This is a genomic window from Pectobacterium wasabiae CFBP 3304 (genome assembly GCF_001742185.1).
GTDB classification, from domain to species: domain Bacteria; phylum Pseudomonadota; class Gammaproteobacteria; order Enterobacterales; family Enterobacteriaceae; genus Pectobacterium; species Pectobacterium wasabiae.
In genome coordinates, this window is sequence record NZ_CP015750.1 from 57,672 (window position 1) to 115,342 (window position 57,671).

Consider the following 57,671-nt stretch of genomic DNA (forward strand, 5'->3'; position numbering starts at 1 on the left):
CCGTCTTTACACTAGTGACCACCGTTTCTGCAATTTTATTCATGTTCATCTGGAGTATCATCCTGTGCTCTTACTTAACATATCGTAAAAAACGCCCACAGTTGCATGCAGAGTCATCATATAAAATGCCATTAGGTATCTTCATGTGCTGGATATGCCTGGCCTTTTTCGCTTTCGTTATCGTACTGTTAACATTGCAGCCGGATACACGCCAAGCGCTCATTGTCACACCGTTATGGTTTATTGTTCTGGCTATTGCTTATCAGTTTATTCGCCGGAAAAAGCAGGCTGCGGACGTGAAGTAACGTGTATATACCCTAAATAATTCAAGTTTCAGGACAAAAAATTAGCGATTTGAACAAGACGGCGTGTTGGCCCTGTGGGCTGAGGCCCACGACAGACTGAGTATTTGAACGCAACCAATGTACATGTAACTTGAAGCATGGCGGGTATAAATGCAAGAAAGGCGCAGACAATGTCAGCGCCTTCAATTTTTTCAGAAAAATCGCGCATAGCACAAGTACTCTCTATTATTGGATATAAATAATTCTCAACTGATGTTCGGGAATTAATATGCGACCAATTAATGTTACCACCATTGATTATATAAAAAGGTTATTCCCGTAGCGAAACGGTTGTGATTCGATTGATATTTTTCGCCAATAGTTCGAAAGCTAAGCAATTACACTCATCCTTTCGCTGCGATGCATCAGCAACAACATCTTCTATTTTCTTATTCAACTCATTGATTTTACTATCATCTAACGTTGAAACAATAGCAGAAATCAGCATCTCTAACGATTCAATCTTAGCGTTAAGCGCTTTTTCTCCAACTTCCTTTTCTGCCAACTTTATTAAAAGATGAGAGAGGATATTATTCATTTGAACTCCTTAATCAAAAAAATAACCACCATACATCCATAAGGCAACACCCGTTCTTTGTCGCACAGGATTAGAGAAAACATAACGAAGATTAATGTAACACTGTGAATGGCCTGACCGCTAGTGTCTATTATCATTTTAAGAAAATCATATTCGCACTACAGCAATAAAATGAATCGCTACAGATAAATAAATCAAATAAGTAAAAAAACTAAAAAACCATTTTATTTTTGAGAGAAAAAATTACTGTTCTTAAGAAAACACCAATGTTATGAATTGTGATGGTTTTCACAGAAAAAATAAAAGGGGCTCATTTATGACAGGACGTCAAACAAGGAAGTCAGATTAATAGCCAGCCATCGGGAAATAGCTGGCTCTATAGTTAACATTTACGCACTCATTGATTGCCGTGCACCACTCACCGCATCCTTTGCCTGTTCACACTGTGACAATATCGTCTGTGCATGAGAATAAAGAATTTTCCCTGCTTCAGTGGGCGTAACACCACGTCGACTCCGCACCAGCAGTTGTTTTTCAAGTTCACTCTCCAGCGTCGCGACCTGCTGGCTCAGCGCCGGTTGTGCAATATGCAACAACTCAGCAGCCTGTGTCAGGCTACCGATATCAACGATTTTCACAAAATATTTGAGCCGTCTAAGATTCATGCCTGCCTCCTGAGTAATTACCCTAAAGAGGTAGCAAAAAGCGCGCCATATTATGTTCCTATGCCTAAGGAAAAGTGATACTACCTTGATAAGAAACAGGTAAAATAAGGAAAAGAAATGATTCTGCCAACCAACCTCCCTGATTTTGTATGGGGAACCCATCATCGAGACAACACACGCCTGCACCATCTTAAAGCAAACCTTGCTATTTTAAGGTGCAAGCCTGCCCGCGAGTCGGCATATTTCATTACTTTTTAGTGTTCAACTTGGGCAATAATTTCAATATGTTGGTTATTAGTTCGGCAATCAAACGCATCCATCGATAACAGGCTTTGACAACCTGAAACGCTACCGCTATTATCCACCGCACTTAACCGATTCCTCTGTAGTTCAGTCGGTAGAACGGCGGACTGTTAATCCGTATGTCACTGGTTCGAGTCCAGTCAGAGGAGCCAATTTAAAGAAAGCAGACGTTCACTGACGTCTGCTTTTTTGCTTTTTATCAATTGGTTACCCCCTTCTTCAGGTTCGCCCTCGTTCACCAAAAAACACTCGAAGCCATACCCTTTTGCTGGTAAAAATACTGGTAAAGCTGGTTCGATTTCGTTTTTACCAGCAATCGGAGGGAACCGTCATGTCACTTACTGATACTAAAGTAAAAAATGCCAAGCCGTCAGAAAAGGCGGTGAAGCTCACTGACGGGTTCGGCCTCTACTTGCTGGTTCATCCCAATGGTTCCAAATACTGGCAGTTAGGCTATCGCTTCGAAGGAAAACAGAAGGTGTTTTCCATCGGCGTCTACCCTGCTGTTTCTCTGGCTGATGCAAGACAACGCCGGGATGAAGCAAAAAAACTGCTAGCTTCTGGAATTGACCCTAGCGCTAAAAAGCAGGCTGACAACAAAACCATTCAAGAGAAGCGTAACAATACCCGCGCTTTCAAGACCGTTGCCAAAAGCTGGTTTGCCACCAAAACCACATGGTCGGAAGATTATCAGCGTTCTGTCTGGACACGACTGGAAACCTACCTATTTCCTGACATAGGTAACAAAGACATTGCTGAGCTGGATACAGGCGATCTGCTGATTCCCATCAAAAAGATAGAGAAGCTGGGTTATCTGGAAATCGCTATGCGGGTGAAACAGTACGCGACCGCCATCATGCGTTATGCCGTCCAGCAAAAGATGATCCGTTTCAATCCTGCTTATGACTTGGAAGGTGCGGTTCAGAAGCCACAGACGGAACACCGCCCTGCTATTGAACTGGAAGAGATACCTACCCTACTGGAACGTATTGAAGCCTATAAAGGCCGTAGCAGGCTGACCCAATTGGCGATAAAACTCAATCTACTGATTTTTGTGCGTTCTAGTGAACTTCGCTTTGCCCGGTGGTCAGAGATCGATTTCAAAAGCGCTTTGTGGGTTATCCCTGAACAGCGTGAAGCCATTGAAGGGATCAAACATTCAGGCCGTGGTGCCAAAATGCGTAGGAAGCATTATGTTCCACTGTGTCGTCAGGCGCTGGCAATTTTGGAAGAGCTGAAAGACCTCACCTATGACGTTAACGGTGATGACGGCTTTATCCTGACTGGCTGTTATGATGCGATGAAGCCGATGAGTGAAAACACCATCAACAAGGCACTGCGCAAAATGGGCTATGACACCAAAACTGACCTGTGTGGTCATGGTTTCCGAACGCTGGCGTGTAGTGCCTTAATTGAATCGGGTATTTGGCTTGAAGATGTGGTTGAACTTCAGATGAGCCACATGGAAAAGAACAACGTTCGCGCTGCCTACACTCACAAGGCCAAACACCTTGAGCAACGCCGCCTCATGTTGCAATGGTGGGCTGATTTTCTGGATGCTAACAGCAACGCGATGGTCAGGCCGTTTGAGTTTGCGCAGAAGGGATAAATTATAGGTGGAATGAACGTCTCAAATGTTATTCTCTATCTGGCGTAAGCATCAAGAAGGAAATAATCATTATTGAGCTATAAATAGAAAATATAACTTAGTTAACTTTATTTAATATCGCAGACATAAATGCTCCAAAGAATATTATGAGTTAAGGTAATGCTGAACAGCATGTACAAAAAACCTCATAACCAAACATTGGAATGTTATTAAAATTTAATGATTTGTGAGCATTTAAAACATTATCACTCGCTTCCAGATAGTACCAGCATACTAGTCCAAATATCATACATTCAATTCGCTTCTATTTAATAATTTTCAACCAGCGCTCTGAACATTATACTATACAACTCATTAATGTAGTCATTTATGCTAAAATTATCACTATAAAAAAATAAAACCCTATAATATTGATCGGGTTATGGCCGATAATTCAAGTGAGGTATGACACTAAAAATTACTAAAACATATGAACACTTATCGTTTTGAAAAAAACATTGGGAACCATGAGAAATCGATTAAGATTTTTCGTGAAAAAATTTCTATTCTTTATCAAAATTTAGCATCAGGTGTCGCGATTTCCTTGAGCGCAGGTATTGCACTCGTCTTTGGATTTGATGGCCATAGTATCGAAAACCATAACTACAGACTAATATGGCTGATACTACTTACTTTTGTTTTGTCTGTAAGACTCTACACCTTATATAACTGGATAAAAAACCAAAAATTAGAAAATATAAATCTGTCATATGAATTATTAAAATTCAGAATTGGTGTCATTGTCACAGCTTCTCTCTGGTCTGCTTACTGCCTGTATTTCCATCAGTGCTTTGATGTTTATGAGGCAGCCTCAACAATGGTTATTATCTCTGCTATGACTGGTGGGGCAGCAACTGTATTAGCAGGAGATAAAATCGTTTCATTAGCGTACACAACCATCTTATTAATCCCTTATTCACTTTATTTAATTTTTAATGAACAATACAAATATGAAGTCCTTGGCATCCTTGGTATTTTATACTCTATTATTATGTTTATTTCATCTGCAAAATCAGCCAGTTTTATCCTCTCGTCTATAGAATTAAAATATAAAAATGAAGATTTTCTTCATAATCTTGAGGATGAAGTAATAAAAAGAACAAAAGAAATATTTTATCTTAGTCAATATGATTCCTTAACACACCTTATTAACAGAAAAACATTTTTAGAAAAAACGCAAGAAAAGTTAATAACTAATGATAAAAAAAAGCATGTGCTTTTTTTTATTGACTTGAATGGATTTAAAGATATTAATGATAATCTTGGTCACTCTGTTGGCGACACTGTTCTGATACATTTAGCTCATAACTTTAAACAATGGGCGTCCGATGAAAAAATTGTATGCCGTTGGGGTGGTGATGAATTTGTAATATTCAGTGAAATCAACTCTACAAATGATATAGAATCTATCGCTTTAGAAATAAACTCCCTAATAAAAAAAGATTTCTATGTAAAAAGCAATGTTTTTGAACTCAGTGCTGCTATAGGAATAGCTATCTACCCAGATCATGCAAGCGATATAAATGGATTAATTACGTGTGCTGATTTAGCCATGTATAATAATAAAAACAATAAAGAAGACCACTATTTCTTGTTCAAAAAAGAAATAGCTACTGAAGCATTAGAACGCTACCAGTTATGTTCAAAATTAAAACATGCTATTACTAAAAATCAATTATCAGTTTTATTTCAACCAATATTCAACGCAAGAAAAAATAAATTCGAATCTGCGGAGGCTTTATTACGTTGGAATGTAGACGGAAAAATGATCCCACCGGATGTTTTTATACCTTTAGCTGAAAAAAATGGGACAATTATTAACATTGGATACTGGGTTTTGGAACAAGCGATTGATTGCATGAAAAAATTAGATGAATCAGGATTACCAATTCGGATTTGCGTTAATGTTTCAGCAGTTCAATTTAAAGAAAAAAATTTCATAGAGCACGTTATTAAATTACTGAAGAAATTCGATTTATCACCGGAAAAATTACAAATAGAGCTTACTGAATCTATTTTCTCAGGGAATAACTTACACGTTATTGATTCAATAAAAACATTACAGAAAAACGGCATAAAAATATCTATAGATGACTTTGGAACTGGGTATTCATCATTATCCCTAATCCAAAAAATGAATGTAGACATTGTAAAAATCGACAAATCTTTTGTATCAGAAATAAACAAAAGCGGCATCGACGTTATAAAAGCAATAATGGTCATGTCGAAAGGTCTTGGATTTGAAGTCGTTGCAGAAGGTGTAGAAACTCCATCACAATTAAATAAATTACAATCGATAGGAATACACCATCTTCAAGGATATATCTTCAGCAAACCAATTACTTTTAATGAACTCATTGATTTCATTAAGGAAAAATCTCAAAATACCCCCCAAAAATATTAGACATGGAAGCCTAATTAAAAAGATATTATTTATAGTATTCACAATAACTTCGCCCGTTCAAACGACTATGGAGCTATGCAGATCTGAAAGATAAAAGACTTAGCTTATGTAGATTTTTTTTATCACGTTTAGCAATTGACTAGCGTCAATCCTAGCTTTACATTGCAGCCAATCAGGTACGAAAGCCTATCACAACTCACTTGAACACCCATCGCCCCTGAAAGGTACTTGCAATACCAGACAAGGGCTAACCTCAACGTTATACGGAGTAACGCTATGGCTGTCTGTCAGTTTACCTATTCCCTTCCTGAAAATCTGCATCTGGCTACTGCTTTTTTTGCCACATCTCAACATCCAGCAACGGAGGTTTATCATGTTCGATAACACCCCACTGGAACTGGAAGAAATCATCGATCAGTGTCGGGCATTGATTTACGCCGTTATTGAACTGGATGAACCCAAGGCAAAAGAGATTTTGATCTTCGTTCTTTGGGAACGGCTTGATCTGTTATTTCGTACTTTTCATACGCCGGAAGTGATCCCTGTAGACTAATGAAACAGTCATGAGGATAACGCATTAAGCCCAAAACTTTAATTGTGTGGGAAGTTGAGCAGCACATACAGATTGTTGTGCTGCTATTTAATTTTTTATTACAGTTCATCGTTATGAGATTTTTATTTTAATGAGTGAATCATCAAACTATTTTTTAAAATCAACCTTACTGAAACAGTCTGGTGTTAATGTGATCCAAGCCAGTGTCTCACCATTATCATCACAAAACTCTATGCCATATGCAGGGGATGGCTCGTCATAAATGTGAACAATAGTCCCTAACATTCCTTTTTTTAACCCTTTCTCTGGAAGATCACTTTTTAAATAAATAACATCAAATAAAGAATAACTCGCCATGTATCCCTACTATTACATCATTTAATTTTTTGGCCATTTTTAAAAGCTTCTCTGGCTTCATTTAAACTCATCTGATTTGCCCCTCCTGCACAATCAGGTTCTCGCGACTGCACTGGGTCATCTTCCCAATTACATACAGGGCAAATTTCATAATCGCCCAAAGCGTAAATTGTTCTCTCCCCACAACATGGACACAAGAATTTGTTGCTCATTGCTTCTCCCAATATAACATTTTATTCTTTGGCTTAAACATTGTCTTCGGAACACCATGTTTATTCATTACAGCGAATGTATTTGATTCTGGATGATAATATAAAGTATCACCATTGCCACGTTTTTTTATTAAAACCCCCGCAGGAGGATTGTTAACAAAATCATGTGTATCGTTAACATATTCCTTAGAATTGTTATAGTTTTTTTCAGAAAACTCCTTCCGATGTTTTATCCAATGCGTATAAGCATTAGATACTGGGGTTAAATCTTCCGTTTTTGTCCAAATAGGCGTATCAATCTTTTTACTCAAATAAACATAAATCGGTGGAAACGCATTCTCAGGGAACACCAGAATGTAATCCCGAAAATCCTTCTCGTCCGGCATCGGTGTTGCAAGAATGCTGACATCATCCATCTCTGGAATTTCAAGTCCCGGTATGGCTGACGGAATAACAGGCTGTTCACCGTGTGCCGTATCCGTGGGTAATTCGATACCCGGATTATCCGGTGTCCATAAAATAGTTGGCCCTGTTGCGCCCTCTTCCCAGAACTCGTAGCGGTTATTGGGGAAATCATGTTTCAGTAATCTGACACGAACCTGATCGCGCCCGCTTTCCATACTGGTGTGGTAGCCAACCGCCTTCAGCCTGCCTGTTTCCTCATCTTCCATCCACTGATAACGAACACGACTGGGGACGGTTCCCTGCTTATTAGCTGCCTCAAGCAATTTCTCAGGTGTCAGTAAATCTGCTTTTTCACCTTTCAGATGGTGTTGAATCAACGCTCCCATCAGCAGGAAACTTTGCGCCATCTGCAACTGACCTTGCCAGATTGATGGCCCAGAAAGGCGTTTCATCTGATGTGTCAGTGCCTTTGCTGCATCCTGATTGGCCTGAGCTACAGCGCCACCCGCAGCAGCGATCGCACCCGCCTGTGCTGCCGTACCTGCCATTACCACTTGTTGAGGTGGCGGCAACATTGCCGCATCCGCTTTACCCACTAACAGGTCGAATACCGTTTTATACCACGGCTCCATCGGGGGTATCTGAGGCTTGTTAATCGCACCGGGCGGGGTCTTGGATAACGGTTCGGTTTTTCCGGTAAATGATTGGGGAGGAGAAACGGCAGAAGACGTATTTTTCTTTTTCGCTGCCTGCGCATACTGCTTTACCTCAACTGATTTTTCTTGCGAGGGATTAGCCTGCTTAACAGGTTCAGCGACATAAAAACTCATTTCCCCGATGTTGCCCTGTGGCTCTTCTTCCTTTCCCGCATCGGTACAACCCGCGCCACGTAAACAGGATTTGGCAAAAACAGGCTCTACAGCCAGCATTGGTGTTAACGCCAGCAATGGTGCTCGGGTTAATGCTGCCTGTTTAGCACAGTCCTGAACGGGAGAACGATGGGGTGTATCACCAATAATGACGTTGCCACTGCCGGAGACAATGACACCACCGCAATTGATACCATCCCCAATACGCGCAGCATTTTTACCGTTAATAATGACGGTCGATGAACCTTCGGCGATTTTTCGGGAATGAACACCATGTGGTGTATTGGGACAGGGACAACCATGAAGCAGAACAGCATCCCCTTGTCGGGCAGCAGGCTGACCATTAATAATGACATCAGAACTGCCTTCGATTATCGGGGTTTCAGGGAAACAGTCATGACCACTTCCAATGTCGTTGAGACGAGCAGCACCCGGCATTGTCATTTTCCTTTGACAGTAAAACATTCCTTTTGAAGGCTGAATGTTGGGCGCTTTTTACGAGGGGTTCAATACCGAAACCATTATCAGATTAAGATACAGCGATAAGTAATAATAATTTTGCTTATGCGAGCATGTTATTTTAAACCTTATCCACATTTAACCTGCGTTATATTAATATATTTAGGTATTGTGCGGCAGTTTTCCTTTTCACCTTTCTCTCCCCCTCCAGAGGTCGTACAATGTGCCTGAGTTTCATTAATATTATATTCAGGAACCCAAAGCTTTTGATCACCATACGGATTTGTTCTTACTTGCCCGCCCCAAAATACTGCTTTTGAAGCATAATATAGAACAGGTTCAGATCCAGCAGAACATGTATTACCATCAAGAGTAATTAGACCACCGCTGTTTTCCCTCCATACACCAGATTGACAGGACAGTGTAGCCCCTTTATTGTCCTTGCTAATTAACCCATCTGGTGAACAGCTTGCCCCAACCATAGAGATCGATTTAGGCTGTAAATATTCGCCAGAAACTGTTTTTTCTGATGATATATTTCCTGATGCAGAAATCGCTCCTGTCGTTTTTCCATCATTTGAACCCGATAATGTGAGGTCGCCTCTCACTCTTTGGCTACCCCAAATATCCAGTTTAACAGAGGAGTTGTTATCTCCATTCAGGGAAAGATAGCCATCACCCGCACCGCCTGATACGTTCAGCAGGAGCATATTCGGATCGCTGGTGCCACCACCACCAATCTGAAGTTTGCTGGCTTGGGTTCTGGCTGAAACATAGCTTTCAGAGTTGATACCATTTTTTACCGTAAGCTGGCTGTTCATCGATACGTTCTTACCAAAGGTGGAAAACCCATTTACTGTCAAGTCTTCTGAAATACCCACATTCTTGGCAAAACGACCATAGGTACCGTTAAACGAGGTCGCGTTAACATCACCCGATGCGGTAATATCTTTGGCATAATTAATACTCTGACCGCCCATATTCAAATCCCCTGTCATAGGGAGTGTTCCATCACGACGCAGATAAACGGAATACATAGAAGAATCGTAGCCTACACGGTAGGCCAACAGTCCTGCTGCATTAATCCCACTGTAGTTACTTTGGCTCTCAGTCCATTGACCAGCCGTACCCGATGCCACCGTAGCGGATTGCGTCATACCACTATCAATGCCCGCTGCTTGCATGGCACGGCCTAACAAATCATAGCGAATACGGTTTCCCTCTGACCAAGGCAACGTGGTAATAACAAGTCCATTAATGACGTAGTTAGGTGTTGTTCCAGAACGTTTTAATAAAATCTTATACGCTGATTTCTGCGCATTTATTCCGGTATAACTGACAGGCAACAGCCCTTCATTTAACAGCGTCTGATAGGTAATTTCACAACCATTAGCCGAACAGGTTCTTGGTCCCGGATCGCTGCTCTGGCTACTACTGGAAGTTAGGGTTGAAAGTTTGTCATAGCGGATACTTATATAGCGGTTAACCGCCTCTCCCATTTGCTTCATCTGTGAACCTACGGTATTCGCCATAATGTTTTCTTGATCGCTTTTCATGTCCTGAAACTTCATGAAAGCCATTGCTGCGCCAACACCTAACACCAGTGTTATTTCCAATAGGGAAAACCCTTTTTTATTTGTTATTTTCATCCTTCACCGTCCTTTTTTATTTACATACATGTTAATTAGCAAAAATAAAAAAGTGGTCAAGATATCATTTATCTTTATTTATTGAGCAAACCAGTTATTTATTAGCACAATGGTAGAAAAAATAACTAATGACTACATCAATAGCCAAATCCAAATGAGATAACATTCATCTCATTAGAACAATATTTAGTGACTTCATCGACATTTTTAACCCCCTGTTTCACAGTACCACTGGTTCCGACTTCATTACCTTCTTCATCATAACCCTCGTTATCACCAACAGATATATTTGAAAACATGGATGCCGTTGCTAACACTAGCTTGGCACACTCAACAGAAGGAACATTACCGTAGGTAATGTTAAAGCCATGATTACTATAGCTAAAGCTCACAGGCCCTTTCCATATATTAACCACCTGATAAGTATTCCCAACTCTCATTTGACTTGGTATGATTTTCGCGTCAATTAATGTTCTTGCATTGACCCCTGTATAATTACTGCTGGAACCATAAATGGCATTTATCCCAGACACGATAGCTGTGATATTTTTTAATTCAATCTCTGCACGCTGTGCTGCCTGAACTTTGGGATAAATCATAAACGCACTGACAACCAACCCAGCAATAGCACCTAAAACTAACATTAGTTCAAGCAGAGAGAACCCTTTTCTATATTTTCTGTTTTTTAATAACACCATGTTTAACTCCTTTTCATCCAAACGATGAAAAACAGATAAACCATTAACTTGAGTCAAACAATAGATAGCGGTGCGTAATTAGCGGGTTAACTGACGAACGGCTGACGCGAGAGAAATCGGTACTATATCCAACGTTTTAACACACTCTTTTCTTCCATCAGGATATTCTTTTATCAGCTTTCCTTCTGAAATAGAGTGGATAGGCATTCCAGCCCTGAATGCCTCGTTGATCGCTTTCTGTGAGGCGTTTTTGGCAATTCGACTTAACACCGCTGTATCCTCAAGCGGATTTTTCTTTGATTTTCTCTTTTTCATTATTTCCTCCGTATCCGTATTGATATACAATTTATTTCTGACATATGTCAAATTCAGACACCCTATCGATGATTTCTTATCACCATCAGGATAATAAGCTATGAGTGAAGTACTTAAAGTATTAAACAATATCCGCACCCTACGTGCTCAGGCGCGTGAAACCGATTTGGCAACATTGGAAGAAATGCTGGAAAAGTTGACTGTTATTGTTGAAGAGCGCCGTGAAGAAGAAACCAAAGTTCAACAAGAACAGGCTGAACGTCTGGCAAAAATTGAAGCTCTTCGTGCCAAACTGTTAGAAGATGGTATCGATCCGGCTGAACTGCTCGGTTCTGTTTCTGCCACCAAGTCAACAAAATCTAAACGTGCTCCTCGTCCAGCCAAATATAAATATGTCGATGAAAACGGCAGTGAAAAATTATGGACAGGTCAGGGTCGTACACCAAAAGCTATCGCTGCTGCGCTTGAAAATGGTAAAACGCTGGAAGATTTTGAGATCTGATAAAACCCTCCCCCTTTGAATTTTATTTAAAGGGGATTTTTCTAAGATTAAATATAAAAATTTAACTTAAGGATAGTAAATGACAGGCAGAGTCTTAATTCTGGGAATATTTTTTCTGGTAGGCTGTACCAATTTTTCCGCAAAACAACCTTACCGAACTCAGGATGGCGAACAACTTCTAATTAGCGCAAACATGCCAAACGGTGTTTTAAAACTATGGATAAATGAAACGCTAATTATAAATGAATCGTTCTTGAATCAAGATAAAAGTTTAGCTGGGGTCTTTAGTAATAGTTACACTAATGTCTATACAGCTACCTACAACGGCAAAAAAGTCATGGCTCGATGTAAAAGAGAAACCCACGCATTTTCAGCACCAGATCATGAATGTGATGTTTTTATTAATGGTGAATATGCTGCGAATCTCTTCCTGAGATAGTGGTGGGGATAAATTAGCTACCGCGCCCTCTGGGGCTTGCTCAACAGCTCACCGACCTAAAAGCAAGTTTTAGGTCGGTTCACCGTTCGGACGTGAAAAACATAATTAACATTTGGACTTATTTATAACATTTTCGATATAGACTTGACCTTGTGCTCTATACCTTTCAATATCACGCTCAGATAGTTTAGATATGTTAAGCAGAACACCAAAGACTAATTCTTTATCTACATAACCAATATCACATCCTAAGACTTTGGCAACCTCTGCACCGAAAATAATTTTCTGGCGAGTATTTTCTTTTTTTGTTTGTTGTTTCTTTTTAGCTTCCAAGAAGAATAAACGCTCTTGTGCTGAAGCAATTTGTTGTTTTATCGTTTTTGTTGTCATATTTAATCACCCCAATATTTTTTATTGTTAGAATAAGGGATATAAGCATGATCATTATCGTGACTAAGTTTTTTCTTGATTGATTTAATCTTCAATTTAAACTGTTGCTTAACATGGTGCTGTTTTACTTGCTCCCTTATATGAATAACTCTTTTTTCTGCTTCTAAATAAGCTTGTTCGGTATCAGTATAGATACCATCATCAAGAAGTCTCTTGGCTTCCCAATCAATGGCTTCATCGTTATTTTTATACATTACACCTCCTTGTATTTGTTATAGGTTATCCTTTAACACATTTTGGATAATTATCAATAAAGAAAGATATATTTAATGAAATAAAGTAAATAACAAATAGAAACACCATCAGCAACGCGTTTCGTAAAATAGACAATGGCACAAAAGAGAAGTATGTGACCATGGATTCAGAACGATGGCTTGTAGTGCTTTGATTGAGTGTGGATTATGCTCGAATGATGCCGTAGAACGGCAGATGAGCCATCAAGAACGGAATTCTGTGCGTGCGGCTTATATTCATAAGGCTGAACAACCAGATGAACTCCGACTGATGGTTCAGTGGTGGGCCGAGTATCTGGATGCTAACTGTGAAAGGGTGCTCAGGCCGTTTGCGTTTGCAAACAGGCAAGAGTCCTCCTGACATAAGTGAACAGGTCATGCTAGTTTTAACTGTAACTTTATGCTCTAAAAAATTATACTACCTTAAAACATTAGGAGGTTATGATGTCAGAGGCAGTATTTTTCGTCGAAGATGCCGAAGAATTGGCAAAACAGAAAATGGATGATATTAATCCTGAACTTTCTGAAAAATTCCAACTTTTAGTTAAATTCCTTTCTCAATTCCCAGAAAGTTGTTCAAATCCGCGCTCAAAAAAAATAAGGGAAAATTTTGGTAAAGAAGAACACATTGAATATTTGGCTCAAAATTTCAATGACAGTAGGCTTCCCAAAAAACCAACACCGCCAACTACTGTCTCTGATGAAGTTGTCAGTTTAGTCCTTAATGTAAGCTTTGATATACCAAAAGAGCATCTCAACAGGATTAAAGAAGAACATCGGCTTTCTATGGCTTCTGAAAATATTGTTGGTGAACTTCTTGAACGATACCTTGCTGAAAAGTTAGAACCATCTGGATGGATATGGTGTTCAGGAACAAGTGTGAAAGCAGTAGATTTCATTCATTATAATAGCGAAAAGGATGAGTGGGGGCTTCTGCAAGTAAAGAATAGAGATAATACAGAAAACTCATCAAGTAGTAAAATTCGTGATAATACGCCAATTAAAAAATGGTTTAGAACATACTCACAAAGAGATGCTACAAACTGGGAGAATTTCCCAGATGAAGTCTCATCTAAAGATCTCAATGAGAATGAATTCAGGAGCTTTGTTGAACGATATTTAAGCAAACTTAAATAATAATGGAAGGGGCATGCCCCAGCCCCTTCCAAAAAAATCAGACCAACTCTCCCAATATATCCAAGTCAGAAGTGTTTCTATATCGAGAGTAACGGAAATTTGGAAATGATTCAATTTTCCTTCCATGCATATGATCTAAAATGTTTTTCCCCACAGCTAGACCTAGACCAATGGGCACGGCATTACCCAACTGTCTGTATTTATCCAGAAGTTTACCTTTGATTACCCATTCCTCAGGAAATTGTTGGATTACTTTATACTCCTGAACTGATAATGGCCTCAATTCGTCTGGATGAGCAAGATCAGTAGCTGGCATCGCTGGATGCGTAACCAATGTAGGGGATGGGCGATCCCATGCAACTCGCCGTAAGAAACCTGTTTTCCCTCCCCCAAGGAAGAAGGATTTACCTAATGCTTCTTTTTGCAAATCCTCAGGTAAATGTTTCCAATACTGTCCTTCCTTCAAAAGCCTGTAATATTTTAACCTTTTCTCTGGAAATAGCACATGCTCATGAGTGATATCTTTCAAATTTGTGATGGTTTCACGTAATGTTAACCATTTTGGAAGGTCATATTCCCCCTTCTCACTATGTGTGGGTTGTAGAAATGGAACTCTACTGCCGTCCCTTGAACATATTATTATTACCCTCTCTCTAATTTGAGGGACGCCAAAATTAGCAGAATTATATAAATTAAAAGAAACAGAATATCCTGCATTTTTTATTATTCTGATAATATAATGAAGAACTCCACCGGGCTGCTCTTCTGATTTTAAAGGTGGCAATCCCTCGCCGCGTTCATTGTGTGGTCGGTGCTTCATTGGCGCGGATAATAACCCTCTAACATTCTCAATTACAATATACTTAGGTCTGATATCCAAAGCGACATCTAAATATTTAATGAAAACGTTCCCCCTCTCATCTTCTAGACCTAAACGTTTTCCCGCTGTTGAGAACGCCTGACATGGTGGCCCACCCATAATCAAATCAATTTCATTACCAGAAGATACCCCAGCTAATTTTAAAATATCCTCTGTTGTATAATCACGGATGTCCCCGATAAGAGCCATGTCAGGTTTATTCGATAAAATAGTATCCCTTGCTGCTTTATCTATTTCACAAGCGAGTAGAGTTTCAAACCCTGCTTGTTCTATGCCTAGATCTAATCCCATGGCACCACTGAAAAAACTTAACGCTTTTGGTTTGTTTTTTGGCTTATGAGCTAACATGCGGTGGTTGTTCTGAACATCGCTTTGGCTATTAATAAGCATAAATTTTTCAACACTTGAACTTTTTATTAACCAAGTTCTACCCGATTGGTATGCATCAATACTACCCTGCTTACACATAGTTCTTACTCGTTGGGGAGTTAGCTCAAGCAATTGTGCAGCTTCTGTCACAGTGATGATTTCATTCATTATTACTTATTCTTCGCATTTCCAATTGGAAACAAAATGATGTACCAAACACAAACCATAGTCAATAAAATCATTACAGTGACTAAACAAGACCAATCTACCGCGCCCTCTGGGTGTGCTAAACAGCTCATCAGCCTAAAACTTGTTTTTAGGCTGGCTCACAGTTCGGACATGAAAAGGAAAACTACTGTTTGGATCTGTTTATAACTATATCGATATATGCTTGCCCCTGCTCTCGGCATAATTTACTATCACGTCCATCAAGCTTAGGTAGCTCAAGTAAAACGCCAAACGAAAACTTACCTAATTAACGCATGTTTGATTCAAATTCCCCCCACGCAATTTTATCATTTTTAGTCAGAAGGTTTTCCTTTTCTAAGTAATCTTTCAATATATCGAATCCATCTTCCCCATCAGAATGGGAATAAAAATCCCAGCCCGGATATTTAACTCTTAGCTTGAAACATTCAGGTTTAACTAAATTATCGTCAAAAAAAGAACAAATGATATCAAATGTGTCACGGCCTTTAAGATCAATAATCTCTCCATTTTCATCATATAATGCATTTATATCCTTAAGTTCCTTGAGCTTAAGGATATCTCTTAAATAAACGAAAGGTACATTATGAGATAAGCGAACAAGATCACTCTCTGTAAACATAACCCCCTCTTTAAGCATTTTTATGACTATCGGATTAGACATTAGGTTGTAAGTCAAAAAATGCAAATTGCTTGAAAAATCATTCACCGAAAATGCCACATTTTTTCTATAATCAAAGAAGTTGATTCCATACCAAACAGGAGCTAAAAAACTATTTCCATACACATAATCAAACGTTGTCTTTGAGAACCGTCTTTCAAACTTATCGATAACATCATCCCTCCTGAGTTTCACGTATTTTCTCGAATTATTATTCTTTGTCAAAAAAATGACAAGATAAAATAAAAACTAACAACGACACGTGATAGTAATTGCTAACTATTTTATCTAATACTCTCCGCGTTACTTATTTTTGTTTATTAGTGTTTTTCATTTAACTTGTTAAATTTTCACTCTGATTTTCATGACTAACCTGTAAATTGTGCAACAGGGAAAACTATTTAACAATACTCTTATTTTTCGGGTTTTAGTGCTTTCCCGCCTTACGGCGGGATAAATTAAACTCTTTTTGTCCTTCGGACGCTATCTAAAACCCATCTCGGTAATATCGCGGAATACTTCGCCCGTTTATCCAGATAGCGCTGCTTAATTCGGCGTTTTGTTTTACAGGCATTCATATATTTCGTATTAATTAATAAGAAGGCTTTTACATTGTTTCTTTTTTTAAGAAAACAATGCCCACCTATACACTCACTTCGTGAGCGTGTGGGGTCTACCGACGGTTGCTGCCGCAGGCTAAAGGCAAAACCAAGGTCAACGTCAACACCAGAGTTTTTCTTACTAAAAACTAAAACCAGCATAGTCGCATTGGAGATTTATATTTTGGTTTGATATTTAAATTTATATTGAGGTTATTTTTATTATATGGCTATTTTTCATCTTGATTTTAAAATTGTGAAGCGAAGTGAGGGTAAGTCTTCCGTTGCGAAGGCTGCTTACCATGCTCGTTGCAGAATCACAGATGAAAGAACAGGTGATACGTATGATTATAGCCGCCGTACTGATTTATACGGACATTTCATATTAGCACCTATTAATGCTCCAGAACATATTGTTAAAGATTCTACAACATTGTGGAATGAAGTTGAAAGGGTCGAGCGCCAGCAAAATGGTCAAACATCCCGATTTTTCGATGTTGCTATTCCAGCCGAACTAAATAACGATGAAAAGAAAAAGCTTGTTCTCGAATATTGTCAGCAGAATTTCGTCGATAAGGGAATGATTGCCGATATCGCTTTCCATAATCTCGATAGTGATAACCCACATGCTCACGTTATGTTGACATTAAAAACCATTGGTCCAGAAGGCTTCGGCAAAAAAGAAAGAAGCTGGAATGACAGAAAAATGTCTGTGTTGTGGCGTGAATCATGGGCATCTATGGCTAACAGCTACCTTGCTGCTGCTGGTTCGTCAGAACGTATTGACCATCGTTCTCTCCAAGCCCAGCATGATGAAGCGCTATTCAATGTGGCTGCTACTCTGGATAACGAAGAACAAGCGCTATGGCTTGCTAAAGCCGCTGAAACAAACCGTCCTCCAATGAAACGCATCCACAGTGCCAAGTGGCGTAGTAAGGCTGCTCAGGAACAAAGAGCCGCAGAACAGGCTGTTCGTGATGCTGCCAAGCAAGAAGCAGTTGAAGTCTACAAAACATTCAGGGAACTTGATCTTGAAATAGTCGTTGATGTCAGAAGCTTCACCGTGGCTGTTCTTGCTGAGCCAGAAGAAATTGTTTTACCAGAAACGCGTTCCGGTTCTTCTACCAATGAATCGCAAAGACCTGTACTGGTAGCCCCGACACCTCATACTCATATGCGTGGCGTTAAATCCTATCGTGATAAATCCAAAGTCAGTAAGGTTGTTGCTGGTAAGAAACCATTGGTCAGTATTTCTGATTCTGTAACAAATACTATTCTGAAAACACCCACTTCTAAAATCCCAAACAGGGCATTCAGAAGCGCCCCTGAACGTGTTAAGAGGAAACAGACTACTCCACTTCAGGGTAATATCTTTAAACGCTTTACAGCTCTTGTCATAGATTTTTTCAAGCAGAAATTTGTATGGGCTAAAGCAAACAAAGCCCAAATTGATCTTATCAGTGAGGAACATGATAAACGTATTGCTGAAAACTATGTCTTTGATGAGGTATTAGGCCATCGTGTTTCTCGCGTTGAATATGAGAAACAAGCTAAATTTAACCACGATGACTACAAGCCAACACCGGATGAGATCAGCCGTTTCCCAAGTCGTCAGAATAACGAGCAGAATAATGCCAATAGTGACATGGGTCTTATCCCATCCATACATGAAAATAAAAAAAACAATTTACTACGATTGAGACCATCCAGCTATCGTGTTAATAAATGATTTTATTATCCATTAATCATAATCCGTAATAAATCGCTGAAAATCCAGTATAATTCACTCGTTATTTCTCAATCAGTTAGTTATTAAGTTTACATTTACAGGTTTTATATTCAACATCCAAAATGGCAGATACACTTTTAGATGAATTCCCTAATGGTTTTAACTTTGAATATAATGTTCTTAATTTCCTGATATCTTTAACCTTCCTCATCTCCCTGATTAATTTTATTGCATCCTTTTTATCAACACCAGCTACTAACTGATTAGCTTGTTTTATATACTCTGCATGATTTTTATCACCTTGCTGCTTTAATGTATTTATTAATCCTCTAATTTTAAAATACAACGTAAGAACATCCATAACATTCTCTTTTTCAATCACTTTTTTCTTCAAATTAAAAAGACACATCCTTATATTATCTTTTCTTTTTTGTGTTGGCCTAAGCTCTTTGATTACTTTTACACCATGTACGATTTTGGACTGACCATTCCTCAAAATTCTTGATTTCTTCCTATTTAATCTAACCCCACTTTTGAGCGCCATTGACAATATCATTGTTTTTATTTTTGAAATATCTTCATTATTAACATCAGATTCAAAACTAATAGTTATGTCATCGACATATCTCGTGTAATTTCCGCCTAATTTTCCGACTACCTCACTGATAAGAGCTTCTTCTTCTAAAAATATTAAGTTGGCAATGTCAGTACTTAACTTAGTTCCTTGAACAAGTGAGCCTTCAAGTGTTGATAGATTGGCTATTAATGATGAAACTTCAGGAGAGAAGTTCATGTAATATTGAAATGCTTTAGCTATCAGTTCCTCTTTTATAGAAGGAAAGAAATCCTTCATATCTTCTTGAATAAGAATTGATTTATTACGATGAGATATACAATCATCTATATAGCTGACTCCTTTCCTACCGCCAGTAATATACTTCGGAAGTGATATCTTCGAAAAAACACGCTGTTTAATAAGCTCATGTATCTTTAATAATTCACCAACCACTTTATACGTCGTTCTTTTTTTACCTTTTCTTATTACCGGTACCGTTTTGAAATAACTTTTTTTGTTTTTTAAAAGATAAGTGAGCCTTTCTTCATTTGTTTCCAACATTTTGAATAGAGACTCTAAATTAGCAAGTGGTCTATTTGAATAATTCCAACTTTTATGCATTAACTAATGTATCCATTATAGTTTTTTTGAGCATATGATTGATTTCAGAAAACTCATCATTTGTTTCTTCATTTTCAGAAAGAAGGATGATGATATTTAGAGGGATATGTAGCGCTAATGATATTTTTTCTAGCGCTGAAATAGTAGGATCTCTTTGATTATTCTCTATACGGGATAGATAAGATTTAGTTAAATCTGTTCTATCTGATAGTTCTTGTAAGGTGAGCTTACGTGCTTCACGGCATAGTTTAATGGTTGAACCAATATCTAACATAGTGCACCTCAGATAATGGGATTGACATGGCTGGCTGCTCGTTCAAAAAATGGAGATGGATACATAACAAATCCCCTTAGTAGGTAGATATCAATGAAAATCAGAATCACCGCTCAGAAGTTTAATTAAAGCAAAGATCTTCGCGATATAAGAAAGATAATCTAAGGCTGTGTGGCCTTTAGACTTATCCTCGATTCTCTTTTCAAGGGTCAGAATCGCATCATCCAGTTCTTTCAAAGAGCTTTTGTCTACAGTGTGTTTGCTCTTCTCACGCACTCGGCGCAAAGTATCTAAAACATCTTTCATAAAAACCTCTCATTTTAACAACACGATGCAACTTGCATCCCCGCCAAAATGTCTTGTGGATCGTGTTGCACACCGTAGACAAAGCCAGCCAACACCCATCCAACACAACTGATTGGATACCCCGCCATTTCAGCATTAAACAATGCCGTATCGTAGATATACGAATGCAATATACATTTCGCATTAGGCTACGATCACAATGAAGAGGGACATGGGCCACATCTCGTATTGGAGAAATGGTTGACTGAAAGTTTCACTCAGTCCTTTACCGATCCTAGAGGTTTTTAAAGAGCAAAGACAAACGAGTTCGTTCGTCCATAGTTAAATGATAGCTAGTTGTTGCCTGTCAGGCAACATACTTTTTATGCCATTTTGAAATATAAAATAATTTTTTTATGCAAAAAACCACACTCAGATCCGCAGACATGGTTTCTTTGCATCTACAGTAAGGGGGTTTTACATCCTTCTCCTGAATACAACATTATCAGAGAAGATCGCCTTACCAGCTATAAACCCAACAGCCGCAATGATTGGTAGGCTGATAGTAGCTCCTGCCATGCCTGTAGACATTCCGATCAGTATAGACAGACCGAAGGTCAATAATATAACAACGAAAGCATACCAGCCGGGGTAAGCTCCATATAAAACAGTCGCCATGCAGCCGGTGCAGACATGCACACCGCGCTGGCTTTCTTTCAGGCAAAACGGACACTGGATTGTATTGTTTTCCATGATAGCCCCCTTAGATCGCTTTCCAGCCATTGCTGGTTTTAACAAGATTAATCATGCCCTCTTCAGGTTCATTCATACCCTTGACGCTGGAGAACGCTTTCTTGTCCACCCATGAAGGAACATCCGCCAATTTCCATGTATAAGACACTCGAACAACTTTCTGATTACCGTTTCCCGGTTCGGTCCATTCCTTTATCTCAGAAACTTCCCGAGGACCGACACAGGCACCATTCTCACGGTCCCAAAACTCAACCTCTTGGCCTTTATCTGTTACTTCCAGAACATCAACATTGCTAAAGCCATTTGCCTGTTGTGAAACAGTGAGCAGCCCCTGTTCAACAAGACCATTCAGGATTTCATCACTGGCACTGTATCCGGCAGAACGGTAGCCACGGTTAACCTTAACCGGAAAACCTTTGTTGAATACAATGTCGTTGCCCTGCAGGGAGTAGCACAGCTTTGATTGTGATATTTTCGCGTTGATCGCTTTTTCAAAGTCGCCCTTCTCACCACATCCCGCCAGAAAAAGAGCTGTGCCAGCAACGAGTAAAATCTTCTTCATCTTCCTATCCATCCCGATAATCAAAAATGCTGTTATGTAGAGGTAGCCTGCTGCGCACCAGTAGCCGTTACAGCTTGCTTTGACAGACATAACGAAGCAAAACCACCCGATTAACCAATTGATAGGATTCAATTATTTTTGTGGTCCGTCATATCGTTTGTAACGATCAAAAACAAAAAAACGATAGATATTACCTATCATTAAATTTTAATCGATCGATAAAATCAATTAAAACACCGATCGATAAATCATTTTTAATCGTTATAATCTATCAATAAGTCATTATCGATCTGCAATACCGATCATTTTCTTGCTAGAGGAATCGTTAATGAGTAAAGTAAACCAGAGGGCCACCAGAAATTTTACGAGCTAATTCAAGTGGATAGAACGTTGAACCATAAGACAAGCGGCTAATGTCGATTTATGGCCTTTAGATAGCTTTGATTAATGCAACATCAGGGAAAGCCACAATGAAAGATGCCATTAGCTGATTGGATAAAAAGGTCATAGGCTTCTTTCACTATCAATTGACACAACTTTTTTGATGACCAGCGACAATACACCGCTGGTTATGAACTCTTTACACCTATTTTTACGTTTACTGTTTATATGGAGTTAACATGAAAAAACTGTTTATCGCTGCGTTGGTGATCCTGCCTCTTACCGCTTGCACTACTTATGGCAATAAATCACTGAAAGACGAATCCCAACAAACCGTAAAAGCCAAAATCGTTAAAGGGAAAACTACTCAGCAAGATGTTATAAACGCATTCGGGGAGCCACAAACACGAGCTACAAATGATGGTCAGGAAATGTGGTCCTACTCCAGCATGTCAGGCGAGACTCAGATCTCGAACTATATTCCCGGTTTGGCTCTACTAAAAAACAGCAACACAGCGCACATGAATTCCTTAGAAATCTGGTTCAAAGGAGATATTGTTGACCGATATAATTTCAGTCAGACAGCGAGTAAGGTTTCGCGTGGGTTGCTGGATTGATTAATTTACATAGTAGAAAAAATCTTATAAATTAACAAATAAAATAACATACCAAAGGAAGTCGAACAAACATGACCTCCTTCGGTATTTTTATAGAAATCACCAACCATGTAATAGCTTATCATATAAGCAAGCTAACTTTTTAAAATAACTAGCATAAGTTGATTTATCAGGATTCAGTTTCTCTTCGTTATTAATTAAAAACTCTTTAACTAATTTCAGATCTAGCTTATTCATCAGAAAAGGCAGATGGATTGCTGCTACTTCTGGTGTGGTATGCTCGATAATATATCTAGTATCTTTATCCTTAAATTTTCTTACAAACGTCCTAAAATATCCTTTACATTGATAACTTGTGTCATTTCTTAAAACCCATTTATCCAAATTATATTCAGATTTTTTATATTGTGCTTCATCAACAATGCCTATTTCTTTAAGATATTTAAAAACGGTTATATTCGGAGAGAATCGACCCGCATTAGGAATAACATTCTGTAAAATGCTATTTGCATCATATGAATTATCCTCATGTAAAAGGTCGTGAAAAAGATTTATATTGTTTATTTGTGTATAACCTAGTTTGCCAATCTCTTCTTCTTTTTTACGAGCCTCAGCAACACCAACGCCGACAACAAACTCTACATCATCATGTTTTTCAACCTCATCGATGTCAACTACATAAATTTTTGATTCTGTTGAGTTTGACTTAACTACCTCATATAACTGCTCTTTGCAATATCGAAGAATACGGGCTGGGATTTTTCTTTTATTTGTCTCAATAGCTTCATAAACAGGATTTAAATCATCAGTTCTAACTAATGTTATTGGTATCTGTGTTCTTTCGATCGTTGTAAAAGTTTCAGATATTGAATAGTCGGTAAGTCCTTCTTCTCTATCAATAAATATTAAGTTATTGCGTAACTGTGAAATATTATCCTTTCCAATACATATTGAAATTGCACCAAGTAAATCAGTAATGTTTTTATCAGAAAGTGAATAGCCTATAAAAACAACAGGGTGCTCCACAAATATCGTTATCAGCTTTGCTGCAAGGTAAGGGTTTTTATTATTAAATTCATTATAGTCATGATCAGTTAAGATAAGACTTTTAGGCTTATGTGCACTACCGTGTATTTTATATATTTCTGCTATTGATTGCGGATTGGAAAACAATAACTCATTCTGTCCAGTATAAACTTTATAGTCTGGGAAAAGCAGCTCAAGAAAACAGTCCCAGTTGGTTGTTATTATTCCATCAACATTGAGTCTTGAAAGTATTTCAATTTCGTCCTGATGCTCGCTATCCTTGATCGGGACATCTAATGAAGTAGCGAGATAATCACAGATTTCAAAACGTAACGCGGATGTATTATCGGTAACTTTCTTACTATATCTTTCACGACTCCCAGCATATTTTGCGTCACTCCACCATGTAGTATTAAAGTCTTCAGCAATGAGTCTAGCTGCTGTAGGATAAGTTGAATCCCCTGCTGCGAGATAATACTCGAATGGTTTTCCTGAAACACAATAATTATCCAAAAGCCCTTTCCAATCTTTGATTCCTAAATACCGCCGAGAGAAACCAGAACCAACAAATAGGAATGGACCGGAATTTCTTGTTTTGAAGATTCTGATTAAAGCTTCTTTTAAATCATTTGCGTCCATATCAGCACCTTAAAGAAGATGAAAACTTTTAACCAACCATAACCACTTGATATAAAATAATTTTTCGAAAATTACTGCTAGACGTAGTCTCTGCCGAACCTTGATACGAGGATGTTAAGCCTAATAGGCTGATTTACATATATAATCATATAACTCTGCACATCACAACAGAGTTCTTAAGTCTATCATTGGCCTGAGCTAATATCTCATAGAGATCGCCCTTCAGCTCATGTTCGGACTCACCGTTACCAAACATTGCCACATAGACATTGTTCAGATTCCGCATGTGCGCAAGGTTTATAGGTTAACGAACTCGGTCACTGAACGTCATCTTTGTGAAAAGTCCGCTCCATGAATATTGTCCCAATCTAACGGTTCTTCTGGATATAGAAGCATTTCTCCCTTGGTAGCAACAGCTCCATCCGTATTTTTATCCATCATTTTTTCTTGGGATTTTTTAGCTTGTAATCTTGCGATTAACAAATCAATATCCTCTTGGTCATTAACATTTTCTATCACTGACGCAATTGACCTGCTTTTTACTTCAGCATTGCTATCCGTATCAGGAGTACTAACAGTATTTTCTGTTTGTTCTTCCATTACTTCTTTCTTTTTTATAATCTCTGAAACAAAGCGAGCACGATCACCATTGAAGACAATAGCAGGGTTTATGAAATACCAGTTTTTTTCATTAGTTTTAGCAATAATGCGTTTCTCTATAAGTTCTTTTATCCCCCGGTAAAAGATAGATTCAGACAAAGCAAAGTGATCTATTTTGTCTGCGAGCGACATTGCTTTTTTACAACTCAGATAAAAGTGATCCTTTCCAATCGCATCCTGATATATACGTAAAAAGATAAAAAATACTTTGTAAGCTGTTTTCGTTAAATCAAAGTACGCTTTTATCTGAGAGGTGTAGAGCTTAATGAACTCTTCTTTATCGACCTGTTGTGTATGTACGATATTGGCAAAATAAGTTTTGCTGGTATCCTTCCTTTCAATAAGTTCTGTTCCTCTTGAAACAGTCAGGTTTCTCTTTCTTGTTTCAATCTTTAGCTCGGTCTCAAAACAAAAAGGATTTAATCCTAAATCTAAATCAACTTCTATTTCATTCATTTTATTCTTACCTCTTGTTATTTTATTTATAATAAATTAAACACCATGCACAAAACAGATATCAAGTTTTTTTGCATATTTTTTTGCGAAAATATTTTTAAAATCGCAAGTATTCCAGCGACTATAATTTAAAGCACAGTCATTTTTAATCTATAAAATGACATAGAAACTGACTGCACAGTCAGGAAAGCTCACTGTACAGTCAGGAATACTGACCACAGAGTCAGGAACACTGACTGTACGGTCAGTCGCGTATTTTCTTCATAAGCCTTATACCGCAAGGGCTAGAAGCCGATTTTGTCTTAATTTAATTTTGCAAGAAGTAAGAGATAATACTTAAGAGGACATATAGAAACCGGGCGATTTTCAAGATCGCCATATGGGGTTTCGATATTTAAATGATAAACAATTTCTGAGCGTAATTTATTTCACCGTTTTCCTTTCTATTGCACTAACATCTTTTTTGAAAATCACCATCCTCTATGAGCTAACGCTCATGTGCTGAAGCACGGCTACGCCCTAGCACTGAAATTAATATATTTTCATCTTGATAAGGTAGTTTTCATATTGGCTAGGAAAGTCGAAAAGGATCGGATTTAGATCGTTTCATCATTCTATTGTAAAACCGATCCCATGATAGAGTTTAGTGTTAAGTTTATAAAATAGGCTATTTACTCTTCAACATATGAAATATATTCACAGAATCAGCACTTAGTGATTGTTCAAGACAATCACATTGCTGGAACAGGGTTCACCCCTGTTGATGATGGATTTATCCATAAAGAATAGCGGCGTAGCCGCCAGTTAAATACGTTATTGTGACTGGTTACTACCTGTCGATAAGATCTTCTGGTATAACCCTGTCACGTTTCATTTTCCCCCATATTTTTTGTAGCCTCTCACCCCTTAGCTCTTGTGCCTTTTTCTCACCAATCTCCAGATAGTATTCTTCACGGCGCTCCGCTACTACCTTACGGAACTTATTCAACAGTTGATTCAAGGTTTTTAAATCAGTTTTAGCCGCTTCAGCTTGGATTTTTCTATACATATACATAACGTGGAATTCATCAATCATATTGAAGGCCTTATTTTTATCGTTCATGTTATTTCCCTCTTTCGAGGGAATACTCATACCATCTAAAAATCAAACAACTGTCATTTTCAGCTTCCAGTAAACAGGATCTTGATTTTCATCCTGATTTATATTTTTTGAAACAAGTTCAATGATATGCTCAAGATGCCAATGTAAGATTTCATCCTTTAAATCATTTTTATTGATACCAGAAACATCATTTTTAATAGAGTATTTCATTATCTCACGAGTTATAATCACATCATAAATAACTTCTGAAAGTTTACCCCAACTCATAATATAGATTGCTGTTTCAGGATCATTTTCATAAATATTATATATCTCATTACAGAATCCTTGTAAGATGTCAGCAACAAGTTCATTTTTTGTTTTATCATAGCTGTTCAATACAATCTCTTTCATTTTTTCACCCTTACTTTTCAGTTAATATTCAGTAAAAAATTAGTTGTTATAACCGATATTTATGACGACACAGTCATACTCCAACCCCAAATCATCCACTAGATCGTTATTAATAAATCGATTTAACTCATCAAATATATTTTTATCACCCATGATTTCTTCTACTGAATACCCAGTAATGGCAATAAATATTTCAAAACGCTCTTGAATAGTATTCATTACTTCTGGAGGTCCATCACACAACACGCTTACAACTACAGACATTTTATTTGTCATAGAACTTTGTTCGTTGTTGTTTATCATTTATATTTTCCTCTTATACCTTTTGTTAGCCCCTTACGGGGCAGGATTATTTTTTACTTTTTAAAGTTTTCTGAATACTCGACTAACATGGAAGCGACCAGTTCAAAGTTAACCTGATTAATATCACCACTATTACCTTCTTGGGCAGTGAACCTTTCAAAGTTGTTCTGAATATGATTAATCACATGGATAATAAATGGACTCATAAAATCTGGATCATCCAAATAATCATTAGCATCCCCATCGCCATTTACTTCCATGAACATATTCCAGCTTGCGGTAAACGACCTACAAGCAAGCTCATAGAACAGTTCGGTTGATTTATTGAAACCTATCTTTTCTATAGACATATTTACACCCTCATAGTTAAATGCTTATTTAATTCATTTTGTTTTTTATTAGCCCCTTTCGAGGCCGAATACTCTGCTGTTAGCTCATGCCAAAAAGTAATGCATTTATATGGACATTTTTCATTTCCAATATAACTTTATCCATATCAACATAAATAAGTCTTTCTCTCTTACCAGCTTCTTCCATATATCCATCAAAACGCTTAGTCAGATGATCTTTAACGTGTGAAAGATACGATTCCGTTCTATTATTATCTAACATAATAGATGCGACTAACTCATTATCTCCTTGCTCTTTATATATCAGCATTCCAGCCACATAAAGATACTTTGTCATATCATAAAATGTTTTTGTGGATAACTTTTTGATACTTTCCATTTCTTGATTATTCATTTTATTTCCTCTTGTTATTATTAAAATATTTGTTATTCAGATACAGGACGTGAATCAGAAATGATTTTCTCAATCCATGCATCAATCTCACTTTCTATAAAGGCAATAGACCTTAAACCCGTTTTAACCTGTGATGGAAAGCGACCAGCCTTAATAAGTGTATAAATCCATGTCTTTCCAAATCCCGTTCTCCTTATTACTTCGGGCAACCGAATAAGTTTTGGATGTTTATCTGTTTTGTTTTGAACCATGTTTATCTCCTGTGTTGTTCGATGGAGATAATTCTAGGATTTTGGCTAGTATTAAACTAGGGATGTTCACCAACCGTGAGTTTCGCGGAAATTTTTGGAGGGATACTCTTTATAGGGACGTTCGCAGATTGTGAACATCCCTTGTGTTTACTTTTTGTTTTTATCCGAGGCTTTATCGTTAAATGTTATTACGTCAATGACATTCCAATCCTTTAAAATATTGTTTTTAATATAAAAATCATTTAAAACCTTGAAATACTCATCATTATCAAGATAACTTTTCGCGTAACCATAATCAGTATCTTTGATGTTCTCACTACTTCTGATCCCATTATTACCATGCAATATGTCAGCTAAAATGGTGAAAGGTATGTTCTTACCTTCGTTATAGAGCTGTTCCCATGAGATCAAATCCATCAAAGGGATGACTTTGTAATCAAGTATTCTTTCAAAGGTCCTATGACCAAACCTAAACTTTCGTTTCGGGGGTTTAGGCGTTTTTAGGTGCTTTTGCCATAAAGCAATCAGTACTTTCAGGTGTTCTGCGAGATCGTCACTGCTGGCTTCTTCCAAGTCAATTTCAATCAGCATCTTGTTAGCAGGGTTCATGCCTCCTTGTTTAAGATACTCAGAGATGTAGTCCGAACTCACTGCAACAGGGTCTGTTTGCTCTGAAGTCTCCAGCCGATACATAGCCCGCCCATAGTTGAACAATTGAACTCTGGTCATTGGTTTTACAGCATAGCTATGCGACAGTCTGTGATTGTCTGAAATCCAGTCCGATTGAAGTATCACATCACCACATCGGATCTTGGCATCATGGTATATAGCTTGCATTTGATTATCTTTGCCTGCTGTTTCCCATTGTTGTCTTGTTTTGTAAGCCAACATCCGTCTTTCAAGCTCTGCATAGATCTGTTCTAGGGTGAGCTCTTTCAGGCCATCATATCGGCGTACATCAAACCAAGATAATGCAGTCCTGATTTCTTCAATTTCTTTTTGTGTAGTCATTGTTCTACCGATTGCTTTTGTGTTTCATAAAAGTTAAACCATTCAACATGATAGAGAAAGTGGAAAAGAGGTGCGGGTTTTCATAATGGTGTGAGAGGAGAGAAGTGATCTTGGATGTAAGAGCGTTAATCTTGACTAAACATTCTTTCTTTACTAATAATTAAATAATTGTTTTATATCAATTACTTTAAAGTTAATAACGACAACATCATGTTGATAATGAAAGTTAATCAAGATACGTATAGTTAGATAGTTATGACAACAACCAATTGTTTTTAATTGATATTTTATTGACAAGAAAATAATAATGATGGTAAATATGCTGGTAAAAATATATTTAACTTTAACAAAGTCAGTAACAACAGGAGATACAGATGAAGTTCGAGTCCAGTCAGAGGAGCCAATTTAAAAAATCCCGCTTAAGGCAACTTAAGCGGGATTTTTGCTATTTACTATTTAATTCAATAATTTAGCGCAAAAAAAGTCTTCCCGATGCATTTTTAGTTTTCCCTCTGCATCGGGAGAATTTGGTGGTCAGATTTGGGGTCTTTCCGGTTCGATAACGGAGTGACCCCCAAATGTCTCTTAACGACTCAAAAATCCGCAACGTAAAATCATCTGCAAACCCCTTACATACTTACAATTCACATAACCTGTATCTTTTGATTAATCTGGGCAGTTAACGCCTCTGGTACCTTAACTACCGTATCAGCATAAAAGTGGCTCAAGTGTCTATGTTGAGGTTTACACAACCACTTGAGCGTCCAATTTTCGCCGACTCTAGAAAACAAAATTGAGGGCAAACTTGCTGAACAAAGGGAAGAGTTCAAAGAGACCGACAACTCATTTAAACCGCAGCTAAACGGACCTTCAGTTGCCGTTGAAGCCGGAATGAATACCTGATATTTATCGAGCGGATTTGCATGAAAATACATCATCAAACACCAGCCAAGGTTAACAAAAATGCGACACAACTCTATAGCCAGCCTAACCAGAGTAATCGTCACCACTGCATTGTTTTGTATCGCCTTTTCTTCCATCGCCGCACCACAGAATATTTCCCTAAAAAATCAGCAATTCGAGGGGCTGATCAGAGAACCGCTTACGTTACAGGTAACACTGGATAATGGTACTCCAGCGATACTGGATGCATTTGTTACCCGGCCTGTCGGCCAGACAAAACTCCCTGTGGCGGTGATCACTAACGGTACCGTTGGCACTGCAGAGTTTGATCGCTGGGAAATGAATCCAAACCGCGAATCACCAACCGCACTTACCTTTGCACGCCACGGTTATGCTGCGGTTACCGTTTTGCGGGAAGGGTACGGCTATTCAAGTGGTGGGGCTGAATATTTAGGCGGTTCCTGTAAGCAGCCCCTACATAAACTGGCTGGTGAAAAAGACACCAGAGATATGCTGGCCGCGCTTGAAGCAATAAGACGCCAACCTTGGGCCTCTTCAGATCAAGCGGTCCTGGCAGGGATGTCAGCAGGCGGCTTTGCCGTTCTTGCAACTAGCGCGGTTAACCCTCCTGGCGTTCAGGCTATAATCAATTTTGATGGTGGCAGAGGTTCCATCGATGGCAAATCACTTTGTGATAGAGCCGGCCTAATTAACGTCTTCACCACTTATGGCGCAACTGCACGCATTCCTTCTCTGTGGCTCTATTCCAGCAATGACCAATCTTTCACTCCAGAAATGGGCAGAGCATTTTATGAAGCCTATCGCAGCGGTGGAGGTAAAGCTAAATTTATTGAAATGCCTGCTTTTGGAAACAATGGGCACGTTTTTATGGATACCGCTCCAGAGAATTTCTGGTGGAAACCCGTGGCTGACTTCCTTGCACAGCAACATTTGCCATCCAAGGAAATCGTGACCTTGCCGTTAACACATCTTATTTCCCCCACAAATCTTAATAACCTCGCAGGCAAAAAAGCGTTCAAAAAATATGAAGCGGCACGGCTTTATGAGAAAGCCTTTGCGACTAGTAAGGATGGGGCATGGGGAACGGCGTACTGGGCGCGAACCGGTAGTGAGGCGGCTGACACTGCCGTTAGGAACTGCGAGAAATCCCAGCGCAAAGATGCAACCAACTGCACGGTATATGCCATCAATGATAAGGTTGTAGCAGAGTAGATCCACCATGAAATCGGAAACTCCTTCGGGGTTTCCGATTGGGTGAATACGGGCTAAGGCCTGAGAAACTTATACTTAGGCCGGATATTTAAACGCCGACTTTATTCACACTTGCCTGTGAGCGACAGCGAAACAATACCAGTGCAATCAGGCACGCCGTTGCCTGTATACCGCCCAGCGTGGTGACAGCGGGAAACGTCAGTACCGAGCCGAGCCAGGTTGTCATCGCAGCCATCCCCATCGTCAAAAAACCAAGCAGAGCAGATGCCAATCCCGCTTCTTTCCCAAAGGGGCCCATTGTAATCGCCGTTCCCAGTGGGTTGGCTAAGCCCATTCCCCAGAGGAACACGACCATAGACAAGGTGTACCAGCTCAAACTCGGTGCTTCCGGCCCAACCAGTAGCAAGCATCCACCGACTAATGCGGTAGCGAGCCCCATCGAAGCGATCCTTCGTGAACCATAACGACGAGCCAGTCGCGGGGCAGCCATACCTGCCCCAAAGACAACAAATACGGTGGAAGCAAAGTACAGTCCAGCCTGAAGCGATGATAGGCCAATCCCACTCATCAGAATCGCAGGTGCCGCACCGAAAGAAGCAAACAATCCGCTCATCAACAGACTCATCGATAGTGCCGGAAGGATAAATTTCCCGTCCAATATCAGCCGCCCATAGGCGAGTAGCACGCCTGAAATTGAATGCGGGGCACGGCGTTCAGCGGGGTGTGTTTCCCCCAACCCGTGGGCATAAAAAATCGCGATGATAAAAGCGGCAAGTCCCACCAGTATAAAGATCGCTCGCCATCCCAATGTGGTAGTCAGTACACTCCCCATCAACGGTGAGAATCCGGGGGCAGCAGCCGTCGCGATCATCGTCAGAGACAGTGCACGCGCTAGTGTTTCACCTTCAAACAAATCACGTGCAATCGCGCGCGCTAGCACCGCAGCAGCACATATACCCAACGCCTGGATGACTCTTCCAACAATCAGCGTGTCAAGTGAGCCAGCAAGGCCGCCAACTACCGTGCCAACGATGAATAGTGATAGTCCTCCCAAGACGAGCGTCTTGCGTCCGTAGCGATCCGACAGCGGGCCAACCACCAATTGAGCTAGCGCGAAGGTAATGAAAAAACTGGAAAGCGTCAGGCCAAGTTCGCGTGCGGACGCCCCAAGCTGCTCTCCGATATCTGGAAATGCCGGAAGAATGATGTTTGTGGACAAGATGCTAATAGCCGAAAGGCCTGCCAATAACGCGACGATTTTTCCGGTTAATCGTGGACCTTCTGAGGTGTGGGGCTTTCCCATCATTTTAGTGGGTTTATTTTCAGTGCTCATGGTTACCTCAACAGCAATGACTAGCGTGAAAATAGGTTCCACGCCAGTAGGCACAAAAATGTAGAGAGGGATCGCTACAATGTATTGTTATTACCGATCATTTTCTGTATCAGCACCGTTTATACCGAGACTAATTTATCGGTATACGCTTGATGGTCAGGGCGTATTTTGAACCAGATGGCATACATTGCAGGCAGGAACACCAGCGTGATGATGGTGCCGCCAAATGTCCCGCCAATCAGGGTATAAGCCAGCGTTCCCCAGAACACCGAGTGCGTCAGCGGGATAAATGCCAGAATGGCAGCCATCGCCGTCAGCAACACCGGCCGGGCTCGCTGTACTGTCGCTTCAACCACCGCGTGGAACGGCGCGAGCCCTTCCTGCTCGTTGTGATGGATCTGCCCTATCAGGATCAACGTGTTACGCATCAGGATACCCGACAGCGCAATCAGTCCCACAAGCGCATTGATGCCAAACGGCTGGTTGAAGATCAGCAGCGTTGGCACTACCCCAATCAGCCCCAGTGGTGCAGTGAGGAAGACCATCACCATCGCCGACATCGAGCGCACCTGTAGGATGATTATCAATAGCGTCATGGCAATCATGATAGGGAACAGCGGAGCCATCGCCCCGGTGGCTTTTGCCGATTCTTCAATTGGCCCAGCCTGCTCAATACGATATCCGGCCGGTAGTGTATCGATGACGGGCTGTAACTGTTTCAGGATTGCCGTCGAGACATCCGGCGGTTGCAGGTTTTCAGCGATATCACCGCGCACGGTGATCGTCGGGGTACGATCGCGACGGCGCAGAATAGGGTCTTCCATCTGCACACCGACATCCCCTATCTGTGACAAAGGAATACGCTGACCAGCAGAACCCACCAGCGTAAAGCCCGCTATCTTTTCAGGATCGAGTCGGATATTCCCCGCAGCGCGTGCCATAACTTGCACCGAACGAATGTCTTCACGCACCGACGTGATCGGAACGCCCGATAGCAGGAATTGAAGCTGCTGAGCGACGGCATTCGATGTCAAGCCCACCGCCTGTAGGCGATCTTGGTTGAGCGTAAAATGCAGCGTCGGTACCTTCGTGCCCCAGTCAGTGTTGACGGTTCTCATCATCGGGCTATCCAGCATCACCTTTTCTACCTTGCCTGCAATCTCGCGTAGATGAGATGGATCCGGCCCCATGACACGGTAGGCCACCGGGTAGGGAGAATACGGGCCAAACACCAGTTGGGTCACGCGGACACGCGCTTCAGGTACCAGCCCCTCAGCCGCGACTGCACGAAGTCGAAACTTCAGCGCCTCGCGTGCTTCTGGGTTATCCGTCCGCACAACAATCTTCGCAAACGACGGATCGGGCAGTTCTGGTGCCATAGCAAGGAAGAAACGTGGTGAACCCTGCCCGATATAAGACGTAACGATTTTTGCCTCTTCCTGCTTGCTCAGCCAATCTTCTATCTTCGCCGCCGCCGCGCTGGTCTGTTCAATGGAGGTGCCATAAGGCATCTGTACTTCTACCAAAACTTCAGGCCGATCGGAGGTCGGGAAGAATTGTTTTTTCACCAATCCCATACCTAAGATCGCGACAGTAAAGACGGCAATAACAGTACCTGCCACTATCCATTTTCGCGCGATGACGCGGGTCAGCACCCGGCGAAAGCGGTTGTAATGGCGCGTGTCGTAAATGGCTGCGTGCCCCCCCTGCACCGCTTTGATATCCGGCAGCATTTTCACGCCCAGATAAGGTGTAAAGACCACTGCTACCACCCACGAAGCGATCAGAGCGATACCCACAATCCAGAACATGTTGCTGGTGTACTCACCGGCGGTGGACTGCGCAAACCCATTGGGCATAAAACCGACGGCCGTCACCAGCGTGCCGGCCAGCATCGGTGCCGCCGTGTGACTCCAGGCATAGGCCGAGGCTTTAACGCGGTCATAGCCCTCTTCCATTTTCACCACCATCATTTCGATGGCGATGATGGCATCGTCGACCAACAAACCCAGTGCCAGAATCAATGAACCCAGCGTAATACGGTCGAAATTTTTGCCGGAAGCCTCCATCACCACGAAGACGATAGCCAACGTCAACGGCACGGCAGCAGCGACCACCACTCCCACGCGCCAGCCCATACTGACAAAGCAGACCACCATCACGACGAGCAGCGCGACGAAAAATTTGATCATGAATTCATCGACGGACGAACTGATATTCACTGACTGATCGGTAACTTTCGTGAACGTCATGCCGAGCGGCATACCCTCATTGATTTTAGTCGTCTCGACATCCAGTACCTTACCCAAATCCAGACCGTTCCAACCCTCACGCATAATGATGCCTAGCAACAGCGCTGGCTCACTCTGGTTGCGGACCAGGAAGGTCGCAGGATCTTCGTAGCCACGTTCAACGGTTGCCACATCCGCAAGCTGTAGTGTCCTGCCCTGTACGACGATTGGCGTTTCGCGGATCTTTTCCAGTTTGTCGAAGGCGCCATCAAGGCGAATAAAAACCTGCGGTCCGTTGGTGTCAATCGAGCCGGCAGGCGTCAATACGTTCTGGCTGTTGAGAGCGGAGAAAATATCCTGCGGAGCAATACCCAGCGTTGCCAGTCGATCATGAGAGAACGAGACAAAGATACGCTCAGCCTGCTCGCCGATGATATTGACTTTCTTCACTCCGGGTACATGAAGCAGACGCTGGCGCAACGATTCCGCATCGCGGACCAGCAGCCGCTGTGGCTCCCCCTTTGCCTTCAGCGCAAAGAGCGCAAAGGTGACATCGGAGAATTCGTCGTTAACCATCGGTCCGATCACACCTGCTGGCAGATTCTTCGCCTCATCACCGAGCTTCTTACGCGCCTGATAAAATTCTTCCTGCACCTGTGAAGGCGGTGTACCGTCCTGCAATGACAGCATGGTAAAAGCCAGTCCAGGACGTGTGTAAGTCTCACTACGGTCATACCATTTGAGCTCTTGCATACGCTTTTCAAGCGGTTCAGCGACCTGATCCTGCATTTCCTGCGCGGTAGCACCCGGCCAGGCAGAAATAATCGTCATCTGCTTGACCGTAAAGGGTGGATCTTCCGCGCGTCCCAGTTCGAAGAACGAGAGAATGCCGGCTACCGTAATCAGGATAATAAGGAACAGTGTGATTGAGCGCTCACGCACGGCAAGCGCCGAAAGATTGAATCGCCCCTCGCTCATGGTCGGCTCCCGGCGACACTGACATCGCTCTGTGCAATCGTTCGGACTGCTTCACCGTCATGCAACAGATGTGCGCCTAAAGCCACAATCTGTTCACCGGACTGTAGGTCGCTAGTCACCCTCGCCGCATCATCACTCAAGCCAAGCACTTGTACGGGTCGCCACGACACTTTGGCGGGTTTGCCTGAAATACCCCAGACACCCGGTCCTTTGCCCGTATCATAAATAGCAGCGATAGGCACCTGAAGAACTTGAGCAGGTAACTTACCTTCAGCAATATTGAGCGTGACAGTGGATCCAAGCGGCGCGCTCGCCAACGCGCCCTCAAGGACATACCTCGCCTCGAAGGTGCGTGTCACAGGGTCTGCCGCATCGGAGAGGAGTCGCAGTTTCGCTGGAACTGGCTGTTTATCGATACCGTACAGCGTTGCCTGAGCTTCGCTTCCGACAGCCGGACGTAGCGTCTCTGGTAATTGCACGATGGCCTCCCGCTGCCCCGCTCGCGCCAGTCGGATGACAGGCTGCCCTGCACTAACCACCTGCCCTGGTTCAGCCAGCGTTTCTACCACCACGCCGTCTGCATCGGCCAGCAGTACGGCGTATCCCGTAGCATTACGCGCCACATCGGCCTGAGCCTGCGCAGCGCTCAGATCCGCTTTCGCTGTCTCAGCAGCCGCCTTTATCTGATCGTAGGCTGAAGCGGATATAGCACCTGCAGCAACCAGACCTCGGTAGCGTGCTTCGTCATCGATCGCCTGCTTGGCACGGGCCCGGGCAGCAGTAACAGCTTGCTGCTGGGCTTGTGACTGCAAGCTGAGATCGATGGGGTCCAAACGCATCAAAGGCTGACCGCGTTTTACGGTCTGGCCAGTGTCCACCAGACGTTCAAGGATTTTTCCTTGCACCCGAAAACCCAGATCGCTTTGAATTCGGGCGACGACGACGCCAGTAAACGAGCGAGCAATCTCAGCGGCGCTTACCACGGTAGCCGCTCTCACCAGAGGAGGCAGATTGCGGGGATCGTCGACGTCAGAAGCGTCACCGCACGCCACCAGGGCGAGAGGCAACAGGCAAACAGCGATAGTGGCAGATTTGAGCCGAAGCATGGGTTCCCTTATTACATTAACAGGACAGAAACCACATTCTCCAACTAGTGACCAATATTGTCAATGGTCACCTATTTAAGGTGCCAGGCTACGTAATATCAACGACGACAGTAACACCGCCGCTGACGCTGCCGTATCCAGATTGTATTGCAGTTGAACGGGGCTGATATAAGGGCGCATGACCAGACAGAGCGCCGTCGTCGCCTCATCCAACGGCGTCTTGCGTTCAAACTCCCCGGATTGTCGTCCTTCAAGAATAATTTGCTGAATAAGTTGACGTAGCTTTTCTTCATATGTCGCTGCTGAAGGCCACCGATCGCGGGAAGACACAGCCGCGATGTCATAAAGCTTGCGGTCATGGAAAAATAAGTCACTGCTCGCCTCTGTTAAGGCTCTGAACAGGCGTCTCAGCTTTTCTGAAGCGGTTGGCGCATCCGCAATCGCTGAATTGACAGCATCCATAATCATCGCCAGTCGGTTAGCGCAAATCACCTCGCCAATCGCCTGTTTGGAATCAAAAAATTTGTAGATATATGCCTTAGAAAAACCAATCGCTTTGGCCAGATCGGACACGGTTGTCTTTTCATAGCCAAAATGTCCGAAGTGCTCAGTGGCAGCATCCACAATCTGATCGCGAACGCTATGGTCCGACGGCCCGCGCGGGGGATATGTATTCATACGTTTAGTCATTTTCCAAGCTTAGCTCATCGGGCTATGATTGACAACGAGTGACCAATTCGTAATATGGTCACTTACTTTTTGACTCAAGGAATTGCTATGTCATCCCTCCATACCCTTGCCCTGATTGTGGCAACCAGTTTAATGGCCGGTTGCGCGGTTGGACCGGATTATCATCGCCCAGACGCTCCGCTATCGGATCGTTATCAGGCGCAATCCGCCGTCCAGCAATCTGTCGCAAAACAATCTGCTGCGCAACAATCCATCGCAAAACAAGGAAACGCAATCCAGTCGACCAACATTGCGGTCTGGTGGGAGGGCTTCAATGATCCCTTACTGAGTGAGTTAGTTTCAAGCGCACTCGCACAGAATCTTGATTTAGCCCAGGCATCTGCGCGGGTGATCCAGTCACGCGCCGGGCTTAGTGCGGCAACTGCGGCTCTGCTGCCATCGGGCAGCATCAACGGACAAGGTGCTCGCGCCTATCAGTCGATTGAAACGCCACAAGGTCGGTTACTCAACTCGACTCCTGGCTATAATCGCTACGGGAATGCCTATGAAACCAACCTTAACGCAAGCTGGGAGCTTGATATATTCGGCGGTTTGAGGCGCGATCGTCAGGCAGCACTGGCTGACTATCAGGCTTCAGAGGCTGGCGTCGCAGCCACTCGTCTGGCCGTCGCCGCACAGACTGCCGATATCTATATTACTCTGCGCGGATTACAAGCTCGGCTAGAGATCGCCAATAGGCAGGTCAATACGCAGCAAGAACTGCGGGACAAGGTACAGCTACTCCACAGCAAAGGACTCGCCGCAGAGTATCAAGTCCGCCAAATCGAAGGCGCACTTTCACAGGTTCAGGCTAGCGTGCCGGTTCTCCAGATAGGGATAGATAGCGCGATGAACGCGCTGGACGTCATGCTCGGCACACCTCCCGGAACCCATCGCGCTCAGTTGGCTTCTTCGGGTGCCATTCCACCATCCCCACAGTTCATATCAACGGGTACACCTGCCGATCTGCTACGTCGCAGACCCGATATTATCGTAGCCGAACGCCATCTCGCGGCATCCAATGCGCGTATCGGAGTCGCCATCAGCGAGTATTATCCTAAATTCTCACTCAGCGCATTACTCGGCAGCGCAACGTCAGTATCGAGCGGCAACCTGTTCTCCAACGGTGCTAACCAATCGGCGGGTGTATTGGGGTTACGCTGGCGGCTCTTCGATTTCGGCCGCATTAACGCTCAGATCGATCAGGCTAAGGGACAGGAAGCCGAAGCATTGGCAGCTTACCGCCTGTCAATATTAAGCGCGACCGAAGACGTTGAGAACGCATTCTCGGCACTGCTCAATCGCGAGACGCAGACAACAACATTAACCGCAGGCGAAACTGCGTTGGCTAGCGCACGCCAGTCATCTTTCATCGCTTATCAGAAAGGGACAGCCAGCCTGATTGACGTCCTGCACAACGATGAAACCCTGTTGCAGACTTCCGACGCCAGAGCGCAGGCCCAGACGGAATCTGCACGCGCAGCGGTCGCCGCATTCAAAGCGCTCGGCGGCGGCTGGCAGCCTCCAGAAGTCGCCGAGAGGATGCCCTAAGATCCCCATGTACCGGTGCGTAGACAGCCATCGACGAGTACCTGCACCGTTCACAATAAACAACCGGAGTTATTAACATGACAGCAAAAAGCAATGCATGGGTGCTCATCACTGGGGCTTCAAGCGGATTTGGTGAAGAGTTCGCCCGTCAATACGCCGCACAGGGAAAATCACTCATCCTGGTGGCACGACGGCTCAACAAGCTTGAATTGCTGGCAGCGGAATTGCGGGAGCGTTTTAACATTGATGTGATGGTTGAACAGGCCGATCTTTCCGTGATGACCGCAATCAGCGATTTGCACAGTCGACTGCGGGAACAAAATATTGTGGTTGATATATTAATTAACAATGCTGGCCATGGTTTGCAGGGCAGCTTCTTGGATCAACCGCTGGATGACGCGCTGGACATGATCAATCTGGATATCGCAAGTTTGACAGCAATGACTCGGCTCTTTGCGGAAGATATGCGCGTCAGGCGGAAAGGACATATTTTGATGGTCGCCAGCCTGCTGTCGTATCAGGGCGTAAAGAACTTTGCCGTTTACTCAGCAGCGAAAGCGTATGTGCTCAGGTTCTCCGATGCTCTGCATCGTGAGCTTAAAAACGACGGCATTATTGTCACCGCGCTTTGCCCCGGTATGTCTGATACCGGCTTTGCTACCGTCGCCAACCAGAAAATAACGCCTCTATTAAAAGGAGCAATGATGCAGCCTAAACCTGTTGTTCAGGCTGGCATCCGTGCGCTTCAGGCCGGACGAATGAGCGTGATTCCAGGTATGGGAAATAAGGCAATTACCTTGCTGACCTGGGCCACTCCACGCTGGTTACATCAGGCCATCATGGCCCGTGTGATGGGCGTATAAAAATTAGCCTAAAAACTTGTGTGGGTCTAAGAAGAATGAAAGCAATGGCGCGCTTAGCATGAAACCAAAAGGTCAAGATCGGGTATGGAAACCCGCATGTAAAGTCATCGTAAGGCAACATATCCTCATGGATTATCTTGCCTCAGATTTTATATCCATAATACGGCGCCTTTCTTCAGCCCAGTCGATCAATGCTTCCATCGCGGGCCCCAACGCAATGCCCATGTTGCTCAGCGTATATTCAACTCGGGGGGGCACTTGCGGATAAATTGTACGTATAACTATGCCATCGCTCTCCAGTTGCCGAAGTTGCTGAATAAGCATCTTCTGGTTAACGCCTTCAACCAGACGCTCCAGGTCAGAAAAGCGTATCGGGCCCTTGGCCGCAAAGAGTTGACAGATGATGATGATTTTCCACTTTCCCTCCAGTACCCGAAGGGCCTCGGTGGTCGCCGCCGCCCATACCAACCGCTGCTGGGGATCCTCACAATTCCAGACACGTTCTTTCTTCATACTTACCTTTTAGGCCGCTACCCACTTATTGGTGTGTTCTTGTTACATTAACCTGTACATCCTAATATAACCAGAACAATCAGCTTACCTTAATGACAAGAGGCAAAAACATGGAAATAGGCATTATCGGGACAGGCAACATTGGCGGAACCCTTGCACGCAAACTTATAGCCGCGGGTCATCAGGTACGCGTTGCGAATTCCAAAGGCATTCATGGCGTTCAGAGCTTTGCCGATGAAATCGGGGCTACGGCAGTGGACGTCTATGGCGCAGTTAAGGGAGTCGACGCGATTATTTTGTCAATTCCACTACCCGCACTGGCATCGCTGCCAAAAGGGTTTTTTGATGACCTTCCCGAGACGGTACCGCTAATCGATACCAGCAACTATTACCCAGGCTTACGCGATCCGCATATTCCTGAAATTGATGGCGGTATGACTGAAAGCGTATGGGTGTCACAACAACTCTCACATCCCGTGATCAAAGCCTTCAACAACATTCTCGCCTGGTCGCTTGCAGAGCTTGGGACGCCAAAAGGTTCGACATCACGTTTGGCTATTGCCGTAGCGGGCGATAACGCCGCGTTAAAACAGATTGTCATGAATTTGGTGAATGACACAGGCTTTGATGCTGTCGATGCAGGCTCCCTGGAAGAATCATGGCGGCAGCAACCGTCAACACCAGCCTACTGCTGTGATTACGATGTGGAAACGATGAAGAAAGGCCTGGCAGCAGCCGTGAAGGGCGAAGCCGCGGCGAAGCGCGATCGCCTACCAGAGTTGTTTGGCAAACTGGGGGCAAACCCTACTCATGAAGATATCGTGGCAATGAATCGCTCGCTTAACCTAAATCCTACCGCAGATGATTAAGCTGGTAATAATGTAGTGCATCGGTATGGCATCACAGAACATATCATCGTACAGCTACCGTTCCCCAGTGCGAGGCAACAGCAATTCATTCAGCAACGCTTAGCGGGTAGCCGATCGCGGAAGAAAACACAATGTGTGGGCGGATAGAGCGAAAGCGCTATCCTCCCCTTCGTACCCCAACTGACTGCCAACACAGGACAGTATCTTTTATACTGCCGATAATTTATCCTCTCCCGCCTTTCGTCATTGACTACAAAAATTAAGCCTGCACATATGATTTCATCCCCCAATGCAACACCGACGCCGGTTCAATCAACCACGTCAACGCTTGCAGCCTTACGATCGCCCTCGCTGCTGATGCGCGAAATTTTGGCGGGCACTATCACCGCGCTGGCGCTTATTCCCGAGGTGATTTCGTTTTCTATCATCGCGGGCGTAGACCCAAAAGTCAGCCTGTTCGCCTCTATTGTCTTGTGCTTCACCATGTCCTTTCTCGGCGGCAGACCGGCGATGGTTACGGCGGCGGCGGGTGCCGTGGCGCTGGTTATCGGCCCGATGGTGCACGCACACGGCGTGGCCTATATTCTGCCCGCGGTGATTATGGCGGGGATCATCCAGATTCTGTTTGGGCTGGCTGGGTTAGCGAGAATGATGCGCTACATCCCCCGTTCGGTGATGATCGGTTTCGTGAATGCACTGGGTATCCTGATTTTCGCCGCACAGGTGCCGCATATTTACGGGCAGTCCTCGCTGGTCTGGCTGTTGTTTGCGCTGACGGTGGCAATCGTGTTGCTGCTGCCTTATGTGGTGAAAAGTATTCCCGCACCGCTGGTCGCGATTGTGACGGTGACCGCGATTGCGATGTTTACCGGCATCACGGTGCCTAACGTCGGCGATGCTGGCCCCATGCAGCCCGGATTGCCAAATTTCACCCGATGGCTAGTGCCATTCAATCTTGAAACGCTGCACATCATCTGGCCGACCGCACTGAGTATTGCCTTTGTCGGGCTGATGGAATCGCTGTTAACCGCCAAACTGGTCGACGACATCACGGATACCCCGTCCAGCAAGCGCCGCGAATGCTGGGGACTGGGCGTTTCGAATATTTTCGCCGGATTCTACGGCGGCATTGCCGGGTGTGCGATGATCGGACAAACCGTGGTCAATGTGGAGTTAGGGAAAGCACGCACACGTATCTCTACCCTCGCCGCCGCACTGGTACTGTTGCTGCTGGTGACCGGCCTGAGCGAGATCATGGCTAAGATTCCGATGGTGGTGCTGGCAGGGATTATGATGATTGTCGCGTTGAAAACGATGAACTGGCATAGCCTGCACCCTACGACGCTGAAACGGATGCCGCTGTCGGAAACGCTGGTGGTCATCGTAACAGTTATCGCTACCGTCTCGACGGGAAATCTGGCGATCGGCGTGGCGGGTGGCGTGATCTTTGCCATCCTGCTGTTTGCACGCCGCGTGGCACACGTTATTCATGCGGAACGTCATGTGAGTGAAGACGGGCAGTCGGTACGCTACACGGTACGCGGGCCGCTGTTCTTTGGCAGCAGCAACGATCTCTTCGAGCACTTCCTGTATGCACAGGATCCGCAAAACGTCACCATCGATCTGACGCACGCCCAAATCTGGGATGCCTCCAGCGTGGCGGCGCTCGACGCTATCGAAACCCGCTATCACCGTTACGAGGCGAACGTCGCTATCATCGGGCTGGATAACCACAGCAGCAAAATTCACCAGCGCCTGTCAGGGCATCTCTGATTGGGTACAGGCGACGCGATGCTCCGCATCGATCCAATATTCTTGCGTTGGGTGTATGCGGCATCGCGCCAGTGTGCCAGGTGTCGGTTCGTCAAACTGACACCCGCCATCTTGTCTTTGCAGCGCGTCAATCTGAACAGCCCGCTTTAACCGCGGATGCGCAGGCGGAATCGATGCCAACAGAAAGCGCGTATACGGATGACGCGCCTGTGAAAACAGCGTCGCAGCGGGCGCTTCTTCGACAATACGCCCGCGATACATCACACCAATACGATCGGCAATATGGTGTACCACGCTCAGATCGTGAGCGATAAACAAATACGCCAACCCCTGCTCCCGCTGTAACGCCAAAAGCAAATTCAGAATTTGCGACTGGATAGAGACATCCAGCGCCGAAACCGGTTCATCACACACAATCAATTTAGGTTCCAGCACCAGTGCGCGAGCAATCCCGATACGCTGGCGCTGCCCGCCGGAAAACTCATGCGGAAACCGTCCCGCATCCGCAGCGGTAAACCCGACTCGCGTCAACATCTTGACTACCTGCGCCTTGCGCCATTGGCTGTCGTGTATTCCGTGGATAATCAGCGGTTCTTCAATGCTATACCCGACGCTACGCTTGGGGTCGAGCGAGGAGAGCGGGTCTTGAAAGATCATCTGCATGTCGCGCCGCAACTGTCGTAGCTGCTCTGCACTCTGTTGTCGGAGATCGTGACCGGCAAAGTGCAATTCACCGGTATTCGCGGGTGTCAGCCCTAAAATACTGCGCCCCGTGGTACTTTTGCCACTGCCCGACTCCCCAACCAGTGCGTAAGTTTCACCGGGGAAAATATGGAAACTGACATCATCCAGCGCCACCAGCGTTTTTTTGCGCCATCCGTGTCCGACCCGAAAGGTTTTACGCAGGTTTTTCACCTGTAATAACGGCGCGATCATACGCCGCTCCCGAGGCTGTCCACTTTCCAACAGCGTACACGATGGTCCGCTCCGTCAACCACGGAGAGTGCAGGCGGAGAACGGTGACAACGTTCATCCGCCAGCGGGCAGCGCGGGGCAAAACCACAGCCGGTTGGCGGATGGGACAGCGGAGGGACACTGCCAGTTATCTCCGGTAGTTCGCTTTTACGCGGCGCATCAAGATTAGGCACCGCACGCAGCAGCGCCTGGGTATAAGGATGACGAGCATGATCAAACAGCGTGAACACATCCGCCTGCTCCACCACTTCCCCCAGATACATCACGATCACGCGCTGACACATCTGCGCCACCACCGACAGATCGTGAGTAATCAGCACGATGCCCATGTCGGTTTCGGCTTTTAACTTATCCAACAGCGAGAGAATCTGCGCCTGAATGGTGACGTCGAGCGCCGTTGTCGGCTCATCGGCAATCAGCAAGCCCGGCCCGCAGGCAATGGCGATAGCAATCATCACGCGCTGACGCATCCCGCCGGATAGCCGATGCGGATAGCTCACGGCACAGGCCGCCGGATCGGGTATCCCCACCTGTGTAAGCAGTTCATGTATCCGCGCTTTCCGCGCCTGACGCGATAGCGTGGTGTGCTGGCGCAGGCTTTCCTCTATCTGTTCACCGACGGTATAAACCGGATTAAGACTGGAGAGCGGGTCCTGAAAAATCATTGCCAACGCATTACCACGCAGGCGTCGTCGCGCCTCATCTGACAGCGACAGCAGCGGCTGGCCGTTCAGACTGGCCTCGCCGTCGACCCGGCTAGCGCGTGGAGGCAATAGCCCCATCAACGCATCGGCGGTGACGCTTTTACCACAGCCAGATTCACCGATGATGCCCAGCGTCTCACGCGGTTTCACCTCAAAAGAGATCCCTCGAACGGGGTGCAAGAGGCCAGACGGCATGGCAAACGTGACTCTCAGGTCTTTGACAGACAGTAGCGGCGTTTCACTCATCATATTCACTTTGGGGTCATTGCTGCTTTCAGCAGACGGGAAACCCGACGTGAAAGCGGTTTAAGCGTGGGGTCAGAGATATCGCGCAGGCCGTCTCCAATCATATTCAGCGACAGAATCAAAAGCACAATGGCAATACCGGGAAAAAAGGTCATCCACCAGGAGGTAAAAATCACTTTTTTCCCCTCTAACAATAAATTACCCAGGCTGGGCGTTGGTGCAGGGATCCCCGAACCTAAAAAGCTCAGCGCCGCCTCCGTGAGGATCGCAACCGAGAAGATCCACGACACTTGAACGATCAGTGGCGATACCACGTTGGGCAGAATGTGCAACCAGATAATCCGGCGACTCGTTGCCCCCTGAGCACGCAGCGCCTCGATGTAATTTTTTTCCTTGATCACCAGCGCCGCCGCCCGCATCACCCGTGCTACCGACGGCACATACACCAGCGATAGCGCCAGTACGACATTGGCGGGGTTGGGGCCAAGAATACCGACGATGGAAATCGCCAGCAGCAGAGAAGGAAAAGCAAACAGCCCGTCACAAACCCGCATAATGATCGCATCGAGCAGACGATACCAGGTGCACAACAGCCCAATCAGCGTACCAATCGCCCCTGAAATCAGCGCCACGGCTCCTCCAACGGACAGCGAGATTTGTACCGCAATCGCCACTCGCACGAACACATCGCGGCCAAAATTATCGGTGCCAAACCAGTGCTGAAGCGAAGGTGAGGACAGACGAGCCAGAGGATTCAGCGCGTAGGGATCGTAAGGGCTAAGAAACGCGCCCCCTATCGCGACAACCAGAATAAGCAGCAGGATAGCGACACCCGTGGTCAGGAGTGAATTGGAGAACAGCGATTTCATGTCACTCTTTCTCCCCTGATAGCGAGATACGCGGGTCAACGGCATGCCCCAGAATATCCACCGCCAGGTTAATCAGAACATAGCTGATGGTAATCAGCAGTACCGCGCCCTGAATCACAGAGAAATCTCGCCGCTCGATGGAATCCACCACCAGCGAGCCCACGCCGGGAATGCCGAACACGCTTTCAATCACAATCGTTCCCGTCACAAGTGAACCGAAGGATTCACCGCAGATGGTTAAAATAGGCAGGAGCGCATTTTTCAAGCCGTGGCGCAGTAAAACCCGGTATTCCGACACACCTTTGGCACGCGCCGTTTTAATGTAGTTTTCGCTCAACACGTCGAGCATCACTGCACGCGTCATGCGGGCAATCAGGGCGGCAATGCGCAACCCTAACGCCAGCGCCGGGAGCGTCATATACCACAGATTTACCAGCACATCGCCGCGCGTCGAGCTGTACCCCACAACCGGAAACCAGCGCAACTGCACGGCAAAAAAGAAAATCAGAAACAGCCCGAGTAAAAAACCGGGAATCGACATCCCCACCGCCGCCAGCCCCATAATCAGGCGATCCAACAGCCGTCCCTGTTGCGACGCGCTAAGCACGCCGGCAGCCAAACCCAGCAGCAGCGCCAACCCTTGCGCATAGAGCGCCAGTGCCAGCGTGGGTTGCAGATGCTGCAAAAAAAGCGACATCACGCTGGCGTTCATGAATAGCGAATGGCCGAGATCGCCACGCAACACCGCACCAAACCACACGACAAACTGTGCCAGCAGGGGCTTATTCAGCCCCATTTGCTGACGCAGCGCGGCGACATCCCCCGGACTGGCATCATTACCCAGTATCACCAGCACCGGATCGCCCGGAGCCAGATGAACCAGACAAAACACCACAATGGAGACCACCAGCAGTACCGGTATCAGTGCCAGCAGTCGATGGAAAATAAACCATCCCATTCACTTCTCCGCTTACGGTTTTGTGATGCTGACGTTCCACAGGACGGGACCGATTAAATCCCGGTAGCCGTGAACATGGTGCTTGATCGCGACCGCATCGGGTGTGGTGCGCCCCAGCACAATCACCGGCAGATAGGTCCAGGTTTGAACGTGGAGTTTGTCCACCAATCCTCTTGCCGCCTGTAGCGACGGCGCCTGCTTGATATCATCCAGCAACGCATCGATTTCCGGGCTATTGCTCAAGCCGGGGAATTTGGCACGGGAATCAAGGAAAGGATACTGATGCAGCACCTGACGCATGGAAAACTCCAACGCGCACAGATCGAAGTTTTTAGGATCCTGACGCCGCTGTAACACCGTGGCCCAATCATAGACATCAAGACGAGATTTCACGCCAATCTGTTTGAGAACCTGCTGTGCGACAATCGCCAGATTGTACAATTCGGCGTACTCCTTGGTGGCGATGATCACCACTTCTTCGCCGTTATAGCCAGATTCTTTCACCAGCTTTCTGGCCTCGTCCAGCTTATGCTGATTCCAGTAAGGCTTACCGGCTTCACTGTGCCAATCTACCTGCTCAGGAAAACCTAACGACGAATCTTCCCTGAAAAAGCGTGGATCGCTGTAACCCGCCAACAGCACCTGATGGACGTCGAGCGCCAGATTGAACGCCTGACGCAGTTTCACATCGGCAAACGGCCCACGATTCTTGTTGAACAGGTAGGTGATGAGCGATCCCCCCGCTTCGGGGCGGTACAGCTTCACATCACGGGCACTATTGAGCGCGTCAATGTTGTCTTTCGGCAAATCAAAAACGACGTCATATTCACCGGTCAATGCCCCCGCCAGCCGGGTGGACTCATCCGTGATATAGCGAAACCAGATGTCTTTCACCTCTGCCTTCTTCTGACCCGACAGACCGTTCGCCGGTTCGCTACGTGAGACGTAGCCGTCATAACGCGCCAGGTGCAGATAATCTCCCTGTTTGAACTCCGCCAGCTTGTAAGGGCCGGTACCAATCAGTTCACTCACCGGTTTCTTGCTGGTATTGGCTTCATCAATGAGGCGCTTGGGCATAATGGAAGGCAGATTTTTCAAGTCGGCCAGTACATTCAGCGTAATCAGAGACGGCGTCTGTACCGTCAGTTGAACGGTACGCTCGTCAATCCGGCTAAACTGCGCCCCCGGCAGGTTGGCCTTCCCTTGCGTGGAAACGGCCAGCCAGCGGTTCATCGATGCCACCACATCGTCTGCCGTTAGCGGCTGACCATCATGAAAGCGGATGCCGTCGCGCAGTACAAACGTGTAGACCTTACGGTCATCACTCAGCGAATAGCGTTCAACCAGTTCCGGCACCGGTTCAAACCGATCGTTAATCGTAAAAAGCTGTTCAAATATGTGGCGCACCACGTCCGTGGTCGCACTATTGGTTGTCAGGTAAGGATCGAGCGTACCCGGTCGTTTGCCATACGCGATATTCAGCGTTGCATCGCGATTGACGGTCTCCGCCAGCGCGATCCCCCAGGGTAAACTGGCCGCCAGCAAGAGTGCCGCGGCAGGAAAGTTAAACCATTTCATTGATGGGAAACTCCACTATTTTTATGATATTCAGCCAGTTCAAACGCAACATCAGGCGGCGGCAGTAACCGAGCGACGACCCGCAAACTCATCTTTGGCATCCTGTAACGCGCGAGCATCCGTCAACAGTCGCAGGCCGGTTCGAGCCAGTACCTGCGCGCCCGTCAGCAGCGCGGCGTAACCGAGTGGAGAATTTGCCGCTTCACGGAATGGCACGGTGTGGCCGATCAGATCGTCAGGACCGATTTTAATGGTGGGGTGTGCCGTCGGCACCGCGTGGCTGATATCTCCGGCGTCCGTCGAACCGATGCCCTCTTTCGCGTTTTGATCGACAACTTCTCCTGCGGCGGTGAACTCCTCAAGCAGGATCGCATTCAGCGCGTGGTTGATCAGGAAATCGCGCGGGCCTACCTGATGTTCGATCTTTACTGTCGTCCCCGTCGCCAACGCGACGCCATCCGCAATCGCGCGAATACGCGGTTCCAACGCCAGCACCTCTTCACGCGTTTTGGCACGGATGTAATAGTGGGCGGAAGCGTATTCCGGAATCACATTCGGTGCCTGTCCGCCGTTGGTGATAATGCCGTGAACCCGAACACCGTCCGGCAGTTGCTGGCGCAGCACGCTGATCCCGTTGTAAAGCAGCACGAGCGCATCCAGCGCATTTACGCCTTTATGTGGTGAACTTCCGGCGTGGGAGGGTTTACCGTAAAAATGAAAATAGAGGTGATTATTCGCCAGTGACGGCCCGGTGAGCCGCGTTTTTCCTGACGGATGCACCATCAGTGCGACATCGACCTTATCAAGGAAGCCGTGTTCGACAAAACGCGCCTTCACGTTGCCATTAATTCCGCCTTTACCACGCAGGCCACCTTCTTCGGCTGGCGTTCCCAGCACCACCACCTTGCCGCCGGTCTGATCAATAACCTCTGCCAGCGCAATCGCCGCCGCCAGACTGGTTACTCCGATAATGTTGTGACCGCAGGCGTGGCCGATATCAATCAACGCGTCGTATTCAGCGAGGTAGGCAATGGTCGGCCCCGGTTTGCCGCTGTCCTTTTCGGCATAAAAAGCCGTTTCATGTCCGGCAACATTCAGCGTTACCGTAAAGTGATGCTTCTTTAATAAATCCGTTAATAGCCCGCTGGCGTAATATTCATTATTGCCCGTTTCAGGATGCGCATGAATATCCTGGGAAATCGCAATATATTCTTCGCGATGCTGTTCAATACTACTACTGATACGCTGCTGTAATGCGAGGGTTCCCATTTTGCTCACCTTTCTATTCGTTATAGATATATGTGTTATGGATATATCACGCAATAACTCTGCCTTTATTCCACATGTTTTAGGGATAAAAACGCCCGCCCGCCGATAGCGGCAGGAAATAACAATCAATGCAGTGTTGTTTACGATGAATACCCGCGACGCCGAACGATTATCAAACGACGCCAGAAATAATAAGGGGACTTCTAATTACTTATTTCACCATCACTATAACGGCAACCCGCCATTTCTTTTATAGAGATTCAGGATAAGGATATCTGATAAACGGTATTGCACGCGTTATCCGTACCGATCTCGCTCAGCCAGGCGTGCCATTCGGCACCGAGTGCGTCCGCGGCTGACACCAGCGTTGACAACTCGTACACCTCTGTGAGTAGATTTAATGCTAAGCAGGCTAACTTAAGGAAAGTGTTGATGAAAATTACCGATGTGCGCGTAATTTTAGCGAACCGCTATATGTTTGTTGAGGTCACCACCGACGAGGGGCTGACGGGCATCGGCGAATCCGGTGCCTGGGGCTTTCTCGATGCGTCAAAAGGCGCGGTGGAGGCATTACGCACTTACCTGATCGGGCAAGACCCGCTGCGTATTGAGCACCACTGGCAGTATATGTACCGCTGCTGGCATTTTCGTGGTGCCGCCATCATGGGTGCCATCAGCGCTATCGATATCGCCCTGTGGGATATCGCGGGCAAGTATTACGATACGCCGGTTTATAACCTGCTGGGCGGGCGCTGCCGTGACAAGGCGCGCGTTTATGCGCATGCGGGAGGACGCACCACCGAAGAAACCATCGCCAATCTGAAAAAAGCCAAAGCTGACGGTTTTACCGCGATTGGCCATCTGACGCCTTTTCTGGATGAATCTCGCGATACGCCCTATTTCACCACCCACGCCAAAGAGATCGGCGAAGCCATTGAGCGCATCGGCCTCTATCGGGAAGCGGTCGGTAACGATGTCGACCTGTGTATCGAAATCCACCGCCGTCTAAAACCTGCCGATGCCGTGGTATTCGCGCGCGGCATTGAGCCGTTTTATCCCTATTTTATTGAAGACCCCATCGGCGCGGATAACTTCGATTCAATGGCGGAAGTGGCCGACAAAATCAATATTCCTATCGCCACCGGTGAACGCCTGAATAATCCGCAGGAATTCGCGATGCTAATTCGTCGTAATGCCGTCGCCTATGTGCGTCCTGACGTCTGCATGTGCGGCGGGATTACCGGCGCGAAAAAAGTAGCAGCCTTGGCAGAGGCCAATGATTTGATGGTCGTGCCGCATAACCCGCTTAGCCCCGTCTCTACCGCAGCCTGTTTACAGATCGCCGTCAGCATCCCGAATTTTGCGCTGCTGGAGTATCCGGGGGATGATCAACCCGCACTGTCGGAAAAATTTGGGGCGACGGGCGTAGAGAACGGCGTGCGGAAAAAAGACGTCGTGAAGAACACGTTCAAATGCGTAGATGGATTTATGGAGATCCCAACGCAGTCCGGCATCGGTATTGAGTTGGCAGACGATCTGGAGAACCGCTTCCCCTACCGCCGTCGCGGCCTGAAAACCCGACTGCACGTCGACGGTTCCGTTGTCGATCAATAAAGCACATCAACAGGTCGTGACGCGTCAATAATAGTGCCACGACCTGTTAAATCAGCATCGTTCGTCAATTACCCATAATGAGAAAGCATAGCGAAATTATTGCTATGCCCTTTCGCAGGTAAAAAACTGGGAAATAATGGCATTGCTGATCCGCTCAATGATGAGACAAACACAGCCACCCCAGACACCACGCCCGACCGCGAAGCAGACCGCTGCCCAACGCGCTTTTTCTCCCGGCTAATACTTATATTTATCTGGAATGAGATAAGGCAAAAAAGACTAATTTCGCCATAAGCATTTCGCTACTCTGCATGAGCGAAACATATCGCCTCGATTAAAGCTCAATCATCAGGGTAACTATTATGAAACGTTCTCTTCACCAGGTATTCATGGCGATGACGCTGGTTAGCGCCTCCTTTTTCAGTCAGGCTGCGGAAACACAGCCATCAACGTGGCAACACATCAAACAGACCGGTGAATTACGCATCGGCGTGGCACAGGGCGAGCCGTGGTATTTTAAAAATCCGTCGACCGGAGAATGGGACGGCATCGGCTATAACATTGGCAAGGAGTTAGCCAACGATCTTGGCGTGAAGCTGGTGACGGTAGAAACCACCTGGGGTAACGCGATTGCCGCCTTACAAACGGGTCAGATCGATACCATGCTGGTACTCGACCCGACGGAAGAGCGGAAGAAAGCGGTCGATTTTCCTGAACAGCCTTTCTTTTGGTATGCACAAGGGGTGTTGATTCGTGACGGTATTGCCGTCACCAACTGGGACGACCTCAATCGGGAGGATGTTAAGATCGGCGTCACGCTGGGTTCCAGTCCAGACCTGATTCTGACCAAACGCCTGCCAAAAGCACAGTTGGTGCGCTTCCCGAATATGGATGAGGGCGTAGCCGCATTCTATGCTGGCCGTGTCGATGCACTGTCGTATTTCCATCCGGCTCTGGCGCTGCAACAGGCTAAAGTCGGCAAAGGTAATTTGATTCTGCCGAAGCCGATTATTGAGGTCAGCACCAGCGGAGCAATCCGTAAAGAAGCCGACCAGACCTTCCACAACTTCCTGAATGACGAGTTTGCCAAGCTGTATAAGTCCGGCAAGACGCAGCACTACTATGAACAGGCGCTCAAACTGCGCGGCGTGGACGTCAGCAAAGTGCCATCGGTCGTTAAAGAAGACTGGAAATAGATCAGAATCGGATAGCAGAACAGTCCTGAACGGATTCAGGACATCTTCTGCATCAGCGGCGTAACCAGTGCGGCCACATCCTTACATTGCTCAAGCTCAGAGAGCGCCGCCATTGCCTGCACACTATCAGCAGGGGCAAAGCGTGACGATAGATTCTCCGCAAATTTCTCCATGATGCCGCTTTCCTCTAACGGGTGCTCCATACACCCCAGCGGAAAAGCAATGCGCTCACCCACCACAGTTTTCCCCCGTATGATGACCTCAACCTGCAACACCGGACGGCGCGCCTGCGCCATAAGCTGGTCAAGTTCGGGGGACACCTCAACATGAACCTTCTCGGCTAGCACCAGAAGCGCCGGATTGGTTAACGTATCGTCCGCGCTCCAGCGATGGCGCGGAATACGGTAGGCAAGACAGGCCAGCGCAAACGGCAGACTGAACTGCGCATCCGTTTCATTTTGCGGCCGTGTATCCATAAAGTCAGCGGCCAACCTCTGGCTGCCTTTGACCCGAATAACATCGATGTGCTGCGGCGCGAGTGCCCGTTCGTGCTGTACGCGTTCGAAGGATTCCAGTGCAGTATGTATCCAGCGGCAGGCCGGATACGCTTTGAAACTGGCGTGCTGGATCGCCCACTGCTCTCCCAACCCGGCCAGCAAGATCGTCTCATCAAAACGATCTGACCCCATCATGCGCCAGAATCCCTGTTCGCCTGACAGCACATCTCTTGGACCAATAATCCCGCCGTGGTGCAACTCAACGCCACGGACGCCCGCTTCTGCGGCTGGCGCGTTGTAATCCTTAAAGGAAACCAGCGGTCGCTGCCGCCAGTTGTATTTGTGCAAGCTGGGCAACGGCGTCAACGACGCCGCCAACCCAATCGCGTTCTCTAATCCTTCGGCATCACACCCCGTCAGCAATCCGTAGGCCACCGCTGCACCTACCGACTCATGCTGGCACACGCCATAAACCTGCTGAAAACGCGTCGGACTCGGTTGCTGAGATTGAATGATCCGACCATTGATTTCATACGCAGCAGCCAGCGCACAGATCAGCGTTTCGCCATCGATCGGACGAGACCCTAGCGCCGCCAGCACAGCGGCAACCAGCGAGGCACCGGGGTGCCCCATGCCGCGTCCAGCAACTTCATAGCCGTCATCGTAATCCAGCGCATTGATCGCCGCCGCATTCAAAAACGCCGCGCCAATAGCCGCCAACGGCGCTCCACCATCCAATATTGGACTGTTACCCGCAGCATAATGCAGGCGGGTGACACGCGCACAATCCTGCACCACCTGACTCTTTGCACCGGCAATGCCGCAGCCCAGGCTGTCGATAAAATGCAGCGCAATTTTTCTTCTCAATGCAGCAGGAATGTCCTGAATCGTCAATCGATGGGCAAAGGTCGCCAGACGCAACGTCAGAGGTAATGCAGCAGAGTGAGGCATCGGCGTACCGCCATTCTTTTATAAATAAAAGGAATATTAACACCACGTTTTATTATTTATTTATCATTTTTTCGACCTGCTAAGATGCATCAGTTCTAACAAAATAAGAAACCTATTTCCTAATATACCCTAAATAATTCGAGTTTCAGGCAGGCGGCAAGCGAGGGAGTCCCGATGAGCTTACTCAGGTAAGTGATTCGGGTGAGTAAGCGTAGCCAACGCACATGCAACTTGAAGTATGACGGGTATACGCCATTTCCAGGGGTTCTGTATCTATGTCATATCAGTGGGATTTTTCCGCCATCTGGCCTTACCACCAACTGCTGTTGGAGGGGCTATGGGGAACGATAAAGATCGGTGCTACCAGCATCTTGATCGGAATGTTGGCAGGCATGGTGCTCGCCGCGATGAAAATGTCGCCTCGGTTGTTATTGCGCCTGCCCGCCGTGATGTTGATTGGCTTCTATCGTAATACGCCCGCGATTGTGCATTTTTTCTGGATTTACTACGCCCTGCCCGTTATTACGCCCTTAACATTTTCGCCTTTCACCGCCGCCGTCATCGCGCTGTCGGCACAGTCCGGCGCCTTCTATGCTGAGGTCTATCGGGGAGCGATTTCCTCGATTCACCCAGGACAGTGGGAAGGGGCAAAATCGCTCGGCATGCCACAATCGACGGCATTGCGCCGGGTCATTCTCCCGCAGGCGTTGCGCAGGATGATCCCACCTTTTATCGAACGTTCGTTTGAACTCATCAAATCCACCTCGCTGGCTTCCTCACTGGCCTATAGCGAACTGCTTTATCAGGCGATGCAGCTCAACAGCCAAACCTACCGACCGCTTGAGGTCTACAGTCTGGTGGCCGTGATGTATTTCACCCTGCTGCTGCTGATTAGCCTGTTTAGTCAACATATTGAGAAACGGCTGTCGCTGGCAGACCGTCGGCTCGCGTAAGGAACATCATGCACTATCAATGGGATTTCTCACTGGTCTGGGACAACATTCCCGTATTACTGAAAGGCCTTAGCGTCACGCTCGAACTGTGGCTGATAGCCGGCGTGCTGGGAACCGTGCTGGGGTTGGCTTTGGGTATTTTTCGCGTATTTGGAAAACGCTGGCTGTCATTATCCGCCAGAATGTTCGTCGAAATATTCCGTAATACGCCCGTCCTGATTCAACTAATCTGGTTTTATTACGCCTTCCCGGTTTTGGTCGGTGTGCAGTTTAGTACCTTTGCCGCCGCAGCGCTGGCTCTGACGCTGTATAGCGCCGCGTACTGCACCGAAATTTTCCGCGCCGGACTGCAATCCATCGACCACGGACAGTGGGAAGGCGCAAAAGCGTTGGGCATGCGACACACGGTGATTCTGCGGCGCGTGGTTCTGCCACAGGTATTACGCAACATGCTGCCCGCCTTAACTAACCGAATGATCGAGCTGGCTAAGGTCACCTCACTGGCTTCCATACTGGCCGTCAACGAACTGATGTACCAAGGGCGGTTGCTAAGCAGCACCTATTATCGTCCGTTGGAAATCCTGACGGTGGTGGCACTGCTCTATTTCGTTTTGATCTGGCCGGGGAGCTACCTCGCCGCACGACTTGAACGTCGTTTCCGTTCAACCCCCTAGCCTGACAGCGATACAGGATTGCTATGCGTGAAGACAGTGTTTTAAGTGAAGAATGTGTTTTAAGTGAAGATATCGTCCTGCGCATTCGCGGACTCCAGAAGCGCTTCGGTGCCGTTGAGGTATTGAAAGGTATCGATCTGGATGTTCGACGCGGCGAAAAAATTGCCATTATCGGCGGCAGCGGTTCGGGAAAAAGCACCCTGCTGCGTTGCCTGAATTTCATGGAGATCCCCAGTGCAGGCACCATTGAACTGGATGGCGTAGCGCTGGGAAAAACCAATGCACAAGGTCAGCGTGACTACCCAGAGAAACAGCTTTGCGCCGTGCGAGAACGTGTAGGAATGGTGTTTCAGCAGTTCAATCTGTTTCCCCATCTCACCGTGCTGGAAAACGTGCGAGAAGCACTCGTGTCAGTGAAAAAAATGCCGAGACATGAAGCAGATATCATCGCCAAAGCCCAGTTGGAAAAGGTCGGACTAAGCAATAAGCAAGACGCTCGCCCCAGCAACCTGTCCGGCGGGCAACAACAGCGGGTGGCGATAGCTCGTGCGCTGGCGATGTCGCCAGAGATCATGCTGTTCGATGAACCGACGTCATCACTGGATCCCGAACTGGTGGGCGAAGTGCTGCACACCATCCGCGCGTTAGCGGACGAAGGTCGCACCCTTCTGTTGGTCACCCATGAACTGGGGTTTGCCTATCACTTCGCCGATCGCGTCGTGTTTATCGAAAATGGCGTGATCCATGAAATGGGCAGCGCCGAGCAGGTGCTCAAAAATCCGCAGCAGCCGCGTACACAGGCTTTTCTTGCCCGCTTTGCCGAGCGAGCCTTTTAATTATCATTCACATCCAGGAACAGCACAATGCAACCGACGTTATCCAGCCAAAGCAGTCAGGCCTATTTGCAAGATCCGCGCAACAACGACGTACAAGTGTATGTGAATGGAGAATTTGTTCATCGCGACAACGCGGTGGTGTCGATCTTTGATTCCGGCTATGTGTGCGGTGACGGCGTATGGGAAGGATTGCGTCTGGTTAACGGCCACCTGATTGCGCTGGATGCCCATCTGGATCGCCTGTTCGAGGGTGCCGCCGCGATCCAACTAGATATCGGCCATAGCAGAGAAGCGCTGACCGCTATCCTCTATAACACGCTCGCCGTTAACGGGATGACCGATGGCGCACATATTCGTCTGATGATTACCCGTGGGAAAAAGCATACTCCGAATCAGGATCCTCGCTTCATTATCGGCGGTGCAACCATCGTGTGCGTGGCGGAATACAAGGTCGTCGATACGGCGGCGAAAAAGCGCGGGCTGACGTTGTTTACGTCCACTTACCGCACCAGCACACCGGACGTCTTCGATCTGCGACTCAATTCGCACAGCCGACTTAATCTCATTCAGGCGCTGCTACAGGCATTGCAAGCGGGAGCCGATGAGGCACTGATGCTGGACCCGCACGGTTTTGTCGCCAGTTGCAACTCCACCAACTTTTTTATCGTTCGCCGCGGTGAGCTGTGGACGTCATCGGGGCGTTACTGTTTTAACGGCATTACCCGCCAGACCCTTATCGATCTCGCTCACGCCAACGGACTCACTGTCAAAACTCAGGATTTTACGCTGGCAGAAGCGCTCACCGCCGATGAAGCCTTTGTCACTGGCACGCTGGCGGGAATTACACCAGTAAAAGCATTGGATGGCCGCCCCTTTAGCGCCGAACATCGCCCGGTAACTGAACAACTCAGCCGCTGGTATGAGGCATATCTACACGCGCAGTGATCAAAACTCACCATCGTGATAACAAGGGCGATGCAGGTAAACCCGAAATACGCCCTGAATCATCG

Annotated in this window: 57 protein-coding genes, 1 tRNA gene and 2 pseudogenes (1 of these 60 only partly in view); 22 read left to right on the top strand and 38 right to left on the bottom strand. The window is 45.6% G+C overall.

Features of this window, described 5'->3' with window-relative positions:
• Window positions 1-305, top strand: the 3' portion of a protein-coding gene (gene cycA / locus A7983_RS00310) for a D-serine/D-alanine/glycine transporter (protein ID WP_005974404.1). 1,108 nt of this gene lie to the left of the window's left edge; the window shows 305 of its 1,413 coding nt (coding positions 1,109-1,413); its start codon lies beyond the left edge, outside the window; it ends in the stop codon at window positions 303-305.
• A gap of 310 nt (window positions 306-615) precedes the next feature.
• Here cycA and iraP read toward each other — a convergent pair whose 3' ends face one another.
• Both iraP and A7983_RS00320 read right to left on the bottom strand, forming a co-directional pair.
• Window positions 616-882, bottom strand: coding sequence for an anti-adapter protein IraP (gene iraP / locus A7983_RS00315; RefSeq protein WP_005974400.1), 267 nt, complete (start codon window positions 880-882; stop codon window positions 616-618).
• A gap of 395 nt (window positions 883-1,277) precedes the next feature.
• Window positions 1,278-1,547 (bottom strand): annotated as a pseudogene (locus A7983_RS00320) (LysR family transcriptional regulator); the annotation flags it as partial.
• 379 nt (window positions 1,548-1,926) lie between these two features.
• Here A7983_RS00320 and A7983_RS00325 point away from each other — a divergent pair.
• The 4 genes from A7983_RS00325 to A7983_RS00340 all read left to right on the top strand — a co-directional run bounded on the left by A7983_RS00325 (window position 1,927) and on the right by A7983_RS00340 (window position 6,455).
• Window positions 1,927-2,002: transfer RNA gene (locus tag A7983_RS00325), tRNA-Asn, on the top strand.
• 179 nt (window positions 2,003-2,181) lie between these two features.
• Window positions 2,182-3,459 carry a tyrosine-type recombinase/integrase gene (locus A7983_RS00330; protein WP_039478084.1) on the top strand — a complete coding sequence of 426 codons (1,278 nt, stop codon included), beginning with the start codon at window positions 2,182-2,184 and terminating at the stop codon, window positions 3,457-3,459.
• A 469-nt stretch (window positions 3,460-3,928) separates the two neighbouring features.
• Window positions 3,929-5,902: a putative bifunctional diguanylate cyclase/phosphodiesterase gene (locus tag A7983_RS00335; RefSeq protein WP_005969657.1), complete on the top strand. Its 1,974-nt coding sequence runs from the start codon at window positions 3,929-3,931 to the stop codon at window positions 5,900-5,902.
• Window positions 5,903-6,275: 373 nt separating this feature from the next.
• Window positions 6,276-6,455 carry a hypothetical protein gene (locus A7983_RS00340; RefSeq protein WP_005969658.1) on the top strand — a complete coding sequence of 60 codons (180 nt, stop codon included), beginning with the start codon at window positions 6,276-6,278 and terminating at the stop codon, window positions 6,453-6,455.
• Between the two features lie 147 nt (window positions 6,456-6,602).
• Here A7983_RS00340 and A7983_RS22930 read toward each other — a convergent pair whose 3' ends face one another.
• The 6 genes from A7983_RS22930 to A7983_RS00360 form a co-directional block, all read right to left on the bottom strand.
• Window positions 6,603-6,812 (bottom strand): DUF4926 domain-containing protein, encoded by a 210-nt coding sequence (locus A7983_RS22930; protein ID WP_005969659.1) that lies wholly within the window; start codon window positions 6,810-6,812, stop codon window positions 6,603-6,605.
• Window positions 6,813-6,829: 17 nt separating this feature from the next.
• On the bottom strand, window positions 6,830-7,024 hold the full coding sequence (locus tag A7983_RS22935) for a CPCC family cysteine-rich protein (protein ID WP_005969660.1): 195 nt from the start codon (window positions 7,022-7,024) through the stop codon (window positions 6,830-6,832).
• Window positions 7,021-8,736, bottom strand: coding sequence for an S-type pyocin domain-containing protein (locus tag A7983_RS00345; protein WP_005969661.1), 1,716 nt, complete (start codon window positions 8,734-8,736; stop codon window positions 7,021-7,023). Before A7983_RS00345 ends, A7983_RS22935 begins: the two co-directional genes overlap by 4 nt.
• A gap of 149 nt (window positions 8,737-8,885) precedes the next feature.
• Window positions 8,886-10,406, bottom strand: a complete 1,521-nt coding sequence (gene pilV, locus A7983_RS00350) for a shufflon system plasmid conjugative transfer pilus tip adhesin PilV (RefSeq protein ID WP_005969663.1) — start codon at window positions 10,404-10,406, stop codon at window positions 8,886-8,888.
• A 137-nt stretch (window positions 10,407-10,543) separates the two neighbouring features.
• Complete coding sequence (locus tag A7983_RS00355; RefSeq protein ID WP_005969664.1) at window positions 10,544-11,104, bottom strand: type 4 pilus major pilin; 561 nt, start codon at window positions 11,102-11,104, stop codon at window positions 10,544-10,546.
• Between the two features lie 78 nt (window positions 11,105-11,182).
• A complete protein-coding gene (locus tag A7983_RS00360; protein WP_005969666.1) occupies window positions 11,183-11,419 on the bottom strand; it encodes a hypothetical protein in 237 nt (78 codons plus the stop codon).
• Between the two features lie 100 nt (window positions 11,420-11,519).
• Here A7983_RS00360 and A7983_RS00365 point away from each other — a divergent pair, with 100 nt between their 5' ends.
• Together A7983_RS00365 and A7983_RS00370 are read left to right on the top strand one after the other, a co-directional pair.
• Window positions 11,520-11,921, top strand: a complete 402-nt coding sequence (locus tag A7983_RS00365; RefSeq protein ID WP_005969668.1) for an H-NS family histone-like protein — start codon at window positions 11,520-11,522, stop codon at window positions 11,919-11,921.
• 79 nt (window positions 11,922-12,000) lie between these two features.
• The gene (locus tag A7983_RS00370) at window positions 12,001-12,360 is read left to right on the top strand and encodes a hypothetical protein (protein ID WP_005969670.1); all 360 of its coding nucleotides are present in this window, start codon (window positions 12,001-12,003) and stop codon (window positions 12,358-12,360) included.
• Between the two features lie 105 nt (window positions 12,361-12,465).
• Here A7983_RS00370 and A7983_RS00375 read toward each other — a convergent pair whose 3' ends face one another.
• Together A7983_RS00375 and A7983_RS00380 are read right to left on the bottom strand one after the other, a co-directional pair.
• A complete protein-coding gene (locus A7983_RS00375) occupies window positions 12,466-12,750 on the bottom strand; it encodes a conjugal transfer protein TraD (RefSeq protein WP_005969672.1) in 285 nt (94 codons plus the stop codon).
• A gap of 2 nt (window positions 12,751-12,752) precedes the next feature.
• Entirely contained in the window at window positions 12,753-13,004 is a 252-nt protein-coding gene (locus tag A7983_RS00380) for a hypothetical protein (RefSeq protein WP_005969673.1), read from the bottom strand.
• 95 nt (window positions 13,005-13,099) lie between these two features.
• Between A7983_RS00380 and A7983_RS24260 the strand changes: the two are divergent.
• Both A7983_RS24260 and A7983_RS00390 read left to right on the top strand, forming a co-directional pair.
• Window positions 13,100-13,404: pseudogene (locus A7983_RS24260) on the top strand (hypothetical protein); the annotation flags it as partial.
• An 80-nt stretch (window positions 13,405-13,484) separates the two neighbouring features.
• A complete protein-coding gene (locus tag A7983_RS00390) occupies window positions 13,485-14,180 on the top strand; it encodes a SinI family restriction endonuclease (RefSeq protein WP_235778008.1) in 696 nt (231 codons plus the stop codon).
• 37 nt (window positions 14,181-14,217) lie between these two features.
• Here A7983_RS00390 and A7983_RS00395 read toward each other — a convergent pair whose 3' ends face one another.
• Entirely contained in the window at window positions 14,218-15,597 is a 1,380-nt protein-coding gene (locus A7983_RS00395) for a DNA cytosine methyltransferase (protein WP_039478089.1), read from the bottom strand.
• Window positions 15,598-15,904: 307 nt separating this feature from the next.
• Complete coding sequence (locus A7983_RS00400; protein ID WP_039478091.1) at window positions 15,905-16,492, bottom strand: hypothetical protein; 588 nt, start codon at window positions 16,490-16,492, stop codon at window positions 15,905-15,907.
• Between the two features lie 630 nt (window positions 16,493-17,122).
• On the opposite strand from A7983_RS00400, the gene mobQ reads away from it, so the two are divergent.
• Complete coding sequence (mobQ, locus tag A7983_RS00405; RefSeq protein ID WP_005969682.1) at window positions 17,123-18,625, top strand: MobQ family relaxase; 1,503 nt, start codon at window positions 17,123-17,125, stop codon at window positions 18,623-18,625.
• Window positions 18,626-18,701: 76 nt separating this feature from the next.
• Here the strand turns inward: mobQ and A7983_RS00410 are convergent, their stop codons facing one another.
• The 5 genes from A7983_RS00410 to A7983_RS00430 form a co-directional block, all read right to left on the bottom strand.
• Window positions 18,702-19,802, bottom strand: a complete 1,101-nt coding sequence (locus A7983_RS00410; RefSeq protein WP_005969685.1) for a reverse transcriptase family protein — start codon at window positions 19,800-19,802, stop codon at window positions 18,702-18,704.
• Window positions 19,795-20,076, bottom strand: coding sequence for a helix-turn-helix domain-containing protein (locus A7983_RS00415; RefSeq protein ID WP_005969687.1), 282 nt, complete (start codon window positions 20,074-20,076; stop codon window positions 19,795-19,797). Before A7983_RS00415 ends, A7983_RS00410 begins: the two co-directional genes overlap by 8 nt.
• Before the next feature lie 90 nt (window positions 20,077-20,166).
• On the bottom strand, window positions 20,167-20,382 hold the full coding sequence (locus tag A7983_RS00420; RefSeq protein ID WP_005969689.1) for a hypothetical protein: 216 nt from the start codon (window positions 20,380-20,382) through the stop codon (window positions 20,167-20,169).
• A gap of 456 nt (window positions 20,383-20,838) precedes the next feature.
• Window positions 20,839-21,114 (bottom strand): hypothetical protein, encoded by a 276-nt coding sequence (locus tag A7983_RS00425; protein WP_005969692.1) that lies wholly within the window; start codon window positions 21,112-21,114, stop codon window positions 20,839-20,841.
• 10 nt (window positions 21,115-21,124) lie between these two features.
• Window positions 21,125-21,676 carry a membrane lipoprotein lipid attachment site-containing protein gene (locus tag A7983_RS00430; RefSeq protein ID WP_005969694.1) on the bottom strand — a complete coding sequence of 184 codons (552 nt, stop codon included), beginning with the start codon at window positions 21,674-21,676 and terminating at the stop codon, window positions 21,125-21,127.
• 620 nt (window positions 21,677-22,296) lie between these two features.
• Here A7983_RS00430 and A7983_RS00435 point away from each other — a divergent pair.
• Window positions 22,297-22,674, top strand: coding sequence for a hypothetical protein (locus tag A7983_RS00435; RefSeq protein WP_005969696.1), 378 nt, complete (start codon window positions 22,297-22,299; stop codon window positions 22,672-22,674).
• Window positions 22,675-22,773: 99 nt separating this feature from the next.
• Here A7983_RS00435 and A7983_RS00440 read toward each other — a convergent pair whose 3' ends face one another.
• The 9 genes from A7983_RS00440 to A7983_RS00480 all read right to left on the bottom strand — a co-directional run bounded on the left by A7983_RS00440 (window position 22,774) and on the right by A7983_RS00480 (window position 29,259).
• A complete protein-coding gene (locus A7983_RS00440) occupies window positions 22,774-24,339 on the bottom strand; it encodes an SIR2 family protein (RefSeq protein ID WP_005969698.1) in 1,566 nt (521 codons plus the stop codon).
• Between the two features lie 327 nt (window positions 24,340-24,666).
• Window positions 24,667-25,455: a hypothetical protein gene (locus A7983_RS00445; protein ID WP_005969700.1), complete on the bottom strand. Its 789-nt coding sequence runs from the start codon at window positions 25,453-25,455 to the stop codon at window positions 24,667-24,669.
• 829 nt (window positions 25,456-26,284) lie between these two features.
• Window positions 26,285-26,530: an H-NS family histone-like protein gene (locus A7983_RS00450; protein ID WP_172645134.1), complete on the bottom strand. Its 246-nt coding sequence runs from the start codon at window positions 26,528-26,530 to the stop codon at window positions 26,285-26,287.
• A 69-nt stretch (window positions 26,531-26,599) separates the two neighbouring features.
• Entirely contained in the window at window positions 26,600-26,950 is a 351-nt protein-coding gene (locus A7983_RS00455; RefSeq protein WP_005969704.1) for a hypothetical protein, read from the bottom strand.
• 39 nt (window positions 26,951-26,989) lie between these two features.
• Window positions 26,990-27,226, bottom strand: coding sequence for a hypothetical protein (locus A7983_RS00460; protein WP_039478188.1), 237 nt, complete (start codon window positions 27,224-27,226; stop codon window positions 26,990-26,992).
• Window positions 27,227-27,306: 80 nt separating this feature from the next.
• Complete coding sequence (locus A7983_RS00465; RefSeq protein WP_005969706.1) at window positions 27,307-27,603, bottom strand: hypothetical protein; 297 nt, start codon at window positions 27,601-27,603, stop codon at window positions 27,307-27,309.
• 79 nt (window positions 27,604-27,682) lie between these two features.
• Window positions 27,683-27,997: a hypothetical protein gene (locus A7983_RS00470; protein WP_005969707.1), complete on the bottom strand. Its 315-nt coding sequence runs from the start codon at window positions 27,995-27,997 to the stop codon at window positions 27,683-27,685.
• Between the two features lie 32 nt (window positions 27,998-28,029).
• Window positions 28,030-28,248, bottom strand: a complete 219-nt coding sequence (locus A7983_RS00475) for a helix-turn-helix transcriptional regulator (RefSeq protein WP_005969708.1) — start codon at window positions 28,246-28,248, stop codon at window positions 28,030-28,032.
• 147 nt (window positions 28,249-28,395) lie between these two features.
• A complete protein-coding gene (locus A7983_RS00480; protein WP_005969709.1) occupies window positions 28,396-29,259 on the bottom strand; it encodes a DUF6387 family protein in 864 nt (287 codons plus the stop codon).
• 963 nt (window positions 29,260-30,222) lie between these two features.
• On the opposite strand from A7983_RS00480, the gene A7983_RS00485 reads away from it, so the two are divergent.
• Window positions 30,223-31,395 carry a dienelactone hydrolase family protein gene (locus tag A7983_RS00485; protein WP_005969714.1) on the top strand — a complete coding sequence of 391 codons (1,173 nt, stop codon included), beginning with the start codon at window positions 30,223-30,225 and terminating at the stop codon, window positions 31,393-31,395.
• A gap of 88 nt (window positions 31,396-31,483) precedes the next feature.
• Here A7983_RS00485 and A7983_RS00490 read toward each other — a convergent pair whose 3' ends face one another.
• From A7983_RS00490 to A7983_RS00505, 4 genes are all read right to left on the bottom strand, one after another.
• Complete coding sequence (locus tag A7983_RS00490; protein ID WP_005969716.1) at window positions 31,484-32,728, bottom strand: multidrug effflux MFS transporter; 1,245 nt, start codon at window positions 32,726-32,728, stop codon at window positions 31,484-31,486.
• Window positions 32,729-32,847: 119 nt separating this feature from the next.
• A complete protein-coding gene (locus A7983_RS00495) occupies window positions 32,848-35,937 on the bottom strand; it encodes an efflux RND transporter permease subunit (RefSeq protein ID WP_005969718.1) in 3,090 nt (1,029 codons plus the stop codon).
• Entirely contained in the window at window positions 35,934-37,043 is a 1,110-nt protein-coding gene (locus A7983_RS00500) for an efflux RND transporter periplasmic adaptor subunit (RefSeq protein ID WP_005969720.1), read from the bottom strand. Before A7983_RS00500 ends, A7983_RS00495 begins: the two co-directional genes overlap by 4 nt.
• A gap of 75 nt (window positions 37,044-37,118) precedes the next feature.
• Entirely contained in the window at window positions 37,119-37,733 is a 615-nt protein-coding gene (locus A7983_RS00505) for a TetR/AcrR family transcriptional regulator (protein ID WP_005969722.1), read from the bottom strand.
• Window positions 37,734-37,820: 87 nt separating this feature from the next.
• On the opposite strand from A7983_RS00505, the gene A7983_RS00510 reads away from it, so the two are divergent.
• Window positions 37,821-39,323: an efflux transporter outer membrane subunit gene (locus tag A7983_RS00510; protein ID WP_005969724.1), complete on the top strand. Its 1,503-nt coding sequence runs from the start codon at window positions 37,821-37,823 to the stop codon at window positions 39,321-39,323.
• A gap of 77 nt (window positions 39,324-39,400) precedes the next feature.
• Window positions 39,401-40,186, top strand: a complete 786-nt coding sequence (locus tag A7983_RS00515; protein ID WP_005969727.1) for an SDR family NAD(P)-dependent oxidoreductase — start codon at window positions 39,401-39,403, stop codon at window positions 40,184-40,186.
• Between the two features lie 132 nt (window positions 40,187-40,318).
• On the opposite strand, the gene A7983_RS00520 is transcribed toward A7983_RS00515, so the two are convergent.
• Window positions 40,319-40,699, bottom strand: coding sequence for a winged helix-turn-helix transcriptional regulator (locus tag A7983_RS00520; RefSeq protein ID WP_005969729.1), 381 nt, complete (start codon window positions 40,697-40,699; stop codon window positions 40,319-40,321).
• A gap of 92 nt (window positions 40,700-40,791) precedes the next feature.
• On the opposite strand from A7983_RS00520, the gene A7983_RS00525 reads away from it, so the two are divergent.
• Window positions 40,792-41,568, top strand: coding sequence for an NADPH-dependent F420 reductase (locus A7983_RS00525; protein ID WP_161601947.1), 777 nt, complete (start codon window positions 40,792-40,794; stop codon window positions 41,566-41,568).
• 273 nt (window positions 41,569-41,841) lie between these two features.
• Window positions 41,842-43,341 (top strand): SulP family inorganic anion transporter, encoded by a 1,500-nt coding sequence (locus A7983_RS00530; RefSeq protein ID WP_005969733.1) that lies wholly within the window; start codon window positions 41,842-41,844, stop codon window positions 43,339-43,341.
• On the opposite strand, the gene A7983_RS00535 is transcribed toward A7983_RS00530, so the two are convergent.
• From A7983_RS00535 to A7983_RS00560, 6 genes are read right to left on the bottom strand one after another with little or no spacing between them, the layout of a single operon-like run.
• A complete protein-coding gene (locus tag A7983_RS00535; protein ID WP_005969735.1) occupies window positions 43,327-44,277 on the bottom strand; it encodes an ABC transporter ATP-binding protein in 951 nt (316 codons plus the stop codon). The two genes, A7983_RS00530 and A7983_RS00535, sit on opposite strands and share 15 nt — an antisense overlap.
• Window positions 44,274-45,269, bottom strand: coding sequence for an ABC transporter ATP-binding protein (locus A7983_RS00540; RefSeq protein ID WP_005969737.1), 996 nt, complete (start codon window positions 45,267-45,269; stop codon window positions 44,274-44,276). Before A7983_RS00540 ends, A7983_RS00535 begins: the two co-directional genes overlap by 4 nt.
• A 2-nt stretch (window positions 45,270-45,271) precedes the next feature.
• The gene (locus tag A7983_RS00545) at window positions 45,272-46,180 is read right to left on the bottom strand and encodes an ABC transporter permease (protein WP_235778009.1); all 909 of its coding nucleotides are present in this window, start codon (window positions 46,178-46,180) and stop codon (window positions 45,272-45,274) included.
• Window positions 46,137-47,093 carry an ABC transporter permease gene (locus A7983_RS00550; RefSeq protein ID WP_005969740.1) on the bottom strand — a complete coding sequence of 319 codons (957 nt, stop codon included), beginning with the start codon at window positions 47,091-47,093 and terminating at the stop codon, window positions 46,137-46,139. Before A7983_RS00550 ends, A7983_RS00545 begins: the two co-directional genes overlap by 44 nt.
• 12 nt (window positions 47,094-47,105) lie before the next feature.
• On the bottom strand, window positions 47,106-48,671 hold the full coding sequence (locus A7983_RS00555) for an ABC transporter substrate-binding protein (RefSeq protein WP_005969742.1): 1,566 nt from the start codon (window positions 48,669-48,671) through the stop codon (window positions 47,106-47,108).
• 51 nt (window positions 48,672-48,722) lie between these two features.
• On the bottom strand, window positions 48,723-49,940 hold the full coding sequence (locus tag A7983_RS00560; RefSeq protein WP_005969744.1) for a M20 family metallopeptidase: 1,218 nt from the start codon (window positions 49,938-49,940) through the stop codon (window positions 48,723-48,725).
• A gap of 432 nt (window positions 49,941-50,372) precedes the next feature.
• Here A7983_RS00560 and A7983_RS00565 point away from each other — a divergent pair, with 432 nt between their 5' ends.
• Window positions 50,373-51,554 carry a mandelate racemase/muconate lactonizing enzyme family protein gene (locus A7983_RS00565; RefSeq protein ID WP_005969746.1) on the top strand — a complete coding sequence of 394 codons (1,182 nt, stop codon included), beginning with the start codon at window positions 50,373-50,375 and terminating at the stop codon, window positions 51,552-51,554.
• A 362-nt stretch (window positions 51,555-51,916) separates the two neighbouring features.
• Complete coding sequence (locus A7983_RS00570; protein WP_005969748.1) at window positions 51,917-52,750, top strand: transporter substrate-binding domain-containing protein; 834 nt, start codon at window positions 51,917-51,919, stop codon at window positions 52,748-52,750.
• A 35-nt stretch (window positions 52,751-52,785) separates the two neighbouring features.
• Here A7983_RS00570 and A7983_RS00575 read toward each other — a convergent pair whose 3' ends face one another.
• Window positions 52,786-54,198, bottom strand: a complete 1,413-nt coding sequence (locus tag A7983_RS00575; RefSeq protein ID WP_005969750.1) for an MmgE/PrpD family protein — start codon at window positions 54,196-54,198, stop codon at window positions 52,786-52,788.
• Window positions 54,199-54,473: 275 nt separating this feature from the next.
• Here A7983_RS00575 and A7983_RS00580 point away from each other — a divergent pair, with 275 nt between their 5' ends.
• Genes A7983_RS00580 through A7983_RS00595 form a run of 4 tightly spaced genes read left to right on the top strand, consistent with a single transcriptional unit; the run spans window position 54,474 to window position 57,606 of the window.
• A complete protein-coding gene (locus A7983_RS00580; protein ID WP_005969752.1) occupies window positions 54,474-55,151 on the top strand; it encodes an amino acid ABC transporter permease in 678 nt (225 codons plus the stop codon).
• An 8-nt stretch (window positions 55,152-55,159) separates the two neighbouring features.
• Complete coding sequence (locus A7983_RS00585) at window positions 55,160-55,825, top strand: amino acid ABC transporter permease (RefSeq protein ID WP_005969754.1); 666 nt, start codon at window positions 55,160-55,162, stop codon at window positions 55,823-55,825.
• 23 nt (window positions 55,826-55,848) lie between these two features.
• The gene (locus tag A7983_RS00590) at window positions 55,849-56,661 is read left to right on the top strand and encodes an amino acid ABC transporter ATP-binding protein (RefSeq protein ID WP_005969756.1); all 813 of its coding nucleotides are present in this window, start codon (window positions 55,849-55,851) and stop codon (window positions 56,659-56,661) included.
• Window positions 56,662-56,688: 27 nt separating this feature from the next.
• Complete coding sequence (locus tag A7983_RS00595) at window positions 56,689-57,606, top strand: aminotransferase class IV (RefSeq protein ID WP_005969758.1); 918 nt, start codon at window positions 56,689-56,691, stop codon at window positions 57,604-57,606.
• Window positions 57,607-57,671: the final 65 nt, after the last annotated feature.

Coding starts and splice junctions, on each gene's coding strand:
- iraP (WP_005974400.1), bottom strand. CDS start 882: ATGAATAATATCCTCTCTCATCTTTTAATAAAGTTGGCAGAAAAGGAA.
- A7983_RS00330 (WP_039478084.1), top strand. CDS start 2,182: ATGTCACTTACTGATACTAAAGTAAAAAATGCCAAGCCGTCAGAAAAG.
- A7983_RS00335 (WP_005969657.1), top strand. CDS start 3,929: ATGAACACTTATCGTTTTGAAAAAAACATTGGGAACCATGAGAAATCG.
- A7983_RS00340 (WP_005969658.1), top strand. CDS start 6,276: ATGTTCGATAACACCCCACTGGAACTGGAAGAAATCATCGATCAGTGT.
- A7983_RS22930 (WP_005969659.1), bottom strand. CDS start 6,812: ATGGCGAGTTATTCTTTATTTGATGTTATTTATTTAAAAAGTGATCTT.
- A7983_RS22935 (WP_005969660.1), bottom strand. CDS start 7,024: ATGAGCAACAAATTCTTGTGTCCATGTTGTGGGGAGAGAACAATTTAC.
- A7983_RS00345 (WP_005969661.1), bottom strand. CDS start 8,736: ATGCCGGGTGCTGCTCGTCTCAACGACATTGGAAGTGGTCATGACTGT.
- pilV (WP_005969663.1), bottom strand. CDS start 10,406: ATGAAAATAACAAATAAAAAAGGGTTTTCCCTATTGGAAATAACACTG.
- A7983_RS00355 (WP_005969664.1), bottom strand. CDS start 11,104: ATGGTGTTATTAAAAAACAGAAAATATAGAAAAGGGTTCTCTCTGCTT.
- A7983_RS00360 (WP_005969666.1), bottom strand. CDS start 11,419: ATGAAAAAGAGAAAATCAAAGAAAAATCCGCTTGAGGATACAGCGGTG.
- A7983_RS00365 (WP_005969668.1), top strand. CDS start 11,520: ATGAGTGAAGTACTTAAAGTATTAAACAATATCCGCACCCTACGTGCT.
- A7983_RS00370 (WP_005969670.1), top strand. CDS start 12,001: ATGACAGGCAGAGTCTTAATTCTGGGAATATTTTTTCTGGTAGGCTGT.
- A7983_RS00375 (WP_005969672.1), bottom strand. CDS start 12,750: ATGACAACAAAAACGATAAAACAACAAATTGCTTCAGCACAAGAGCGT.
- A7983_RS00380 (WP_005969673.1), bottom strand. CDS start 13,004: ATGTATAAAAATAACGATGAAGCCATTGATTGGGAAGCCAAGAGACTT.
- A7983_RS00390 (WP_235778008.1), top strand. CDS start 13,485: ATGATGTCAGAGGCAGTATTTTTCGTCGAAGATGCCGAAGAATTGGCA.
- A7983_RS00395 (WP_039478089.1), bottom strand. CDS start 15,597: ATGAATGAAATCATCACTGTGACAGAAGCTGCACAATTGCTTGAGCTA.
- mobQ (WP_005969682.1), top strand. CDS start 17,123: ATGGCTATTTTTCATCTTGATTTTAAAATTGTGAAGCGAAGTGAGGGT.
- A7983_RS00410 (WP_005969685.1), bottom strand. CDS start 19,802: ATGCATAAAAGTTGGAATTATTCAAATAGACCACTTGCTAATTTAGAG.
- A7983_RS00415 (WP_005969687.1), bottom strand. CDS start 20,076: ATGTTAGATATTGGTTCAACCATTAAACTATGCCGTGAAGCACGTAAG.
- A7983_RS00420 (WP_005969689.1), bottom strand. CDS start 20,382: ATGAAAGATGTTTTAGATACTTTGCGCCGAGTGCGTGAGAAGAGCAAA.
- A7983_RS00425 (WP_005969692.1), bottom strand. CDS start 21,114: ATGGAAAACAATACAATCCAGTGTCCGTTTTGCCTGAAAGAAAGCCAG.
- A7983_RS00430 (WP_005969694.1), bottom strand. CDS start 21,676: ATGAAGAAGATTTTACTCGTTGCTGGCACAGCTCTTTTTCTGGCGGGA.
- A7983_RS00435 (WP_005969696.1), top strand. CDS start 22,297: ATGAAAAAACTGTTTATCGCTGCGTTGGTGATCCTGCCTCTTACCGCT.
- A7983_RS00440 (WP_005969698.1), bottom strand. CDS start 24,339: ATGGACGCAAATGATTTAAAAGAAGCTTTAATCAGAATCTTCAAAACA.
- A7983_RS00445 (WP_005969700.1), bottom strand. CDS start 25,455: ATGAATGAAATAGAAGTTGATTTAGATTTAGGATTAAATCCTTTTTGT.
- A7983_RS00450 (WP_172645134.1), bottom strand. CDS start 26,530: ATGATTGATGAATTCCACGTTATGTATATGTATAGAAAAATCCAAGCT.
- A7983_RS00455 (WP_005969704.1), bottom strand. CDS start 26,950: ATGAAAGAGATTGTATTGAACAGCTATGATAAAACAAAAAATGAACTT.
- A7983_RS00460 (WP_039478188.1), bottom strand. CDS start 27,226: ATGACAAATAAAATGTCTGTAGTTGTAAGCGTGTTGTGTGATGGACCT.
- A7983_RS00465 (WP_005969706.1), bottom strand. CDS start 27,603: ATGTCTATAGAAAAGATAGGTTTCAATAAATCAACCGAACTGTTCTAT.
- A7983_RS00470 (WP_005969707.1), bottom strand. CDS start 27,997: ATGAATAATCAAGAAATGGAAAGTATCAAAAAGTTATCCACAAAAACA.
- A7983_RS00475 (WP_005969708.1), bottom strand. CDS start 28,248: ATGGTTCAAAACAAAACAGATAAACATCCAAAACTTATTCGGTTGCCC.
- A7983_RS00480 (WP_005969709.1), bottom strand. CDS start 29,259: ATGACTACACAAAAAGAAATTGAAGAAATCAGGACTGCATTATCTTGG.
- A7983_RS00485 (WP_005969714.1), top strand. CDS start 30,223: ATGCGACACAACTCTATAGCCAGCCTAACCAGAGTAATCGTCACCACT.
- A7983_RS00490 (WP_005969716.1), bottom strand. CDS start 32,728: ATGAGCACTGAAAATAAACCCACTAAAATGATGGGAAAGCCCCACACC.
- A7983_RS00495 (WP_005969718.1), bottom strand. CDS start 35,937: ATGAGCGAGGGGCGATTCAATCTTTCGGCGCTTGCCGTGCGTGAGCGC.
- A7983_RS00500 (WP_005969720.1), bottom strand. CDS start 37,043: ATGCTTCGGCTCAAATCTGCCACTATCGCTGTTTGCCTGTTGCCTCTC.
- A7983_RS00505 (WP_005969722.1), bottom strand. CDS start 37,733: ATGACTAAACGTATGAATACATATCCCCCGCGCGGGCCGTCGGACCAT.
- A7983_RS00510 (WP_005969724.1), top strand. CDS start 37,821: ATGTCATCCCTCCATACCCTTGCCCTGATTGTGGCAACCAGTTTAATG.
- A7983_RS00515 (WP_005969727.1), top strand. CDS start 39,401: ATGACAGCAAAAAGCAATGCATGGGTGCTCATCACTGGGGCTTCAAGC.
- A7983_RS00520 (WP_005969729.1), bottom strand. CDS start 40,699: ATGAAGAAAGAACGTGTCTGGAATTGTGAGGATCCCCAGCAGCGGTTG.
- A7983_RS00525 (WP_161601947.1), top strand. CDS start 40,792: ATGACAAGAGGCAAAAACATGGAAATAGGCATTATCGGGACAGGCAAC.
- A7983_RS00530 (WP_005969733.1), top strand. CDS start 41,842: ATGATTTCATCCCCCAATGCAACACCGACGCCGGTTCAATCAACCACG.
- A7983_RS00535 (WP_005969735.1), bottom strand. CDS start 44,277: ATGATCGCGCCGTTATTACAGGTGAAAAACCTGCGTAAAACCTTTCGG.
- A7983_RS00540 (WP_005969737.1), bottom strand. CDS start 45,269: ATGATGAGTGAAACGCCGCTACTGTCTGTCAAAGACCTGAGAGTCACG.
- A7983_RS00545 (WP_235778009.1), bottom strand. CDS start 46,180: ATGCCGTTGACCCGCGTATCTCGCTATCAGGGGAGAAAGAGTGACATG.
- A7983_RS00550 (WP_005969740.1), bottom strand. CDS start 47,093: ATGGGATGGTTTATTTTCCATCGACTGCTGGCACTGATACCGGTACTG.
- A7983_RS00555 (WP_005969742.1), bottom strand. CDS start 48,671: ATGAAATGGTTTAACTTTCCTGCCGCGGCACTCTTGCTGGCGGCCAGT.
- A7983_RS00560 (WP_005969744.1), bottom strand. CDS start 49,940: ATGGGAACCCTCGCATTACAGCAGCGTATCAGTAGTAGTATTGAACAG.
- A7983_RS00565 (WP_005969746.1), top strand. CDS start 50,373: ATGAAAATTACCGATGTGCGCGTAATTTTAGCGAACCGCTATATGTTT.
- A7983_RS00570 (WP_005969748.1), top strand. CDS start 51,917: ATGAAACGTTCTCTTCACCAGGTATTCATGGCGATGACGCTGGTTAGC.
- A7983_RS00575 (WP_005969750.1), bottom strand. CDS start 54,198: ATGCCTCACTCTGCTGCATTACCTCTGACGTTGCGTCTGGCGACCTTT.
- A7983_RS00580 (WP_005969752.1), top strand. CDS start 54,474: ATGTCATATCAGTGGGATTTTTCCGCCATCTGGCCTTACCACCAACTG.
- A7983_RS00585 (WP_005969754.1), top strand. CDS start 55,160: ATGCACTATCAATGGGATTTCTCACTGGTCTGGGACAACATTCCCGTA.
- A7983_RS00590 (WP_005969756.1), top strand. CDS start 55,849: ATGCGTGAAGACAGTGTTTTAAGTGAAGAATGTGTTTTAAGTGAAGAT.
- A7983_RS00595 (WP_005969758.1), top strand. CDS start 56,689: ATGCAACCGACGTTATCCAGCCAAAGCAGTCAGGCCTATTTGCAAGAT.